The sequence below is a fragment of the Flavobacterium glycines genome (assembly GCF_900100165.1).
In the GTDB taxonomy this organism is placed as follows: domain Bacteria; phylum Bacteroidota; class Bacteroidia; order Flavobacteriales; family Flavobacteriaceae; genus Flavobacterium; species Flavobacterium glycines.
Genome location: NZ_FNEO01000001.1, coordinates 1,268,774 through 1,326,444 on the forward strand (window position 1 = coordinate 1,268,774; position 57,671 = coordinate 1,326,444).

The following is a 57,671-nucleotide window of genomic DNA, read 5'->3' on the forward strand; positions in this document are numbered from 1 at the left end:
ATTCCTAATTGAGAGGCAATTTCTTTTAGAGTAGTGTTATTCATAATCTGATTTTCTAATGATATGAAGCAAATAAAAACTGTTTGATAGCAACTAATTTACAATTTATTTGTTGTAAATCAATCACCATCAAACAGTTAAATAGGAATTGTTTTAGGGTTATTTTAATTCGATTATTACGGCTTCATAAGGGCGTAAACTGTTGTTTTTTATTTTCTTAGTGTTAGAGTAATTGTCTAAAACCACAGTAGCCTTGTCCAGTGGTATGTTTATATTAAATGAGGCTGTTTTTTCTGAAAAATTTAATAAGATCAGCATTTTTTTTCCATTTAGTTCCCTTGAATAAGCAAAAACATTTGGATTTTCTTTGTCTAATATTGTATATTCTCCATAAACGAGTGTTGGTTCATTTTTTCTTAATTCAACCAATTTTCTAAAATAGTTTAATATAGAATTTGGATCTTTTTCTTCCGCTGCTACATTAACTGTTTTGTAATCAGGATTCACTTTTAGCCAAGGTTTTCCAGTGGTAAATCCTCCATTTTCATCTGCATTCCATTGCATTGGTGTGCGTCCGTTTTCCCTTGAGGTTTGTTTTTGTCCTTCTAAGAATGCTTTTAAATCGCCACCTTTTTCTTTTAATCCAAGATATTTGTTACGAGTATCAACATCGTTATAATCCTCAATCGAATCAAATCGTATGTTTTTCATTCCTATTTCGTCTCCATAATAATAGAAAGTAGTTCCACGCATTGTCATCACAAAAGTGGAAAGCATTTTTGACGAAATAGTCCTAAATTCAGGAGAGTCATTTCCAAATTTACTTACCATTCTTGGTTGGTCATGATTGGCAATAAAAATTGACAGCCATCCTTTGTCTTTAAAATAGTCATCATATCGGGAGAATATTTCTTTATATTTTACCAATCCAAAATCTTTGACATGATTTCCTACTCCAACACTTTCAAAATGGTAAGCGATATTTAACTCTTTTCGGTCCGGATCTACAAATCTCATAGCATCTTCAGGAGAACTTCCTGCTCCTTCGGCAACGGTCATCGCATTTGGATATTTGCTTAAAACTTCACGATTCATTTCCTGGATATAATCGTGTAAATGCGGTCCTTCACCATAATATTTATTGATTTCTTTTTCATATCCTTTAGGTAATTCAGGCCAAGTGGTGTCTTTTGATATGTATTGAAATGCATCCATACGGAAACCATCGATACCTTTATCAAGCCAAAAACGCATGATATCATAAACTTCCTGTCTTAATTTTGGGTTTTCCCAATTCAAATCAGGTTGTTTTCTTGAAAAATAATGAAGGTAATAAGAATCGGTTTTTGCATCGTATTTCCAGGCTTCACTGTTTACATCAAAAAAACTCCATCTGTAAGGTGGTTTTCCTTTTTCAGCAGGCCACCAGTGGTAATAATCTCTATAAGGATTGTCTCTCGAACTGCTGGCTTGCTTAAACCATTCATGTTCATCGCTGCTATGATTTACAACTAAATCCATTATTAATTTTATACCACGCTCATGCATTCCTTTCAACAAAAGATCAAAATCTTCCATGGTTCCAAAATCTTTCATGATTTCACGATAATTACTGATGTCGTAACCATTGTCGTCATTAGGTGATTCATAAATTGGGTTTAGCCATATTGCATTGATACCAAGACTTTTTAGATAATCCAGTTTTGAAATAATCCCTTTTAAATCCCCAATACCATCACCATTACTATCTTTGAAACTTCTGGGATATATTTGATATACAACGGCTTCTTTCCACCATTTTTTATCAGTGGCATCTTTTTGTGCCTGTGCCTTTAAGCCGGTGCTTGAAAACATCAGCATGGCTGCAAAACAGAGTATAGAATAATTGGTTTTCATAGAATAATTTATTTGTTAGTGTTTTTGTTTAGTCTTTTAAAATTTGGTTAAATTCTAATCTTTCTCCATTGGGACCCAAGATGTTGAAATATTTACATCCTTTTTTCCAGAAATTCAGAAATACGGGTTGTTCTTCGATAATTTGAAAATCATTTTCTTTTATTATTCTGAATGTGATATCAATGTCATCAACATCAAAAGCAATATGATCAATATGTCCGTTTTTACGATCTCGAATTTCTGATAATTTTGATTCAGGCATTTGATAGAGTTCAATAATCATGTTGTTTCGTTCCATCATGGCTACTATTCCTCCTTCTTCAGATTCGATTTCAAATGTCGATGACATTATATTTTTGAATCCCAATTTTTTATAAAAGGCTTCTGATATAATTATGTCATTTACAGGGATGCCAATATGCTGGATGTGATTTATTTTTAGATTCATTTTTAGGCGAATAATAATTTCTATTTCAATTCTAAAATAATCGCTTCGTATGGTTTTAAGTTTTTATCCAATGAAATATCAGTATAATTTCCAATTAAAACTTTTGCATTAACTATGTCATAATCAAGATTTACAGTTGCTGTTTTATTTGAAAAATTAAGTAATATCAATAATTTTTTGCCATCTAATTCTCTTGTATAGGCGTAGATGTTTGGATTGTCCTTGTCTACTAATGTGTATTTACCATATATTAATGCCGGATTGCTTTTACGGAGGTTTACCATTTTTCTGAAGTAATTTAGAACAGAATTTGGGTCTTTTTCCTGAACTTCCGCATTCAATGTTATATGATTATCATTTACTTTTAACCATGGTTCAGCTGTAGAGAATCCAGCGTTTTTAGAATTATCCCATTGAAACGGAGTTCTTCCATTATCTCTTGCTCCGCCTGTTTTTTGGTCTTCAATGAATTGTTTTAAATCTCCTCCGGCTATTTTTACTTTTTCATATTCCGCAATGGTTTCAATATCCCGATAATCTTCTATTTTGTCAAATTTAGCATTGACCATTCCTATTTCATCACCATTATAATAATATGGAGTTCCTCTCATAGATAGTAAGAAGGTAGTAAGCATTTTGGAAGATTGTGCTCTAAATTCCGGTGAATCATTTCCCCAACGAGAAGTCATTCTGGGTTGATCATGATTTCCCAGATAAATGGTTCCCCAGCCTTTTTTATCATATACAGCATCCCAATCAGAATATATTTTTTTAAATTCTATTAAACTCCAATTTGGATTCATCTTTTTGAAATATCCAGGGATATAGCCAAGGTTTGTTCCATCAAAATGGTATCCCATATTTAGCTCATGTCTATCCGGATCTACAAAATTTAAAGCAGTTGATTTTAGCATACCAGCGCCTTCAGCCAGAGACATACAATCGTATTTGCTTAAAACTTCCTGGTTCATTTCCTTAAGGTAATCATGAAGGTGTGGGCCTTCGGCCATATAAACATCCCAACGGCCTTCGTAATTTTTGTTTAAATCAGCTTGGGTAATGACAGGGAAAGTAGTGTCTTTTGAGATAAAAGGAATTACATCCATTCGGAATCCATCAATGCCTTTATTTAGCCACCAACGCATCATGTTGTAAATTTCCTGACGTACTTTTGGGTTTTCCCAATTCAAATCAGGTTGTTTATAGCTGAAATAGTGCAGATAGTAAGAATTGGTTGTTTTGTCGTATCTCCAACCGCTGCCATCAGCTTCAAAAGCACCCGGACGAAAAGCAGGTTTTCCTTTTTCGGCCGGCCACCAGTGGTAATAATTTCTGTATGGATTATTTCGTGATTTACGACTTTCCTGAAACCATTTATGTTCATCTGAAGTGTGATTTACTACTAAATCCAGAACTAATTTTAGCCCTCTTTCATGCATGCCTTTTAATAAGGTATTAAAATCTTCCATCGTTCCAAATTCCTTCATAATGGATTGGTAATCGGAGATGTCGTAACCATTATCGGCATTAGGTGAACCATAGATTGGATTTAACCAAACCACATCAATTCCTAAGCTTTTGATGTAATCCAATTTGGAAATTATTCCTTTTAAATCACCAATTCCATCGCCATCAGTGTCTTTAAAACTTCTAGGATATATTTGGTATACAACCGCTTCTTTCCACCATTTCTTTTCTGTTGGAGATTTTATTTCCTGAGCCATACTGTTTTTTGGAATTATACATCCAAAAATTAAAAGTAGTCTCAAGAGGGTTTTAACTTTAGTAAATGATAGTGCTATTGATTTGTTCATTTAATGCTGATTTGTTAATGGTTTAATGAATTTGATTGTTTAGGAGTTTGGTATTTATATTTCCATTTTTACTGCCAGGGTTCTTTTAATGCATAGGCAGAATCGATGGATTTGAGGATTACGGTTTAAATAAAATTTCTCCAAAAACTGCGCTACTAAGTTTGTCTCTACTATTTTCCATAGACTAGGATTAATGACAGTTTTATTTAATTAATTATTACAGAAAGGAATTCGGACTTTCATTATTGTTATAAATTATTTTAAAAAGAACTGATTAAAAAACTGATAACATAAAATTAAAGTTCATTTTGTAATAAATCAATAATTTGAAATCGAAAACGTTATCGATTTACCGAAAACGTTTTCGATTTTTTAATTACTTCAGAAATGTAGAAGATATTGTATATGTTTACTTGAAATAATAATATTCAAAATATGAAATTGATTTCAAAAGGTTTTTTAGTTGTTATGGTTTTGGTCACTTCAATGGGTGTTGGTCAGAACAAAACAGATGAATGGCATTTATTTGCGGATTCAAGAGATAATTATTTTGGGGTGACGATGGGGAATGGTCAAATAGGTATTGTTACAGATGATACGCCTTTGAGGACAAAAGATGTTATTTTGAACGGTGTTTATGATGGAAGCCCTGAAAATGGAATTAGCCGGATTGTACGGGGGATTGAATTTTTAAATTTACATCTTTCAATAAATAATGAAGAAATTAAATCGAATAATATAGAAAATTGGAATCAGGTAATTTCAATGAAAGAAGGTTTAAGTACCACTTCTTTTTCTTTTCAAAATTTAGCTAAAATAAATTATACAATATTAGCTAATAGAGCTATTCCTTTTTCGGCTATGGCAATTGTTGAAATAATACCTCTTAATGATATAGAAGTAAAAGCCTTTAATTATATGGTGGTTCCTGATGAGTTGAAGCAAATAAAAAAACAGTTTAGAGTATTAAAAGACAATCAGTATTTAATGCCTGTTTTTGGAACTCTTGCAGAAACATTAATGGGAAAATATAAAGTTGCGGCTTCTACAACATTTCTTTTCGATGGTAAAAGTGAAATTTTGAAACAGAATGGAGATGAAGTTGGTTTTGAACAAAAATTAGTTAAAGGAAAAAAATATCGATTTGCAATTGCAGGAGGTATTTGTACTTCAAAAGATGTTACTGATCCATTGAACGAATCAGAAAGACAATCTATATATGCTTTGCAGGAAGGAATCGATAAATTATTGAGTCGTCATAAAGAAGCCTGGCTGGATTTATGGAATACAGGGGATATTCAGATTGAAGGAGATTTAGATGCACAACAAAGAGTGCGATTTGCTTTGTATAATTTATATTCTTTTATCCGTCCGGAAACGAGACAAAGTATTGCGCCAATGGGCTTGTCGTCTCAAGGATATAACGGACATATTTTTTGGGATACTGAACTTTGGATGTATCCAACTCTATTGGCATTACAACCAGAGATGGCAAAGTCATGTTTGGATTATCGTTCAGATAGACTTTTAAAAGCAAAGCAAAAAGCAACAATTTATGGTTACAAAGGTGCTATGTTTCCATGGGAATCTGATGATTCGGGAGAAGAAGCAACTCCTACTTGGGCATTAACGGGAGTATTTGAACAACATATTACTGCCGATGTGTCTATTGCTTTTTGGAATTACTATACTTTGACACAAGATAAAAATTGGTTGAGAAAAGAATGGTCTGTTCTTAAAGAGACGGCTGATTTTTGGGTGAGTCGTGTTGTTAAAAATCAAGATGGGAGTTATTCTATTTTAAATGTAGTTGGGGCGGATGAATATGCGCAACACGTAGATGATAATGCTTTTACTAATGCATCAGTGATTGAAGCTTTAAAAAATACAATAAAAGCCGCAATGATATTAAATGAACCTGTAAATCCTCAGTGGAAAGAGGTGTCTGATAAATTAGTTGTTCATTCTAAAAATGGGATTACTCAAAATTACAAAGGTTATGAGGGGCAAATGATTAAACAGGCTGATGTTAATTTATTGGCCTATCCATTACATGTGATTACTGATGAGAATCAAATAAAAAAAGATTTAGAATTTTACGCAACGAAAATAGATCCAAAGGATGGTCCTGCTATGTCTTCGGGTGTTCTTTCGGTATTATACGCCAGGTTAGGAGACAGGGATAAAGCGTATGATTATTTTGTAAAATCGTATTTGCCTAACAGCAGACCTCCATTTGGAGTTTTTTCTGAATCAGCAAATAGTAATAACCCTTATTTTGCTACAGGAGCCGGCGCAATGCTTCAGGCTGTTGTTTATGGATTTGGAGGAGTAGAAATTACAGATCAGGGTTTGAAATACAACAAAGGTATTTTGCCTAAAAAATGGAAGTCTTTAAAAATTACAGGACTTGGTTCTGACAACCGTACTGTGATTATACAATAACAAAAAAACAGACGAAAAAAAGCCGCTAATAATTCAATTTTATTAGCGGCTTTTTTTTGTTTAAATATTAAATTATAAAGTTTAAAAAAGTCAGTTCTAATAATGTAAGTAGGATAGTTTTGGTTAAGGTGTAATTAAAGAAAAGTCAGTATAAAATCAATAAAGTTTTATTAGATGATGTTTAAATATTATGATTAACTAAATTTTGAAAAGATTATTTTAACTTTTTTTTAGTATTAAGTCCTGGAATCGTTTTAGATATGGTTGATTTAGTGTGATATCGGTTTAATTGTCAATATTATCTTTTTATTGTTATTTTATTGTGATTGATGTATTTATATCCTATTTTTTTTTAATTTAATATAAAAATCGAAAACGTTTTCGGTTAATCGAAAACGTTTTCGATTTTTAGTTTCTTAAAATTTTCATAAATAAAAATTAAGTTTGGCCAACTCAAACAAAATTATTAACCAACTTATTTATTACGTATGAAAAATAGTCTAATAAAAGGCTTGATGGTGTTTCTAACCATGCTATGTACTAGTTTGACCTACTCACAGGAAGTGTCAGGTACGGTATCAGATCCTAGCGGTCCTCTTCCGGGGGCCACTATATTAGTAAAAGGAACAACAAACGGGGTACAAACAGATCTTGAAGGAAAATTTAGCATTAGAAATGTTGGCCCAAATGCAGTCTTAGTTTTTAGTTACATTGGTCTTAAGACGCAAGAAATAAATGTAGCAGGAAAAAAAACAATAAATGTTCTTTTAAAAGAAGATTCAGCTGAATTAAAAGAAGTAGTAGTCATCGGTTACGGTACAGTTAAAAAGAGAGATGCAACCGGAGCAGTAGAATCAATCAAAGCTGCCGATTTTAACAAAGGAGTTACAACCTCCCCTGAGCAATTACTTCAAGGGAAATCTGCAGGTGTTCAGGTGACTCAGGCCAGTGGTGAGCCAGGAGGAAGTAATACGGTGAAGATTAGAGGTACTTCCTCAATTCGTTCAGGAAGTGAGCCTTTATATGTGGTTGATGGTGTGCCTATCGGGGGAGGAAATGTTAGTGCAGGAACTACAGATGTAGGTGTTGGTGCTCAAACTGCCAGAAACCCGTTAAACTTTATCAATCCATCTGATATAGCTAGTATGGATGTATTGAAAGATGCGTCTGCAACAGCTATTTATGGTTCCAGAGGAGCAAACGGTGTAATCATTATTACAACTAAAAAAGGTGTTAAAGGTGCAGGACAGTTAACGCTTAATACTTCTTATACTGTTGCAAAAATAGCTAAAGATTATGACTTATTAAATGCTGCTCAGTTCAAAGCGGCTAATTCAACTGCTGATTTTGGTTCAAATGTAAATGCATTTGATGCAATATTAAGAACTGCGGCAACAAAACAAGTAGATTTAGCTTACAGTGGTGGTGGAGACAACGGAACTTACCGCTATTCTATGGGTTATACTGATCAGGAAGGTATTGTTAAAAATACAGGATTGACAAAGTATAACTTAGGTGCTGGTATAACTCACAATATGTTTGATAATAAATTGAAATTTGAGGGTAATATCCAAACTTCATTTATTCACGATCAGGCTACTTCTTTGTCTGATAATGTAGGTGCTGAGGGAGATTTATTCGTTTCTGCTGTTAAATGGAATCCTACAAGAGCATTTTTTAATCCGGATGGTTCTTATGTTAAAATTAGTAACAATCAAAGAAATCCAATGGATTTGTTAGATAGATATACTGATTATACTAATACTGCCAGAATTTTAGGAAATGTATCAGCTACTTACAAATTAGCTAAAGGTTTAGATTATAAAATTGGCGTTGGAGTTGATTATTCTAGTTCTAATCGAAATGTTGGTATGTCTAAATTATTAGGTATTGATCCGGCAACGTCTAACGGAGGTATTGCTGTTAAATCATATGTTACAAGATCTAATTATTTAGTAGAGCAAACGTTAAACTATACTACTGATATAACTAAAGAATTAAAATTAAATGCTATTGGAGGATATTCATTCCAAAAGTTTTCAAATCAGGGAAATACTTTTATAGGTACTGGTTTTGGACAATATACTGATCAAAAATATTATCTTAAAAATATTACTGCGGCTACTAATTTTGCAATATCTGGTGCAAATGCTCAAACGGCTTATTTTGATCCAAGTAATAAATTACAATCTTATTTTGGTAGAGCAATTTTAACTTATTCTGATAAGTATATTTTCTCTGCAGTTTTAAGAAGAGATGGATCAAGTAAATTTGGATCAAGTAATAAATATGGTACATTCCCGGCATTATCTTTAGCTTGGAAAGTAATACAAGAGTCTTTTGTTCCAAAAGTATTCAGTGATCTTAAATTAAGAGCTGGTTGGGGTATTACAGGAAATCAGGAGTTCCCTGCCGGAGCTGCAAGCACATTAGTTAAACCTGTAGAAGGTGTTCCTACTATTTCTAATATTGGTAATCCAAACTTAAAATGGGAGCAAACAGCTCAATATAGTGCGGGTATTGATTTTGGAATATTAGATAATAAATTGACAGGATCTTTTGATTATTATAAAAAAGTAACTTCAGATCCTTTATTACAGGTTCCTGTAGCTGATCCAAGTTTATACGCTACAAAATGGGCTAATCTTCCAAATACAGAAATTACTTCTCAAGGGGTAGAGATCGCTTTGAATTACAAAATTATTGATAAAGATGATTTTTCATGGGATTTAGGTGGAAACATCGCTTTCAATAAAGGAAAAGTTAAAGGGTTGATTGCTGATGGTTACCCAACTGGTATTGTAACAGGAACAATTTCAGGTCAAGGATTATCAGGTACAATAGCTCAAGGTCATTTTGATGGTCAAAGTACTTATACTTTTAACTTATTACAGTTTACTGGTTTTGATTCAAACGGAAAATCAACTTATAAAGATTTAAACGGTGACAATCAAATTACAGATGCTGACAGAACTTTTTCAGGTTCAGCAAATCCAAAATTTAATGTAGGTTTAAATACTTCAATGCATTATAAAAACTGGGATTTTGTAGCTAGTGGATACGGTGCTTACGGACAAAAAATTTATAACAATACAGAAAATGCATTATTTGTTCGTGGTTTATTAACAACTGGTAACAATGTACCTGCTTATGTTGTAAACAATGGAGAAGCTACTTCTGGAAATTCAAATGGGGCTTCTACAAGATTCTTAAAATCAGGAGACTTTTTCAGATTGTCGAATGTTCAAATTGGGTATACATTTAAAGGTGGCGAAAAAAGTTTTGCTCCTTGGATAAAATCATTGAGAGTATATCTAACAGGTTCAAATTTATTTGTAATTACACCATACAATGGGTTAGATCCTGAGGTGAATTCTAATAAACAATATAACGGTATACCATCTTTAGGTATAGATTATGCAACATATCCTAAATCAAGATCTTTTGCTTTTGGTTTAAATGTTAACTTATAATTTTAACAATCATGAAAAAAAATATAATACTATTGGCAGGAGCGATTTTAACACTGACCTCTTGTTCTTTATCAGAGGAGTTAAATGACTCTATCACTAAAGAAGCTTCAAATAATATTTTAGGTTCAGATCAGGCTTTATCATCTGCCTATCAACAATTGAGGTCTTTCCAAAATAACGATAATCAATTGATGCTTCAGGAACATCCTTCCGATGAAATGGCTGGTCCTACAAGAGGATCCGATTGGGATGATAATGGTACTTGGAGAGCTTTGCACCTTCATACCTGGACTCCGGATAATGCAAAAATTCTAGGTTCATGGGAGCAATTGTACAAAGGATTAGCTTTTGCAATAGATGCGCAAAGTTTTACCGGAATAACAGCTTCACAAAAGGCACAAGCTGTGTTTTTACAGTCTTTATATACTTTTTATATAACGGATATTTTTGGGCAAGTTTCTATGCGTGAGCCTGGAGAATCAGTATCTAATCTTCCTTCTAAAAATTTAAAAAGAACAGAAGCTATAGATTATGCTATACAAATTCTTGAGGCACAATTGGCAAACTTACCTGATGGAACAGCTGCAACATCATACATTGCTAATAAAAATGCAGGAAATGCGCTTTTGGCTAAAATGTATTTGAATCGTGCAGTTTATAAAGCAACTGATGCTACTGGAAAACCTCAGGCTGGACCTTACACATTCCCTGCTGCTGATATGGATAAGGTGATTACTTATTCGGATGCAGCAATGGTAGGCAGAACTTTGCAGACTAATTATTTTGAAAACTTTGGTCCTACAAATGGTGAGGTTTCTACTGAATTAATTTTTACTGCAAAAAATACAAATACTGAAGGAGGACAAATTCACTCACTATCTTTAGGTTCTTTGCATTATAACCAAACACCTAGTGGTTGGAATGGTTTCGTAGCTTTGACAGATTTGTATAATAAGTTTGAAGCACAAGATAAGCGTCGTTCTGCTTCAGTTCCTGGTTTTACGGATAAACATGGTCTATTAGCAGGTATATTAGAAGGTCCGCAAGTTGATGAAAAAGGAACTCCAATACTTAAAAGAGATTCTCCAGGCCAACTTATATTTTCTCAGGATTTTTCTTTGACAAATTCTACTGAAGAGAAAGGAATGAGAGTAGTAAAATATTTGCCAGATTATAACAAACCTACTCAGGCTAGTAATGATTTTGTTTTCTTACGTCTGGGGGATGTTATGTTAATGAAAGCAGAAGCTTTGGCTCGTAAAGCGAATACCGCTGATGCTTTGGTAATAGTTAATACACTTAGAGTTAAACGTGGAGCTACTAGCTTAGTTTCTTTAACGTTACAGGATATATTAAATGAGAGATCCAGAGAATTGTATTGGGAAGGACACAGAAGACAAGATCAAATTAGATTTGCAACATTCAATGCAGCTGTACAAGGTCGTACTACTGTAACTGATGCTCACGTTTTAATTTTCCCAATTCCATTGGCTAAATTAGCAGCTAACCCTAATTTATTCCAAAATCCTGGTTACTAAATGTTTTACAAATAAAATTGGTTATGGTGGTTATGACAAAAGAGGGTAGAAATAGTGCCCTCTTTTGTTGCTTCTATTATGATTATAGATTTGGTTCTATAAATTGAGATTGCTTTAAAAAAAAATATAAATTCTAATTTTTTTATTTAATAATGTTGAAACATTTATTTATCATTCCGGTAATTCTACTACTTTTTGTATCGTGTTCAAAAGACAATCAGGTTCAAAACAATCTTCTGTTTACAAAATTAAATTCTTCTCAAACAGGGATTGGTTTTGTAAATGAAGTAAAAAATGGAACTGAGATGAATATTTTTAGGTATCGAAATTTTTACAATGGTGGCGGGGTTGCCATCGGAGATATTAATAATGACGGTTTGTCGGATGTTTATTTTACTTCAAATCTCGGAAAGAATAAGTTATATTTAAATAAAGGAGGATTTAAATTTCAGGATATTTCTAAGAAGGCGGGTGTTGAGGGAAGCAAATCATGGTCTACAGGAGTAGTAATGGTTGATATCAATACAGATGGTTTTTTAGATATATATGTTTGTAATGCAGGAAGTGTCAAAGGTGATAATCAAAAAAATGAACTTTTTATTAATAACGGTAATGGAACATTTAGTGAAAAAGCTGAAGAGTATAATCTTGCAGATACCGGTATAACAACACATGCCGCTTTTTTTGATTATGATAAAGACGGCGATTTAGATGTTTATATATTAAACAATAGTTTCATTCCTGTAAGTAGTCTTAATTATTCCAATAAAAGAGAATTAAGAGATAAAGATTGGGATGTTCCCGAAATATTAAAAGGTGGTGGAGACAAACTGCTTAGAAATGATAACGGGAAATTTGTTGATGTAAGTGAAGCTTCCGGGATTTATGGGAGTCTTATAGGTTTTGGACTTGGAGTTACAGTAGGTGATGTCAATGGCGATTTATACCCGGATATTTACATTTCCAATGATTTTTATGAAAGAGATTATTTGTATATAAATAATAAAAATGGAACTTTTTCAGAACAAATTCAAGGTTGGACTTCGCACATAAGTCAATCTTCGATGGGTGCTGATATGGCTGATATTAATAATGATGATAAAGCCGACATATTTGTGACCGATATGTTACCGGAACCGGATGAGCGTTTAAAAACCACTACTAGTTTTGATAACTATGATTTATTTACCAGAAAATTAAATCTGGATTTTTACAATCAATACATGCAAAATACTTTGCAACTCAATAATAACAATAATCAATTTTTTGAGATTGCTAATTATGCAGGAGTTGCTAAAACAGATTGGAGTTGGGGAGCATTGCTGTTTGATATGGACAACGATGGTTATAAAGATATTTTTGTTAGCAATGGAATTTACCATGATTTAACTAATCAGGATTTTGTTGATTTTTTTGCCAATGAGCTGATGCAAAAAATGGCTATTACAGGCCAAAAAGAACAAATGGAGACAATTATAAGTAAAATGCCCAGCACAGCAATTCCTAATTATGCATTTAGAAATAATAAAAATCTAACATTTACAAACGAAGCCCAAAATTGGGGATTAGATACTCCTAGTTTTTCTAATGGATCAGCATATGGTGATTTAGATAATGATGGCGATTTAGATTTAATTGTCAACAATGTTAATATGGAGGCTTTTGTTTATCGAAACAATACCGAGAAAAAGAAAAACAACCATTTTATAAAAGTGAAATTAAAAGGAGATAACAAAAATCTTTTTGCGATAGGTAGTGTGGTAAAATTATTTTCAGGAAACGAAATTATCAGACAAGAATTGTTTCCTTCAAGAGGGTTTCAGTCCTCAATTGATTATGTGATGACTTTTGGGATTGGGAATAAAAAAATAGATTCATTACAAGTCATTTGGCCAAATGGGAAGTGTCAAATTATTAAAAAACCAAAAAATAATGCTACGGTTAATCTGAATATTGTAGATGCTAAATCGGATTATCATGCTGTAATGGATAAAGTTAAACCATTGTTTACAGAAAAAAGTACAGCTTTTTCAGCTCATAAAGAAAATGATTATATTGATTTTGACTATGAAGGTTTGATTTCTAAAATGCTTTCTCAAGAAGGGCCTTCTCTTGCCGTAGCCGATGTTAATGGAGATGGATATGAAGATGTTTTTATAGGAGGAGCCAAAGGTAGCGCTGCTAAAATTTATTTAGGCAATGCTAATGATAATTATACAGTTACCAATCAAAAAGATCTGGACAGCGATGCCAATTATGAAGATACCGCAGCCAGTTTTTTTGATGCGGATAATGATGGTGATCAGGATTTACTGGTGGGTTCTGGTGGAAACGAAAAAGCAGATCAGGCCAATTATATAAACCGATTATATCTGAATAATGGTAAAGGGATTTTTGTAAAAAGCCGTTCAGTGATTCCTACTACACATAATAATGTTTCTGTAATTGCGGCAAATGATTTTGACAATGATGGTGATACGGATGTTTTTATAGGAAGCAGAAGTGTTCCGGGAATTTATGGAATTGATCCAAAACATTTGTTATTAGAAAATGACGGTCATGGTAATTTTTTAAATGTAGCCGATAAAAAAGCTTTTAAGTTAAACTCGGTTGGAATGGTAACTGATGCGGTTTGGGAAGATATCGATAACGACAGAAAAAAAGAGTTAATACTTGTAGGTGATTGGGCAGCACCAATGATTTTCAAAAATAACGGAAGACGATTGACAGAATTCAAATCTAACCTTAGTAATTATAAAGGATTCTGGAATGCAGTGAGTTGTGTGGATTTGAATAATGATGGAAAAAAAGATTTGATTTTGGGAAATAAAGGAACCAATACTTCTTATAAAGTATCAAAAGGAAATCCAATGAAATTATTTACCAATGATTTTGATAATAATGGAACTATAGAACAGATTACAACCAGAGCTATTAATGGAAAAGATTTGCCGGTTAGTTTAAAACAAGAATTAGCAAAACAAATCCCGTCTATAAAAAAGAAAAATTTGAGCTATGCCGATTATTCAAAAAAAGCAATACAAGAGTTATTTGCGCAAGAAGTAATAGATAATTCCATTAAGAGAATTGTAAATATTCAGGAAAGCGTTATTGCTGTCAACAAAGGGAATGGCGTTTTTAAAATTGAGTTGTTGCCAAAAGAAGTTCAATTTTCCTGTGTGAATACGATTTGTACTTTAGATGCTAACCATGATGGAATTTTAGACCTGATTCTAGGTGGAAATCAATATGAATTCAAACCTCAATTTTCCAGATTAGACGCTAATTTTGGTAGTTTGTTGTTAGGGAATAAAAACGGAACATATTCATGGACACCTTATAAACAGTCAGGTTTTTTTGTTAACGGAGAAGTAAAGCAAATACGAACAATAAAAAACAAGAACAATTCGGTGGCTGTTGTTGCAGTAATAAATGATAATAAACCTAAAATATTTAGACGCAATGAATAAATTATTTGTAATAACTTTTGCTTCATTATTATTTGTTAGTTGTATTAAAAAACAAGATCCGCTTTTTGAAAAGTTATCTTCTGAAGAAAGTAATATTACATTCAATAATAAGTTAGACCCTTCCAAGAATATTTCGATTTTAGATTATCTCTACTACTACAATGGCGGAGGAGTAGCTTTGGGAGATATAAACAACGATGGTTTATTAGATATTTATTTTACATCTAATCAGGGAAAGAATAAATTATATTTAAATAAAGGGAAGAATAAATTTGAAGATATAACTAAAAAAGCGGGAGTTGAAGGTCAAAGTGACTGGAATACCGGAACAGTCATGGCCGATGTAAATGGCGACGGTTATTTAGATATCTATGTTTGCGCTGTTGTAGGAATCAATGGTTTTGAGGGGCATAATGAATTGTTTATCAATAATAAGGACAACACTTTTACAGAAAGTGCAGCCGAATATGGTTTGGATTTAGACAATTACAGTTCGTCAGCCGCTTTTTTTGATTATGATTTAGATGGTGATTTAGATATGTATTTATTGAATCACGCTGTCCATTCAGAACAATCTTTTGGAAATGCCGAGATTAGAAATAAAAGAAGTTACGAATGTGGAGATAAATTATTCAGAAATGATAATAGCAAATTTACAGATGTAAGTGAACAGGCAGGAATTTTTGGCGGTCTTAATGGATATGGATTAGGATTGGCAGTCTCTGATTTTAATTTAGATGGCTATCCGGATATTTATGTTTGTAATGATTTTCATGAGGATGACTATTATTATTTAAATAATGGCGATGGAACTTTTACAGAAAGTTTAAAACAATATTTTGGTCACACCAGCAGGTTTTCTATGGGTGTTGACGTTGCGGATATTAATCATGATGGATTTCCGGATATTATTAGCTTGGACATGTTGCCTGAAAGTGAAAAAGTATTAAAATCTTCTTTAGGTGATGATAATATACAAATGCTGAAATTAAGAACCGAAAGATTAGGTTATCACTACCAATATTCAAGAAATATGCTGCAACTGAATCAAGATGGCAAGCATTTTACAGAAACAGCTTTGTTAAACGGTGTTGCAGCAACAGACTGGAGTTGGACTGCATTATTTGCTGATTATGACTTTGACGGGGAGCAGGATTTATTTGTATGTAATGGAATTCCAAAACGCCCTAACGATTTAGATTATGTAAAATATTATTCTAATGACCAAATAAAAAGTAAGATTGCCAACACTAAATTATTAGATAATGAAGCTTTGAAAAAAATGCCTAAAGGGAATGTTTCTAATTATATTTTTCAAGGTTCAAATAATTTACAATTTAAAAACAAATCTAATGATTGGATAGAAAATGATTCTATAATTTCTAACGGAGGCGCATATGGAGATCTTGATAATGATGGCGATTTAGACATTGTCACTAATAATTTGAACAGTGTTGCTACAATATACATAAATAAGACAGATGGAAAATCAAACTATTTAAAATTGAAATTGCAATTTGAAGGTAAAAATACTTTTGGCATTGGTGCTAAGGTTATTTCGTACTCTAAAGGCAAAAAACAATTTAAAGAGTTACAAATAACAAGAGGATTTCAATCTTCGTCTGAGCCAATAACTTATTTCGGATATGGCAAAACAGCAAAAGTGGATTCATTGGTTGTCATTTGGCCAGACAGGACTTTTCAAACTTTAAAGAATATAAAAACCAATCAGACACTCAATATAAAAGCATCAAAAAACAGAAAGATTTTTGATTATAAAAAATTACATCCTATTGTTAAGCCTGTTTTTGAAAAAGTGGAGGGTAATTTAGGTATTGATTATATACATAAGGAAAATGATTTTGTCGATAATTTGATTCAAAAATTAATTCCTTATCAACGTTCAGATAGAGGACCGGCAACTGTAATAGGAGATTTGAACGGTGACGGCAAAGAAGATATCTTTTTTGGAAGTTCAAAAAATGAAAAATCACGGGTGTATCTTCAAGGTATGAATGGTTTTTCAAATAAATCAATGACCGACATTGAAAAAGATTCCATTTTTGAAGATGTTTCTGCTGTAATTGGGGATTTCAATAATGATCGTTTAAATGATTTAATGGTGGTTTCTGGAGGCGGAGAAAATGCCGTCTATTTAGAAAGCAGATTGTATTTAAATAAAAACAATCAGCTTGCTAAAAGTGTGATGCCTCAAATCAAGCAAAATGCATCAGTAGTCAAAACCTTTGATTACGATAAAGATGGTGATTTAGATGTTTTTATTGCTAACAATTCATTGAACAATAGATTTGGAAGCATGCCTGATTGTTATCTTTTAAATAATAATAAAGGGGTTTTTACTACTGTAGATAAAAATACTTTTGCTGCTATCGGAATGGTTTCTGATGTTGTTTTTGATGATTTCAATAAAGATGGAAAAATAGATATTATTGCTGTTGGCGAATGGATGAAACCAATGTTTTTTGCCAATACAAATGGTAAATTCAGGAATGTTACCGAAACTGTTTTCCCGGAAAAAAATAACGGTTTATGGCAAACTATTCTTCCTTTTGATATCGATCACGATGGAGATGCAGATTATTTAGTGGGGAACTGGGGAATCAACACTAAATTCAAAGCCAGCCCGGAATTCCCGATGAAAATGTATTATGATGATTTTGATGCTAATGGGACCTATGAAACAATTGTGGCAATAGAAAAAAACGGGAAGTATTATTCTATCATGGGCTTAGATGAATTGGCAGAACAATTCAGCGGTATGCTTAAAAAGAAGTTTAACAGTTATAAATCATTTGCAGGAAAAACATTGGAAGAAGTTTTTGACCCTAAAATGTTGGAAAAAGCAAAGTTATATGAGGTTGAAAATTTAAAATCGGGTTATCTGAGAAACGATAAAGGAAAATTCACTTTTGTTCCTTTTTCTAATACAATGCAGGTATCTCCCATTACTTGTTTTGTGAAATCTAATTTTGATGGCGATGCTCAAGAAGAAGTTTTTGCAGGCGGTAATTATTTTGGGGTTTCTCCTTATCACAGTCGATTTGACGGATTTTCAGGAGCATTGATAAAGAATCAAAAAACAATATTTTTAGGAAATCAAATTGGAATTGATTTGACCCAAAAGGCAGTAAGACATTTGGATATTATCCATTTTAACGGTAAGAAATATTTATTGGTAACTATAAATAACAAGAAAGTTGAGGTTTATGAAATACCAATGGGGAAAAACCAATGAATTTAATTTTCCGTTTTTTAGTGGAATTTATATCAATTTTAAAAAATGAACAGTAATAAAAAAATAAAAAATATGAAACTTAAATTTATAATCATAGTAGCAATAAGTTTTCTTTTTGTTTCCTGTAAAAAAGAAAAAACCATCGTTGTAACACCGGAAGATTATGAAGCTTCAATAGATAATGTGACTCAAATTTTGATTCATGATATTTTTTCTCCGCCTGTAGCAAGCCGGATTTATACGTATCCTAATATTGCTGCTTATGAAGTAATTGCCCAAAATAGCAAAACTTATCAAAGTCTCCAGAAACAATTAAATGCACTGGATTCTATTCCGGCTTTGGACGCAAAAAGTGGTGTTAATAAAAATGTGGCAGCACTTGTTGCCCACATGGAGGTAAGCAAAGCATTAGTGTTTTCTGAAGAGCTGGTTGAAAAATTTAGAGATAGTTTGTATCAAAAATGGCAATTAGAAAATGAAAATGAATTTGAAGTTTCTAAAGAATACGGATTAAAAGTAGCTGAACGTATTAAAAAATGGATGGGAAAAGATAATTACAAGCAGACCAGAACAATGCCTAAATTTTCAGTTCATGCTAAACAAGCAGGAAGATGGCAGCCAACGCCACCAGCTTATATGGATGCTGTTGAGCCACATTGGGGAGAAATTAGAACATTGGTTTTAGATTCAGCTGCTCAATTTAAACCGGTTCCTGCCCTGCCTTTTTCAGTAGAAAAAAATTCGCCTTTTTTCAAACAGGTACAAGAGGTTTATAAAATCAGTCAGGAAATGATTAAAAAAGGAGATCAGTCTGAAGAAATGAAAATGGCGCAATTTTGGGATTGTAACCCGTATGTTTCGGTAAACCAAGGACACATGATGTTTGCCAAAAAGAAGATTACACCTGGAGGACACTGGATGGGAATTGTTAAAATAGCTTGTAAAAAGTCGCATGCCGATTTTGAAAAAACAGTATATGCTAATACAAAAACTTCTATTGGATTATTTGAAGCATTTATCAGTTGTTGGGAAGAGAAATTTAGAAGTAATGTTGTTAGACCTGAAACAGTAATCAATCAAAATATAGATGAAAACTGGAGACCATTGTTGCAAACGCCTCCATTTCCGGAATATTGTAGTGGACATTCGGTTGCTTCTGCTTGTTCAGCGATTGTTTTAACCTCTGTTTTTGGAGATAATTTTTCTTACACTGACAATACGGAATTGTCTTACGGAATACCAAGTCGAAAATTTACATCTTTCAATCAGGCAGCCAGAGAAGCAGCAATAAGCCGATTTTACGGAGGAATACATTATAAAGCGGCAATAATGAATGGTATCGATCAGGGGAAAAATGTGGGTAATTACATTGTAAGTAAATTAAAAATGCTTAAATAAATGGGGCGAAAACATCTCTACATTATTGGATTGAGTTCTTTGTTATCAGTATCTCTGATTTGGTATTTCTTTATCAAAAAAAATGATTACTCTATTTCTTTCAAAGTCAAAGCGGCTCCAGGTACTGTTTTTTATGGTATCCAGGCATGGTCTGCGACCCAGCAAGGGAATGTTTCAGTTTTAAAAAAGAAGAATTTTAATTTTATAGAACAAGAAATAGAAAATGGTTATGTCGATTTAGTGTATTGCTGGAATATTCAATCTGTAAACGATTCAGTATCTAAAGTAAATGTTGGGATAAAGGATTTGAATAATAGTTTTTACAATCGGATAACACTTCCGTTTTTTAACACAAGTTTTAAAACAGAACAAGTTGGTAATGTGAAAGCAGTTAAAGAAGCGCTGGAGGAACATATTAAAAACTTTAAAATTAAAATTGACGGGGTCGGGAAATCAGAAGAAACATTTGTGGCTTATATTAATCTAAAATGTAGTTTGGAGAAAAAAGCACAGGCTATGATGAAAAATGATGCAATTATTACCGGATTTCTCCATTCAAATTCAATCAGGATAACAGGAAGGCCATATGTAGAAATTAATCATTGGGATCAGGATAATGAACTGCTTGATTTTAATTATTGTTTCCCAATAAACAAAGCAACCAAAATGATTGTTGATGAACAGGTAAAGTTTAAAACTCTGGCTTCTGTCAAGGGGCTTCAGGCAACTTATTGGGGGAATTTTATGACTTCAGACAGGGCTTGGTTTGCTTTGTTGGATTATGCAAAAAGACATGGCTATAATTTGGCAAATAAACCTTTAGAGCATTTTTTGGCAAATCCCTTTGACGGAGGTGATGAATTAACCTGGGAAGCCAAAATCATTATCCCTTTTGCATTAAAATGAGCTAAAATTCTAACATAATTCTACGGTTTCGAAAACGTTTTCGGTGGTTCCGAAAACGTTTTTTATTTTAAAACAATAATCAATTGGCAATTTTAAAATTAATTTTAATGAAAATAGCTAAAAAATAAATCACCAAAAAAACCAAAATGACATCTAAAATCAAACTTAATTTTTGGCAAATCTGGAATATGAATGTTGGTTTTTTTGGAATCCAATACAGTTTCGGTTTACAACAAAGTGCAGTAAATCCTATTTATGACTTTTTAGGGGCGAGCCCCGATCAAATACCTTTATTGAATCTTGCAGGACCTATCACCGGTTTGTTGATTCAACCGCTTATTGGAGCCTTAAGTGACAAGACCTGGCATCCGCAATGGGGAAGACGTAAACCATATTTTTTCATTGGGGCAATTTTGTGTAGTCTTGCTTTAATGTTGTTTCCATTCAGTAGTTCGTTGTGGATGGCTGCAGGATTACTTTGGATTTTAGATGCCGGTAATAATACGGCAATGGAGCCTTATCGGGCTTTTATTGCTGACAAACTTGATGAAGAACAATTGCCTCTGGGTTTTCAGATGCAAAGTTTTTTTACAGGCTTTGGACAAACTTTGGCAAATGTATCCTTGTTTATTTTTCCAATGATTTTTATTGGCAAAACAGGGTCTCTGCCCACTTGGGTTTATGCTTCTTTTTTTCTCGGTGCCATTTGTTCTATTGGGTCAATTTGGTGGAGTATGAGAACAACGCAGGAAATTCCTCCCACAGCCGAAGAACTTGCTCATTTGAAAGAACATAAAGGAGGCTTATTTGATCCATTAATAGAAATTTTTTCAGCCATTGGAGAAATGCCCAAAGTAATGTGGCAACTGGCATTGGTGTATCTGTTTCAATGGTATGCATTGTTCTGTTATTGGCAAAACTCTTCCAAAAGTGTTGCTTTGTCTGTCTGGAATGCCACTCCTCATAGTAATTCTGCAGCATATGAGAAAGCCGTGAGCTGGACTGGTTTAGTGAACGGATGGTACAATGTGGTCACATTCATATCGGCATTTGCTTTAGTGGGGTTTACTAAAAAATTTAGTCCTAAAACGGTGCATGCTTTCTGTTTGTTATTGGCAGCACTTGGATTTTTAGCTTTTCCAAATATACATGACAAGAACTTTTTGTTTTTTGCAATAACCGGTTTTGGAATAGGTTGGGCAAGTATGATGGGGATTCCTTATTTGATGGTTGTTTCGGAGATTCCTAAAGAAAGGTATGGAGTGTATATGGGGATTATTAATATGATGATAGTTATTCCAATGATTATTCAAAATCTCTCATTTGGTTTTATCCTAAAGCATTTTTTAAATAATGATTCCCGACTGGCAATCACTTTTGCAGGAGTATTATTGATTTTAAGTGCTATCTGTACATTATTAATCAAAACTAAAAAACGAGAATTAAGTGAATAATTCAAATAAATAATGAGATGGATAAGATAGATATTCTTTGTGTTGGCGAAGTATTAGTAGATTTTATTGGACATCAGGAAGGTGTTCTTATTAATGAGACTAGAGATTATCATAGGTATTTAGGAGGTTCTCCTGCCAATGTAGCAATGAATTCAACACGATTAGGTTTAAATGCTATAATGGTTGCAACGGTAGGTAATGATGGTTTTGGGTCCTATATTACAGAACGATTAACGAATGTTGGTATAAACACAAGCCACCTTAACATATTAGATAATAAATCGACTAGTGTAATTTTTGTTTCCAGATCTCAAGGTACGCCGGATTTTATACCGTATCGTGCAGCAGATTGTTGTATTTATGAAGAACAAATTTCGAGCGAAATATTATCTAATACTACTATATTTCATACCACTTGTTTTGCCTTAAGCAAAAATCCTGCACAAAAAACAATTTTAAAAAAGGCTCAGGAAGCTTATGATTTAGGGTGTAAATTGAGTATTGATGTAAACTATGCCAGCAAGCTTTGGAAGAGTCAAAAAAAAGCTTTCAAGGTTATCAAAACCTATTGTCAGTTTAATCCTTTAATAAAAATTAGTGAAGATGATATGTTACGTCTTTTTGAAAAAGAACTTCCACATGAAGAGATTTTTCAATTTTTTCACGATCAGGGAGTAGATACGGTTTGCTTAACTTTAGGTAGTAATGGAGTAAAATTATCTCAAAAAGGAAAAGAAGTGATACAAATGCCCGCGATTAAAATTGATAGAGTTATGGACTCCACCGGAGCGGGTGATGCTTTTTGGTCCGGATTTTTATTTGCGTATATCAAGAAAAAAACAATTAATGAATGTTTGGATATCGCTTTAAAATTAGCAGCTTTAAAACTGCAAAACGTTGGTCGATTACCGGATAACATCAATATCTTATCTAAACTTTTATAAAAAACAATGCAACAGAATAATAAAAATATCATTAATGGAGTAATGCTTAATGCATATCCGGACAGTATTAGTAAAAAATTCAGTGATACAGTCGACATGCTTAAAATGAACGAGTTTAAGGATGTATTTTCTTTGTTATACGTATTGCCTACTTTTTTTAATAGTGATTTAGACAGAGGTTTTTCTATTATTGATTACAATATAAATAAGGATTTAGTAAACCCAAAAGATTTAAAGGATTTAAACGAGCTTAATATAAAGCTGAAATTTGATATTGTATTAAACCACCTTTCTGTAGCTTCACCTCAATTTAAAGATTTATTGCAACACGGAAATGAATCTAAATTCAAAGATTTTTTTATCAATTGGAATGAGTTTTGGGAGGGAAACGGAATAAAAAATGATGATGGAATTGTAATTCCTGAACCAGAGTTTCTCGATAAACTGTTTATGAGAAAGTCAGGTTTGCCAATATTGAAAGTGCGTTTTCCTGATGGTACAGAACAGCCTTATTGGAATACTTTTTATCAACAGGTAACTTACAATCCAGTTACTGTTCAGGATTTACAAAATATAAAAGGCTTAACTGAAGCGCAAAGTTTATTTATAGTTACCCAAATTAATGAAGCGATAGCCCATAATCAGGATTTTACGACTATTAATTTTCAAGATTGCAGTGCTTTAAAAACTGAAATTCTAGCAATTGTAGAACAAAAGCGTTCTTACTTAGGGCAAATGGATGTCAATGCTACATCGCCTTTAGTATGGGAATTCTATGAAGAAACATTAAAAAAATTAAATGGTTACGGTTGTAATATTCTTCGCCTGGATGCTTTTGCTTATTTGCATAAACAGGTTGGGGAATCTAATTTTTTTAATAAACCGGGAACTTGGGAATATTTAGAGCGTATTAAACAAATAGCTCAAAAAAACGATTTGATATTGTTGCCAGAAATTCATGCGGAGTATGGTTTGCATTTACATGATGAAGTAGCCAATGAAGGATATTATATCTATGATTTTTTCTTACCTGGTCTAACGATACATACAATCGAAAACAAAACAAGTAAGGCGTTATTAAGCTGGGCTAAAGAAATAGTGGCTAAAGGATATAAAACAGTAAACATGCTTGGTTGTCACGATGGAATTCCCGTTTTAGATTTAAAAGGCAAGGAGGTAAATGGGGTTTACAACAAAGGATTATTGGATGATGCCGAGATAGAAAGTGTCATGAACAAAATCATGGAACGTGGTGGCCGCGTAAAAAATCTTTACGATCCATCAGGGAAAAAGATTTCTTATTATCAAATAAATGCTACATTTTTTAGTGCGCTTGGTGAAGAGGAGCAAAAATTGCTTCTTGCCAGAGCCATTCAAATGTTTATGCCGGGAATACCACAGGTTTGGTATCTGGATATTTTTGCGGGTAAAAATAATTATGAAGCGGCAGATAATGGTGGTAGTGCAGGTCATAAAGAAATTAATCGTACCACATTATCAATGCCCGAGATTGAGCGAGGCTTAAAAACAGAAGTTGTAAAAAAACAATTAGAAATTATTCGTTTGAGAAATACTTCAAATGCATTTTTAGGTCAGGTAGTAATAAATGATACTGTTGACGAAGTTATAGATATTAAATGGGTAAACGGTGATGCTGTTGTTCACTTAAAGGCAAATCTTCAAACTAATGGTTTTACGATACAACATACAGAAAATGACATCACAAATACGATGAATTTTTAAATCTTATAAGATGTCCAAAATTTAAAATTGCAAGTCGGTAGTGGCTGCAAAAATATTGAAAATCATAATTATAAAAAGGATCGAAAAATGAAGAAAAGCACCGTTAAGATTGCTATGTATCTCAATTATTTTGTGTTCGCAATTTTGCTAAACAGCGTAGGAATTGTAATTCTAAAGTCTCAGGCTAATTATGGAGTCGATGAATTGCAAGCCAGTATTTTGGAAGCATTTAAGGATTTACCTATAGCAATTGTGTCTTTTTTGGTTGCTTCTTTTTTACCTAGAATTGGATACAAAAGAGCCATGCTTATTGGTTTGGGCTTAGTCGCTGTAGCTTGTATCAGTATGTATTTTGGAAATTCTTTCACTGCGGCTAAAATTCTTTTTGCAACGGTTGGTGTTTCTTTTGCTTTGATTAAAGTTTCTGTGTATTCTTTGATTGGTACTATTACCGCAAGTCAGCGGGAGCATAATAGTATGATGAGTAGTATTGAAGGGGTTTTTATGATAGGAATTGCATTAGCGTATTTCTTATTCCCGGCTTTCAATTCAGATACGAATCCTGATTCATGGTTGAATGTATATTGGTTATTGGCAGGGATTTCATTGGTTTCTTTTGCATTTTTGTTTTTTACAAAATTTGAGAATCAAACGGAAATTCCGGGAGTAAATTTAGCTGATGATTTTGCTCAAATGTTGAAACTATTAGCTAAGCTTTTAACGATTGTTTTTGTAATTAGTGCTTTTTTGTTTGTAATGATAGAACAAGGAATCATGTCCTGGTTACCCACTTTTAATAGTAAAGTGCTGCATCTTCCCGAGAATATAAGTATCATGATGGCGAGCATACTGGCGGTGTCCCTGGCAGTAGGGCGACTTCTTGCCGGTATTTTGACACGAAAAATAAACTGGATTTGGGTATTGAGTTTTTGTATTGTAATTGCAATGTTGATTGTGATTTTTATTCTCCCTAAAGCTGTTGGATTAGAAGTGAAAGAAATTAATTCACTTGGTGATATTCCTTTGATAGGATTTGCATTTCCGTTAGTAGGATTGTTTATAGCGCCTATTTACCCACTTTTAAACTCAGTTGTTTTGAGTGCTTTGCCTCAAAAAATGCATAGTTCTATGACTGGTTTGATTGTTGTTTTTTCTGCTTTGGGAGGTACCCTCGGTTCCAGAGTTATTGGTTATTTGTTTAAAAATGAAGGTCCGGAAAATGCATTTTATTATACTTTAATTCCGATGTCCTTGTTGTTTGTTTCTTTTTTTCTGCTAAAAAAACTTACTTCAAATAATACTCAGGAATTGAAGCTGAAAAATATAAGTCATTAATAGTAATTGGTGTTTCAAAATGAAAATTTTACTTAATATAGAAAAGACATTCAGAGAACTTTTGCAGCAAGAGGATACTGATCAAGATAAAAAAATCACTAAAGACGATCTTGGTCCTAAAAGATTTGTTCTGGTGGATGAATTAACTAAAAAAGAAGAAATGATAGAAGGAACCTATCATTTGTCTAATTTACTTCAGGAACTTGCAACACTTAAAGAGAAAGGAGAATTAACTGCAGAAGTTGATTTGGATTTTATTAAAGAAGAACCCGTTCAAAGAATATCAAGAAAGATAAGGGATGATTATTGGAATGAATTAACCCGTACAATTGATAAAAAAGGTTTGGAGCAAATTCTAAAAGATGAAAAAACATCTAATGATATTGCAACTCTGTATGTTTCGGCAAAAGATGAACAAGGGATTGCTTATTTTCAAGAATTAGAAAAAGAATTAAAAAGTTTTAAAGTAGCCATTTTGCCAGAGAATTATACGATGGATTATGTGGATACCTTAAATTCAAAACCAGGTATTTTAGCGCTGGCATTAGAAAAAAATAAATCGGGATTACAAGGTGTTCCTTTTGTTGTTCCCGGTGGCAGATTTAATGAGATGTATGGTTGGGATAGTTATTTTATTGCAGCCGGATTGTTAATAGACAATCAATTGGATAAAGCCATGGCTATAGCTGAGAATTTTAGATACCAAATCATTCATTATGGTAAAATTTTAAATGCTAACAGGAGTTATTATTTAACAAGGACTCAGCCTCCATTATATTCTTCTTTGCTGGTTGATATAGTTAAACAAAAAACACCTGATTTGAATTGGCTCAGATTGCATTTGGAAACGGTGATATTAGAATATAATACCGTTTGGATGGTTCAGGGAGGAAGGCTTACTTCGACAGCTTTGAATCGATATAAAGCAGATGGAGTGGGGATGCCTTTTGAGGTGGAACCGGGTCATTTTGATGATGTATTAATTGAGTATGCTAAAAAATATAATTTACCTGTTCGGGAATTTGAAAAACAGTATTTGAACAGGACATTAGTTGATGCTGAACTCGATATGTATTTTGTTCATGACCGCAGTTTGAGAGAAAGTGGACATGATACAACTGATAGATTGATAAATACCTGTGCCAATTTAAATTCTGTAGATATCAACAGTTTTCTTTATAAATACGAAAAAGATATTGCTTACCTGATTAAAGCATTTTTTAATAATGCCTTTTTATCAGATGATTTGGTTTACACTTCTGAGCAATGGGAGCAAAAAGCCCTTTTCAGAAAAGAAAAAATGAATGAGTTGTGTTGGAATGAAAATGCAGGGATGTATTTTGATTATGACTTTGTGAATGAAAAACAGTTTCCTTTTGAGGCAGCGACAACCTTCTTTCCTTTGTGGGCAAAATTGTGCAGCGAGGAACAAGCAAAACAATTGGTGGAAATTGCTTTGCCAAAATTCGTAAAAACAGGTGGGATTACCGGAAGTACAAAAGCAAGTAGTATTGCATATTCTCATGAAAATGCTCCGCAAAGACAATGGGATTATCCATTTGGGTGGGCACCACACCAAATGTTATTATGGGAAGGACTGATTAATTATAATTATTCGGATAAAGCACAAGAAATGGTCTACAGATGGCTTTGGTTAATTACCAAAAATGCTGTAGAATACAATGGAACCATTCCTGAAAAGTTTGATTTGGAAATTAGTTCCCATAAAGTATTTGCAGAATACGGCAATGTAGGAACAGAGTTTGATTATATTGCAAAAGAAGGATTTGGTTGGGTAAATGCTTCCTATCAATTAGGATTACAAATTTTAAATAATAGTTTGAAACTGGAATTAAACAAAATGACTTCACCAGAAGATTTATTCTAATCGTTTTTTTGTAAAAAGCTTAATGTTTATAAGTTATTTTTTTTTAAATTTATATTTCATTAAATTTTTTGATATGACTGTAAATCAAATATTAAGTACGAAAGGAAACGATGTCTATTCAGTTGTTTCTTCAATTAGCGTTTATGATGCTATAAAAATAATGAGTGAAAAAAATGTTGGAGCAATCTTAGTTATTGAAGAAGGCCAGCTAAAAGGGATTTTCTCGGAGAGGGATTATGCCAGAAAAGTTATTCTGAAAGATAAGTCGTCTAAAACAACTATGATTAAAGAAATTATGGTGAGTAATGTTTTTACGGTGCAACCTACTGACGATTTGGACAATTGTATGGAAATGATGATTTCAAGAAGAATCAGGCATTTACCTGTTGTGGAAGATGATAAAGTCATTGGACTGATTTCAATTGGAGACGTCGTAAAATGTATTATTGAAAAACAAAAAGAAACAATCCAGCTGTTGGATTCTTATATTAACGGAACCCAATCTTAATAAGAAATGAGATTAAAAATAGAGCCACTAATGTTAGTGGCTTTTTTTGTGTGAAAATTGGTCGTTTTTTTAAAAGAATTAAGAAAATGTTAACTTTTTAAGTTAAGTCTTCTATCTTTGTATATAAGATAAACCTGCAATTATGAATGAAGATAGTAAAAGAAGCCTTATTGTATCATACTGAACCGACTCCGGGGAAAAAAAAGTAAATACTTTGATTTTTGCAAATCTTGATTCGGCTAATGTTACTTATAAACTAATGAAAGAATTATATAAAACGGGTTCAATAGGCCCTATTATGATGGGAATGGGAAAACCTGTTCCTATTTTCAATTAGGAGCTAGTGTAGAAGAAATGGTAAATATGGCTGCTATTACAGTTATTGATGCCTAGGAAAAATAAAAGAAAAAAAACAATTCTAAATAATATTTATAAAAAATTAAATGATTGCACATTTACAAGGGAAGTTAGTTGAAAAAACACCAACACATCTTGTTGTTGATTGTGGTGGTGTAGGCTATGAGGTTCATATTTCCTTACATACCTTTTCATTACTTCCTAATTCTGATTTTATAAAAGTATTTACTTATCTTCAAATCAAAGAAGATGCACATACTATTTTTGGTTTTGTAGAGAAATCAGAAAGGGAAATATTTAAATTATTGTTGTCGGTTTCAGGTATTGGAGCAGGTATTGCCAGAACAATGTTGTCTTCGCTTGATCCAAAACAAATTACTCATGCTATTGCATCTGGTGATGTTACTACTATTCAATCCATTAAGGGAATTGGTAGTAAAACAGCACAAAGAGTTATTTTGGATTTAAAGGAAAAAGTTTTGAAGTTGTATGATTTAGACGAAGTTTCTGTGTCGCAAAGCAATACAAACAGAGATGAAGCGTTATCTGCATTAGAAGTTTTAGGTTTTGTTAGAAAAGCTTCTGAAAAAGTGATAGATAAAATTGTAAAAGAAAATCCGGAGGCATCAGTTGAATCGATTATTAAACAAGCATTAAAAAGCTTATAAAGCACAGCAAAAAACCAATTGTATGCATAAAATTTGTATTGTTTGGGCAGTTTTATTATGCGGTTTTGTGTCTTTGGCTCAGGTTAACGAACCAGTTCAGGATACAACAAAAAGAAGATATTCTACAGGGAAAGTTCAAATGAAAGACCCTAAGAGTATTCTTTCTGCTTATACTTATGACCCAAAAACGGATAGATATATTTACACCCATTCGGTAGATGGATTTTCTATCAAGTACCCCATTATACTAACTCCAAAAGAATACGAAAATTTAGTTTTGAAAGAATCTATGAAGGATTATTTCAAAAAAAAATCGGATGCAATTGACGGAAAGAAAAAAGGTAGTGAAGCTGATAAAAAAGATTTATTACCCAGATATTATGTGAATTCGGGATTGTTTGAGTCTATTTTTGGTAGTAATACAATTGATGTAAAGCCTACGGGATCCGTTGAAATGGATATGGGTGTTCGGTATACCAAACAGGATAACCCTTCCTTTTCTCCCAGAAACAGGTCTAATCTGGCTTTTGATTTTGATCAGAGAATTAGCATGAGTTTGATGGGGAAAGTGGGAACCCGACTGAATGTGAATGCTAATTATGACACCCAGTCTACATTTGCTTTTCAAAATTTACTCAAATTAGAATATGCCCCTACCGAAGATGATATTATTCAAAAAATTGAGGTCGGAAATGTAAGCATGCCCCTAAATAGTTCTTTGATTAGAGGAGCGCAGAGTTTGTTTGGGGTTAAGGCGCAGCTGCAGTTTGGCAAAACTACAGTAACAGGCGTTTTTTCCGAACAAAAATCACAAACTAAAACAGTAGTTTCACAAGGAGGAGGGACTATTCAGGATTTTGATCTTTATGCTTTAGATTACGATAACGACAGGCACTTTTTTTTATCTCAATATTTTAGAAATCGATACGATGCGGCTTTAAAAAATTATCCATTTATAGATAGTAGAGTACAAATTACAAGGATTGAGGTTTGGGTAACTAATAAGCAAACACGTCTTAATACTACTTCTAATAATCTTAGAAATGTAATTGCACTTCAGGATTTAGGAGAGGCGCAGTTAACGGGTTTAAATGATAATGAAGTGGTGGTTTTAAATCCTTCGACAGGAATGTTTAATACTCCCGCAGATACGCCATCAGATAATGCAAATAATAAATACGATCCGGCAAAAATTGGATTGGCAGATGGTTATTTAAAAACAGATATTCGTGAAATTGCCACCGCTAGTGCAGGTTTTAAAGTATCTGTGAGTGAAGGACAAGATTACTCAAAACTGGAGAATGCCCGTAAATTAACGACTAATGAATTTACCTATCATCCGCAATTAGGTTATATTTCGCTACAACAGAGATTATCAAATGATGAAATTTTAGCTGTGGCTTACGAGTATACGATTGGTGATAAGGTGTATCAGGTTGGGGAGTTTGGTAATGATGGTGTGGATGCGACTCTTGTTACCGGAACACCACAATCAACGCAAGCTGTTGTGACGCAAAGTTTGGTGTTAAAAATGTTGAAAAGTAATCTGACTAATGTTTCTAATCCGGTTTGGAACCTGATGATGAAGAATATTTATCAAATTCCGGGGGCTTATCAAATTAAACAACAAGATTTTAGATTTAATATTCTTTATACCGATCCGTCTCCATTAAATTATATAACTCCCGTAGCCGGAAACCCATTCCCTGTGAATCCTTCTCCGGATGATAAGGTGGCAGAAACTCCATTGTTGAATGTGTTTAATTTAGATAAGTTAAATTATAATAATGATCGTCAAACGGGTGGTGATGGTTTTTTTGACTTCGTTTCCGGGTTGACAGTTGATACTCAAAATGGGCGTATTATTTTTACAACCAAAGAGCCTTTTGGGGAGTTGTTATTTAATAAGTTGACTACTAATGCAGTTGAAGATTACAGCAATACAACTACATATAATCCTAACCAAAGTAAATATGTTTTTGGAGCAATGTACCGAAAAACACAGGCTAAGGCATTAGAAGATAGTGATAAAAATAAATTTTTATTAAGAGGAAAATACAAATCATCCAGTGGTGATGGAATTCCTATTGGAGCATTCAATGTGCCTCAGGGTTCAGTTGTAGTAACCGCCGGAGGAAGAGTTTTAGTGGAAGGAGTAGATTATAGTGTTAACTATCAATTAGGGAGAGTTCAGATTTTGGATCCTTCGTTACAGGCATCTAATACTCCTATTAATGTTTCTTTGGAAAATAATTCCATTTTTGGTCAGCAAACCAGACGATTTATGGGAGTGAATGTAGAACATAAATTTTCGGATAATTTTACATTAGGTGGAACCTTTTTGAAGATGACTGAAAAACCATTTACCCAAAAATCGAATTATGGTCAGGAATCTGTAAACAATACTATTTTTGGATTCAATACTAATTTCTCAACTGAGGTTCCTTTTTTTACAAGATTAGTAAATATGCTTCCTAATGTTGATACTGATGTGCCATCAAATTTATCCGTTAGAGGTGAAATAGCATTTTTAAAACCAGATACTCCAAAAGCAGACCAATTTCAAGGACAATCAACATTGTATGTAGATGATTTTGAAGGTACACAATCTTCAATAGATATGCGTTCGGCTTATGCCTGGAGTTTAGCTTCGACACCAACAAATCAAGATGCTAAGTTTCCAACAACTTATGAGTTTAATGGAGCTTCTAATGATTTGTCATATGGGCATAAAAGAGCAAAATTAGCCTGGTATACCATAGATCCTATTTTTTATGTTCAAAAACCCTCTGGCGTTTCAAATGATGATATTTCTTTGAACTCAACCAGAAGAATTTATAGCAAAGAGTTGTATCCAACACTAGATATTGCTCAGGGACAAACACAGGTAATTAATACTCTTGATTTAACTTATTTACCATCCGAAAGAGGGCCGTATAATAATAATTCAAATTTTGGTTTAACTCCTAAAGAGAATTACGGAGGAATTATGCGTTCGTTAAGCTCTACTAATTTCGAACAGGGAAATGTGGAATACATTCAGTTTTGGGTATTAGATCCTTATGTGGGTAATGGAAGTACAACACCTACTAATACTGGTAAAATTTATTTCAATCTGGGGGAAATTTCAGAAGATATTTTGAAAGACGGAAGGAAACAGTATGAAAATGGATTAGGGCCGGATCAAATTTTAGTAAATCCAAGACCAATTTGGGGAGATGTTCCAGCTTCTCAATCATTAATATATGCTTTTGATGCAGATGCTAATACCAGAAAAAATCAGGACGTTGGTTTAGATGGTTTATCTAATAGCGGAGAGGCATCGGTATATACTAATTTTGCCGGAGAATCTGATCCAGCAGCAGATGATTATACCTATTATTTGAATACTTCCGGTGGAATTAAAGAGCGTTATAAAAATTATAACGGAGTTGATGGAAACTCAGCTGTTGATATCAATGATCCTAATAGGGGAGCCTCTACCGTTCCTGATGTTGAAGATATCAACAGAGATAATACAATGAATACTATTAATGCTTATTATGAATACAGTATTGATATGAAGCCGGGGATGCAAGTAGGGGAAAATTATGTTACTGATATTCGTGTAGTAAATGACGAGCCTTTACCAAACGGAGAAATGATTAATGCCAGATGGATCCAATTTAAAATACCAGTTTCACAACCGCAAAATGTTATTGGGAATATTAGTGATTTTAGATCGATTCGTTTTATGAGAATGTTCATGACGGGTTTTGATGAAGAAGTTACGGTTCGTTTTGGAGCATTGGATTTGGTTAGAGGAGAATGGCGAAGATATACGAGTACATTAGATCCTACTGATACAAATGTGGATAATGATAATACCGAGTTAGATATTACAGCTGTTAACATTCAGGAAAATGACACCAGATGTCCTGTTAATTATATAACGCCGCCAGGTGTTACAAGAGAACAGTTGTATAATAACAATACTTTGATTAATCAAAATGAACAATCATTATCGTTAAGAGTTGCTGGAGATGGTTTAGAAATTGGGGATTCAAGAGCTGTTTTTAAAAATGTAAGTGTAGATATGCGCCAGTTTAAAAAACTGCAAATGTTTTTACATGCTGAATCTTTAAAAGGTGAGATTCCTTTAACAGATGATCAAATGGTTGGATTCATTCGTTTTGGTAATGACTTTACACAAAATTTCTATCAGGTCGAAATTCCATTAAAAGTTACGGCTGCAACGGATGGTAATTGTAAATATACCGCAGAAGAAGTTTGGCCTGTAGCCAACGAAATCAATTTGTCTTTGGCATTACTGACTAAGTTAAAAATCAAATCCATGAGTGTGGATGCAAGTTCACTGCCTTTGGATGGGGTGTATTATTTAGATGATGATACCAGTGTTTCAGGAGATCCTAATGAGCGTGATGGTGATAGTAAGTTAAAACTGGGGATTAAAGGAAATCCAAATTTTGGAATGGTGCGTACTTTGATGGTGGGTGTAAAAAGCAATGAGACCCATCAGAAAATAAAAGGAGAAGTCTGGTTTAATGAACTTCGTCTTGCCGAGATGGACAATCACGGTGGTATGGCTGCGGTGTTGAATGTGGATACTAATTTTGCCGATTTTGCTACAGTTTCTGCTACCGGAAAAATGAGTACCGTTGGATTTGGAACTATTGAACAAGGTCCAAACGAAAGAAGCAGAGAGGATATTCAGCAATATAATATTGTTACTAATGTTAATTTAGGGAAGTTATTGCCTAATAAATGGGGTATTAATTTACCTTTTAATTACAGTGTGGGTGAAGAAACAATTAAGCCGGAATACGATCCGTTTAATCAGGATATTAAGTTGAAACAGCTTTTAAAAGAAACCGATGATGCCGATGTAAGAGCTAATTTAAAAAATCGTGCGATTGATTATACTAAGCGTACCAGCATTAATTTTATTGGAGTAAGAAAACAAAGAGGAGCTGAACAAAAACCTCATATTTATGATCCGGAAAACTTTACTTTCTCGCAATCTTTTAATAAAGTAGAACGACACGATTATGAAATTGAAGACTACTTGGATCAGCAGGCAAGTACAACCGTGGATTATGCGTACAGTTTTGATAATAAACCGGTAGAGCCTTTCAAGAAAACAAAATTCATGAAGAAAAGCAGTTATTGGAAGTTGTTGAGCGATTTTAATTTTAATTATTTGCCTTCGAATATTACTTTTAATACCAATATTAACAGACAGTACAACCGTCAGCAATTTAGACAGGTTGATAATGTTCCGGGGCTTGAATTGCAGCCATTATACAGAAGAAATTTTGGATTTAATTATAATTATGGTTTCAATTTTAATTTAACTAAATCGCTTAAATTTAGTTATGCAGCTTCGACAAATAATCTTGTTAAGAATTATTTGGATGATAATGATATGCCTATAGAAGATTTTACTATTTGGGACAGTTACTGGGATATTGGAGATCCTAACCGTCATACACAACAAGTAGTTTTAAATTATGATATTCCAATTAATAAGATTCCTGTTTTTAGTTTTGTAAAAGCGAGTTATTCTTATACGGGAGATTACAGTTGGCAAAAATCAGCCAATGCGTTGTCTGAAATTATAGTTGACGGAGTGAATTATAATCTGGGGAATACAGTTCAAAATGCCAGAACAAATAATTTGAATGCCAGTTTTAACATGGAAACCTTGTATAAATATTTAGGTTTGTCCAAACAATCAAAAGCTGCTGTTAGAAAAACGCCTGCTGTTGCTCCTAAACCGGGACAGAAAATAGCGGCCGCTCCTAAACCGCAGGTACAATCTAATCAATTTGTGGATGGCGTTTTGGGTGTGTTAACCAGTGTTAAAAATGTTCAGATTAATTATTCTGAAAATAGTGGGACATTGTTGCCAGGTTATACTCCAAGTATTGGTTTTTTAGGTTCTTCAAGACCTTCGTTAGGATTTATTTTTGGTAGTCAGGAAGATGTACGTTATGAAGCTGCTAAAAATGGTTGGTTGACCAACTATCAGGGCTTTAGCCAAAATTACACACAGGTAACTAATAAAACATTGCGAGCTACAGCTAATGTGGATTTGTTTCCGGATTTCAAAATTGATTTGAATATGGATAGATCCTATTCGGAGAATTTTTCGGAGCAATATGATGTTTCTGCAGACGGAACTTATAATTCCCGATCGCCATATAACTATGGAATGTTTTCTATTTCAACAATGCTAATTAAAACTGCTTTTTCTCAAAGTGATGAAAATTCTTCAGTAGCTTTTGATGAATTTAGAAGTAACAGATTGACAATTGCTAATCGTTTGGCTGAAGATTACTATGGATTAGGAAATTCAATTCCGAGGTATGGAGATGCTTTAAATCCAATTCCGGCTGATCCTGTTGATCCGGATAATGATCCCGATAAAAAGAAAAGATATATATATAAGAATAATGAAGGTTATCCGATAGGTTTTGGAAAAAATAATCAGTCGGTATTATTACCGGCATTTATAGCTGCTTACACAGGAGCTGATGCGTCAAGCGTTTCCAAAGGAGTGTTTAGAAATTTCCCAATTCCTAACTGGACAATAAAATACAATGGTTTGATGCGTTACGAAATGTTTAAAAAGAATTTCAAACGTTTTTCTTTGCAACACGGTTACAGAGCATCCTATACTATTAATCAGTTTAGATCTAATTTTGATTATGATAATAATCCTGGCGGAATGGATGATAGTGGTAATTTCTACAATAAACTATTAATTTCTAATGTCAATCTGGTAGAGCAGTTTAATCCTCTTGTCCGATTGGATTTTGAATTAAAAAATTCATTAAAAGTATTAACAGAAATTAAAAGAGACCGTGCTTTGTCCATGAGTTTTGATAATAATTTATTGACTGAAGTAAAAGGAGTTGAATATATTGTAGGTTTGGGTTACCGATTTAAGAATGTTGTTTTTTCGTCAAGACTGGCTGATAATCCTACTGGCGTGATAAAAGGGGATATTAATTTGAAAGCTGATTTGTCTTATAGAAATAATCAAACGATTGTGCGTTATTTGGATTACGATAACAATCAACTGGGAGGAGGACAAAATTTATGGTCATTGAAAGTGACAGCTGATTATTCGTTTAGTAAAAACCTGACGGCTATTTTCTATTATGATCATTCTTTTTCTAAAGCAGTGATATCCACTTCGTATCCAATTACTAATATTCGTTCAGGATTTACGCTTAGATATAATTTTGGTAATTAATTTCTAAAAACGGAACAAAATTTAATTTGAAGATTGTTACATTTGCCAAAAAATAATTTTCATATTTCAAAATACTATTATTATGAGCATACCGGCAGATTTAAAATACACTAAAGACCACGAATGGGTACGTTTAGAAGGAGATATCGCAACAGTAGGAATCACACATTTTGCTCAAAAGGAGTTAGGTGATATTGTTTATGTTGAAGTGGAAACTTTAGATCAAACACTTGAAAAAGATGAAGTTTTTGGTACTGTTGAAGCAGTAAAAACAGTTTCTGATTTGTTTCTTCCTTTATCAGGAGAAATTATTGAATTTAATTCAGGTTTAGAAGATGCGCCTGAATTAGTAAATTCAGATCCTTACGGAGAAGGTTGGATGATTAAAATTAAGGCTTCTGATTTAGCTGAATACGATACTTTGTTAACAAGTGAAGCTTACAAAGAACTTATCGGTGCTTAAGAAAATTAGTTTAAGTGCTGCCTTGTCATGGGCGGTATTTATTTTATATCTCTGCCTTATTAGGATAAGTGAGTTGCCTGAGATCAAGATTTCTTATATTGACAAATATATTCACGCTTTTTTTTATTTTGTATTTAGTGTGTTGTGGTTTTATGCGTTTCGTTTTTATTTTAGAAAGCAAAAGCGCGCTAAACTTTTAGGGATTGTTTTTATTGTGTCTCTAGCTTTTGGGAGTACAATAGAGTTGTTCCAAACCTATTTTACAACTTACAGAAGTGGTGATGTTACTGATGTTTTTGCAAATACATCCGGAACATTACTGGCGATTTTGTGTATTGTTTTTTTAGATAAGAATGATTTTTTAAGTAATATCCAGAAATAAAAAGTCCTGCTTCGGCAGGATTTTTTATTTGTATTTAATTTGATTGTCTAAATTCAGTACTAATCAAAAAATGATTTCTTCAATGCATTACAATATTAAATGTATTTTTGTGAGTGAAGGACAAATGAAAATCAGTAATAAATGGATATTAGATCGTTTATAGATTCAACTTATTTAAAAACAGCTTCACAGGCAGGTCTTGATGAAAACCAAAATCAGGAAGTTGTAATGGTTTTTGTAAAAGAAGCTATTCAGGAAAGATTTAAGTTGATTATGATTCGACCGGAAATGGTGTCTTTGGCGAAACAAATTATTTTAAATGCATCTTCGAATGTAAAAGTAGGGACGGTGATTGATTTTCCGGAAGGGAATTCGACAATCGAAGCAAAATTAGAAGAAGCAGCTCAGGCCATTGCGGATGGAGCTGATGAATTGGATTTTGTGTGTAATTATGAAGCTTTTAAAAATGATGAAATTGATTTGGTGAAAGAAGAAATCTTGAAAGGAACCCAATTGGCATTGGCACATAATAAAATAATTAAATGGATTATTGAAGTAGCGGCTTTAACAGATAGGCAAATTATTCAACTATCGGCTTTGATAAAAAATGTGGTTATAGCCCATTTTAAAGAAGTTGATTATACTTCGGTTTTTGTAAAATCATCTACAGGTTTTTATAAAACGCAGTATAATGAACCTAACGGAGCCACGATTCAATCTGTAATTATGATGTTAGAAAATGCTTCTCCACTTCCGGTTAAGGCGGCAGGCGGCGTTCGTACTTATGACGATGCGGTAGCAATGATTCAATTAGGTGTAAAACGGATAGGGACTTCATCGGCAAAAGCAATTGTCAATGGAGGGAATAATCAAGATGGATATTAAAAAAGACTAAAAACCATATGAATAAATTTAGGCTGATTTTATTTTTTTGTTTTACAGGTGTTTTGAGTTATGCTCAAAATGATAAGTTGTTAGTTTCGGAACGATTTCCTGTTTTTCCTGCTTGTGTAAATTTAGAGGATAAAGCATTAGAAAATTGTTTTTATACCGAAGTACAGGAATTTGTTTTTCAAAATTTTGTTGTTCCTGAGAATTTGGTGCAAAGTAATTTTAAAGGAAATGTAAAAGTACTTTTTGAAGTAGATGCTAGTGGTTTTTTTAAGGTGATTTATGTGAATGCCGTTGATGAGAATTTAATAGCCGAAACCAAAAGGGTTTTTGCCAAATTTCCAAAAATTATTCCGGCAACATATAATGGAAAACCGGAATATTCGAAATATAATATAACAATAGCCATACCATTAAAAAGTGCTGCGACTCTGGCAGCTGAGAATTTAGCTAAAGCAGATATTCTTAGAAATACAACCCAACAATTGACGGAATTGGATTCTATTGTGTATCATAAATACAATAATCCTGAGTTTGAAAGTCATTTAAATATTCCGTTTTCGCATAGTTATTATGCGCAATTTGATGCAGCTTTAAACCAGGTGGGAAGCAATAATCATACGGCATCTAAACCTTATACTTATGTTGAAGTTGCCAAGTATTACAATATAAAACAGCAAAATGAGAAGTTAGAGAAAGAAACTTCCGGCTGGTGGACGCGAAAATTATGGAATGAAAATACGGTTGAAATTAAAGGAGAAGATTATTGGTTTACATTGAATCCTGTGTTGGATTTACAATTAGGAAGGGCTTCGGGGAATAAATCGGTTAATACATTTGTCAATACAAGAGCTATTAATTTTAGAGGAGGTTTAGGAAGTAAACTTAATTTTACTACGACTATTTTTGAAAGTCAGGGGCGTTTTGCGGACTATTATAACCAATATGCTGCGTCTATAAAACCATCGGGTGGTAATCCTGCGGTAATTCCGGGCATTGGTATTGCTAAACAATTTAAAACCGATGCCTACGATTTTCCTTTGGCGGAAGCCAATATCACTTTTGCTCCCAATACATTTATGGATATGCAATTGGGTTATGGTCGAAATTTTATTGGTGATGGATACCGTTCGTTGTTAGAAAGTGACGGTGCGAGTCCGTATCCTTATTTTAAGTTAAATACTAAGTTTTGGAAGATAAAATATACCAATACTTTTATGTGGCTCAAAGATATCCGTCCGGAAGTTACGGTTGATAAAACCTATGCGACTAAATTTATGGCCAATCACTATTTGAGTTGGAATGTTTCTAATCGATTAAATTTGGGTTTCTTCGAATCGGTGGTGTGGACGAATAGTAATGACAGAGGATTTGATGCCAGTTTTATTAATCCGATTATTTTTTACCGTGCGGTTGAATTTGGGTCTTCTTCTAAGTCGGGGAATGCTTTGCTTGGTTTGACATTTAAATACAAATGGAACAATCAAATTAATTTTTACGGACAATTTCTCTTAGACGAGTTTTCTTTGAATGATATTAAGGAAGGCGATAATAGTTGGAAAAATAAATATGGTTACCAATTAGGTGCGAAATATTACAATGCTTTCAATGTGCCTAATTTGTTATTGCAACTGGAATACAACCGTGTACGGCCTTATGTGTATTCGCACAGTGAACCAATTACCAATTACGGTCATAACAATCAAAGTTTAGGACATCAATGGGGAGCTAATTTTGGTGAATTCATCGCTATTGCCCGCTACCATCAGGGAAGATGGTTTGCTGATTTTAAATTAACATCTGCGGTAAGAGGTTTTGATTTTGCAGCTTCGGGAGCGAATTCTAATTATGGAGCAAATATTTACCGTGATTATGATTTGGATCGTTATGCTGATTCTGGCGTGAAAGTAGGTCAGGGGAATAAAACCAAATTTTTCATGACGGATGTTCAGGGTGGTTATTTGATTAATCCGTCAACCAATTTGAAACTATTTGCGAGTTATATTTACAGAGATTTTAATCCAAAGGAAAATACAGCAACGGTTTTTAAAGAAAGTACGAATTGGTTTTCTATTGGAGTGCGTTCGGATATTTTTAACTGGTATTTTGATTATTGATAATTGTTATGGACTTGACTGAAAAAAATAGGAGCTTTTGTAAGTTATACTCTTAAATAAAATTCATAATGAGAAGAATAGTATGTTTTCTTTTGGTGTTGTTTAGTGTGATATTTTTATTTATTTGCTTTATGTGGTTTCTCAGTGGTGCTAGTGGGCATAATATTCCAGATAGGATTGATAGAGAAACTTATTGTTTAATGATTTTTAATATTCTAATAATAGGTGTTTTGATGATTGTATTAAAAAAAATAAGAAAAAAAGAATAGTAACACTTTTTTAATGTTAGATTACGCTGAAATATCTACATAAAATTAGAAAATAAAATCTAGTGTTTGCGACACAATTATCAGAATAAACTTTTAAGTTGTTATTCTGCGAAAGTTAAATTTTTCTTCAACAATAATTTATGATTAGTTTTTTGTCAATTCCCTTTTGAAGCGTTACTTTTGCAGCAGTTTTACAAAAACCTAATGAAAACCGCATTGAGCACAACTACAACTACATTTTCCCTGAAATCTATTTTTACCGATTTTAAAGAAATCACCAAGGCAGGATTGGCTATTAGTGTGTTGTTTTCGTCTATTGCCGGATATCTTTTAGGTTTTAATGATAATCAGCCGTTTCAATGGTCGGTTTTATTGATGCTTTGTGTGGGTGGTTATTGTATGGTGGGGGCTTCGAATGCTTTTAATCAGGTGATTGAAAAGGATTTGGATATTTTGATGGATCGTACTAAAAACCGTCCTGTGCCATCAGGCAGAATGTCTTCTGGCGTGGCTTTGGCAGTTGCAGGTTTACTTACTGTTATTGGTTTGGTTTTGTTGTACATGATTAACCCTAAAACGGCCATGTTCGGGGCTATATCTATCTTTTTATATACTTGTGTTTATACACCGCTTAAAACCATTACTTCTTTATCGGTTTTTGTGGGGGCTTTTCCGGGAGCGATTCCTTTTATGTTGGGTTGGGTGGCTGCGACTGGTGATTTTGGAATTGAGGCCGGGACTTTGTTTTTGATTCAGTTTTTTTGGCAATTTCCTCATTTTTGGGCTATTGGTTGGTTTTTATATGATGATTATGCAAAAGCAGGTTTTTATATGTTGCCAACAGGAAAACAGGATAATGGAACTGCTATGCAGGTGATTTTATATACCGTTTGGTTAATTATTGCTTCTCTTTTGCCAAGTTTGGGTTATACCGGAAAACTGTTTGTTACTCCTTATGCAGCTGTTGCGGTGTTTTTATTAGGGATGTGGATGTTGTTTTATGCGATTCAGCTTCATAAAAAGAAAACGGCTAAGGCGGCCCGAACCTTAATGTTGGTGAGTGTTTCTTATATTTCATTGTTGCAATTGGTTTATATAATAGATAAATTTTTAAGATAGTTATGAGTGTTACAATAACAACAGAAGAGCAAAAACAACGCAGTGCGAAGTCGTCTAAGATGATTTTGTTGTTTGCGATGGTGAGTATGTTTATGATGTTTGCGGGTTTGACGAGTGCTTTTATAGTAAGTAAGTCAAGGGTGGACTGGTTGAAGGATTTTCAGTTGCCAACCGCTTTTTATGTGAGTACTGTGCTGATTGTGGCTTGCAGCGTTACTTTTCATCTGGCAAAAAAAGCGATTCAAAAGGATGATCGCAGTCAGACTACCTTAATGCTTCTGGCTACTTTAGCGTTAGGAGTGTCTTTTGTGGTTTCGCAGTTTGAGGGCTTTGGTCAAATCATCGAAAGTGGTTATTATATGACGGGTCAGGGGAGTTCGATTACGGTGACTTTTCTTTATATTATAGCTTTTATGCACTTGTTGCACTTAGCGGGTGGCTTGATTTCACTTTTAATTATAATTTATAATCATTTTAAACAAAAATACAATTCGACTCAAACTCTTGGTATAGAACTAGGTGCAATGTATTGGCACTTTTTAGATTTACTATGGGTTTTATTATTTTTATTTATATATTTCTTTAAATAAGAAAAAAACGTAAATTTGGGAACTTTTTAACGAATAACTTTTATGGAAGCGACAGTTACTACTGCAAATAATGAAGAAACAACTTGGGGAGGCGGCAATGAGCCAATGAGAGCAAGTTATGGTAAAATGATGATGTGGTTCTTTATCATGTCTGATGCCTTGACGTTCTCAGGATTTTTAGCGGCTTACGGTTTTTCAAGATTTAAATTTATTGAAACCTGGCCATTGGCCGATGAAGTGTTTACTCACTTCCCATTTATGCATGGAGTTACTGCTCCTATGTATTATGTGGCATTTATGACTTTTATTTTGATCTTTTCATCTGTAACGATGGTTTTAGCTGTTGATGCAGGTCACCAAATGAAGAAAAATAAAGTAATAGTGTATATGTTTTTAACCATTATTGGTGGTTTAATTTTCGTTGGTTCTCAGGCTTGGGAGTGGAAAAACTTTATCAAAGGAGAATACGGAGCTGTTGAAACAAAAGGAGGAAGTATTCTTCAGTTTGTTAAAGATGGTAAACAAATTGCACTTGCTGATTTTGCAGTGAAATTACCTGAAGAAAGAGCACAATTGACAAGAAGTCGTGGTACATGGTTTCAGGAAGAAGCTAATTTGCCTTCTTACTCAGTTGCTGAGGTTCAGGCTGGTTTTAAAGCGCATCCTGATGTGTTGATTAGAACTGAACTTATTCATGATAAACAAAAAACTGTTCTTACAAGAGCTCAATCTGAAGCAAGATTAAAAGATGCTGTTTATGTGGTTGAGGGAGCTAACTTAGAAAGAAACGAATACGGAAGTAAGTTGTTTGCTGATTTCTTCTTCTTTATTACTGGTTTCCACGGATTCCACGTATTTTCCGGAGTTATTATTAATATTATTATTTTCTTCAATGTGTTGTTGGGAACATATGAGAAAAGAAAAAGTTATGAAATGGTAGAGAAAGTTGGTTTATACTGGCACTTTGTTGACTTGGTGTGGGTATTTGTATTTACAGTTTTCTATCTAGTTTAATTTTTTAAAGTTTTTATATTATGGCACACGCACATGAATCAAATGCAGGTAGAATTTGGAAAGTATTCGCAATTTTATCAGTAGTTACAATTATAGAGGTGTTTTTAGGGATTTATAAGCCAGATGCTATTCATCGCCAATATTTTCTTGGTATGAGCTTATTGAATTGGATATTTTATGGACTTACAGTGTTTAAGGCATATTATATTGTATGGGCATTTATGCACTTAGAAGGTGAAAAATCCAGTCTTAAGTGGTCTATAGTTTTACCAATTGTTTTTCTTGTCTTATACTTACTTTTCATTCTGTTGACTGAAGGGCATTATATTTATGGGGTTTTTAAAGATTCGACAATAAAATGGAATTTTTAACACTATATTAATTCAAAAAAAGGGCACGCTTTGCGTGCCTTTTTTTATTTTTGCACTTTAAAAAACACTTTTCCTGATGAAGAAAAATATTGTTCTTTTTGTACTTTTCATATTACCAATTGTTGCTTATCTTTTTTTTGCTTCAGGAGTTAATAGTTTTACCAAGTTGCCAGTTATTACTTCAAAAGTTGCCGATTTAGGAAATTGGGAATCTTTAAAAGGAGAGAAGGTGAGTTTGAATAATAAAATTACTATCCTGGGTTTCTCTGGTACCGAAATTTTGAAAAACAGAGGGAATCTGTTTAATCTAAATGAAAAAATCTACCAACGTTACCATAGCTTTAAAGATTTGCAGTTTGTGATGGTTTGCCCTTTGGGTGCCGAAAAAGATGTCAAAAAAATCATGGATGCTTTTGATGATTTTACAGATGTATCCCAATGGCATTTTGTTTTTGCAAGTCCTGAAGAAATTAAAGCGTATTATACTCAATTGAAATTAGTCAATAAATTAGATGTCAATTTTGGAACTTCTAATGTTTATATAATTGACAAAGAAAGGAATTTAAGAGGTCGTAAAGACAAAAAAGATTATTTGGAGGGTTATGATACTTTTCATCCTTCTGAGTTAAGTAACGAAATGCTGGATGATTTTAAAGTTATTCTTTATGAATATCGTGCAGCGCTTAAAAAGAATCACAACGCAACTAAGCAATTGTAAATCGTTTATTTATGTTAAAAAATAAGTCCTTTATTGGAATCGCATTTATAGTTTTGATCTTTGGTATTTATGCCGTGCCTAAGATTATTTCCCGTGTTCAAAACAGTAATGTAGTAAAAGCCGATCGTTTGGATAAGCTTTCTTCTTTTTCAGATACTGATGGGGTTTTGGAAAAAATTGGTCCTGCTCCTAAATTTGAATTAACAAATCAGGATGGGAAGAAGATAACTAATGCCAGTTACAAAGGAAAGGTTTATGTTTTAGAATTTTTCTTTACCACTTGTCCTTCTATTTGTCCAAAAATGAACCAAAGTATGTTGGTTCTTGAAAAAAAATTCTTTGGAAATCCTAATTTTGGAATTGTTTCTATAACTATTGATCCTATGCATGATACACCTGCAGTTTTAAAAGATCATGCGCAGTTGATAGGAGTGAAGTCTTCTAACTGGAATTTTTTGACAGGTGACAGGCAAACAATATTTGATTTGGCTAACAAAGGTTTTAATCTTTATGCAGGTGAAAATGCTAAGGTGAATGGTGGATTTGAACATTCGGGTATGTTTGCATTAATAGATAAAAATGGAAATATTCGTTGTAGGAAAGATGAATTTGGCAATCCAATTTTATACTATGATGGATTAGAAAAATCAGGAGTTAGAGACATTCAACAGGATATAAGTATTTTATTAGCAGAATAAATCATGGAGAAACAAAATTTGGAAACAAAATATAATAAGTGGATTGTAGTTTTGTCGGTAGCCATTCCATTAGTAGTGGCATTGCTTTTTGGAGTTAATTTAAGAAAATTAGGTTATGATGTAGAGCCTCTTTCTTTTTTACCACCTATTTATGCTACTATAAACGGAATTACAGCGGTTATATTGGTTTTAGCGGTAAGAGCTATAAAAAATGGAAACAGACAATTGCATGAAAATTTAATGAAGACGGCTATAGCCTGTTCAGTTGCTTTTTTAGGAATGTATGTGGCTTATCATATGACTTCTGATTCTACAAAATTTGGAGGAGAAGGAGTTATTAAGTATGTGTACTATTTTATTCTGGTAACTCATATCATTCTTTCTGTTGCTATTATTCCTTTGGTTTTAATCACTTATGTTCGTGCTTTAGCTCAGGTATTTGATAAGCATAAAAAAATAGCCAAAATTACTTTTCCTATTTGGTTGTATGTGGCAGTAACTGGTGTTATTGTATATTTAATGATTGCTCCTTATTATGCACACTAAAGAAAAAAGAAAAAAGAACCAAGAACAAAGAGAAAAGAATATTTTTAAGTTAGAATATATCTTTATCCTTTTCTCTTTTTTCTATGCTCTTTCTGCAAATGCGCAATGTGCTATGTGTAGAGCAGCATTAACTAATGATGCTAATGTGGAACAAGCCAAGGCTGTAAATGATGGAATTGTTTATTTAATGGTTATTCCCTATTTATTAGTAGCTCTTGTGGGTTATTTTGTTTATAAAATGAGAAAAAGCAAATCAAAAACAGAATAGATTTATTCTAATCCGTCAACAGAGATGTTGATTTCTCCATTTATTTTTACAAATGCAATAATAGCATTTTGACTCAATTCAATTTTTTGAAATTGAATATCATCCATTTTGCCATTTACAAAAACGCCGGTCATTGGTGAATAATTATTCATGTAATTCAGCATGTTTTTTTTGCCTTCATCCAAATTCGGTTTAATGGAATAGCGGCAATTTTGCTGTATTTTTTTCAAAATTATTCCTTGTGCAAGCCAGTTGGCTGTTCGTAACAATTTGTTTTTAGTATCCAGAACATAGTCCAGTTCGTCAAAATAAATTTCTTTTTTTTCGGTATTGTATTTTGGAAATCCGGCTAAATAGATGGTTCCGTTTATCGAGCCTGTCAGATCCAGGGCAATTACCATTTTTCCGCTTTTATGCCAGATATTTACGTCCTGAACAGTAACTTTTCTGGATCCGGAAGTAAATTCTTGTCCGGCAAAATTTTTCTTCATAATTCTGGAAGCATCCTGATAGCTGGACACCGCAATAATGTTGGCGTTAATTTGATTTGGAATTTTGTTTACTGTTTTTAACGTGATTTTATTGCTGTCAAATTTAGGTTCAGGGGTTTGCCCGATGATGGTTTCCATATTGCATTTGATTCCCATTTGCAATAAAAAGGAATCATTTTTTAAATGTGACGTTGTTGAGTAAATTTCTAATGGAACAATTCTTAGCCAGCTTTCATAGGCTTCATTCATTTGGAATGGAGTGCAGATTTTTTCTAAAGCTGTTAAGACATTTGGTTTAAAATCGGTTGATTTTTCAATTGCTTCATCGATCTTTTTTTCAATTTTTGATTTGAATAATTTTATTGAAGGATTGATTAAATATGTAACCGGCATGTTTTTGCCAAAAACAGTCATAGTTGGACTTTCGTTCCAATCCAGAGAACTTAATTCAGTTAGCGTTTTGAGTTTCCAGTTGTTTAAGTTCACTTTGCTGTTAAGGGTTACAATTCCATTAAGATTGAATTCTTTGGTGTTGTAAAGTGAAACTCCCATGGTTTTAGTTCCAATTCTATATTTGATGTTGGCTTTTAAAGGAAGAATTGTAGTGATTTTTTCCGAATTAGCATCATTACTGTTTTTAATTGTGATAGGTGCTAATTTCCAAATTTTCATTTCGATATCGTCATCTTCAATGTTGTTGTCTTCGTAAATTAAACCATTTAAAAAAAGATTGGTTTTGTTTTCAATATCTTTTAGTTTAATACTAATGGGTAAATTAATAAATGAAGGAACATTGTTGTATACTATTGGACTTGCGTCATCCGGTTCCGGTTTTAATGTGGCCAGTTTATGAGAAGTTGAGCAGCTTAAAAAGCTTAATAAACAGAAAGAAACGAGAGAATATATGATTTTTTTCATTCGACTGATTTGAAGGCGTAAATTTAGAAAAAGCTTTTAATTTCCGTCGAAAAAAGATATAGCTAAATTGCTGTTAGTTTTATATTTAAGATTTTAAAATGTTTTCTTCAGATGTGTGTATTCTTAAGTAATAAAAATTTATTTTTGTGTAGTAACTTTACTTCATTTTATTTGGATGATATGAATTTAATCAAACATAGGAGTTTACTACTCTTGCTTTTTCTAAGTTTTTATTGCAATGGACAATCTAAGAAATGGTCTTTGGAAGAGTGTGTAAAATATGCTTTAGATCATAATATTTCCATTCGTCAATCGGAGTTAGATACCCAAACAGCTGGGATTGATAAAAAAGATGCTTTTGGTAAATTCCTGCCTACGGTATCCGCTTCGGCATCACATTCCTGGAATATTGGTTTGAATCAGGATATCACTACGGGACTTTTAAAAAATCAAACTACTCAATTTACATCGGCGGGAGCCAATGTTGGGATTGATATTTACAAAGGTTTACAAAATGTAAATAATTTAAGAAAAGCAAATCTTTCCATTTTGGCATCCAAATACCAATTGCAAAAAATGCAGGAAGATATTGCATTGAATGTGGCAAATGCTTTTTTGCAGGTGCTTTTTAATAAAGAGAATTTAAAGGTTCAAAATGAACAATTGGCAATTGATAATAAACAATTAAAACGAACGGAAGAATTAGTCAATGCCGGAAATTTGCCTAAAGGTGATTTGTTAGATGTTAAGGCTACTATTGCTTCGGACAATCAAAAAGTAATAACAGCCGAAAATGCTTTGTTGATTTCTAAATTAAGTTTGGCTCAGTTGCTGCAATTAGACAGTTTTGAGAATTTTGATGTTGATGATGCGAATGAATTTCAAATGGATCAGGCTATTTTGTCGCAAACGCCAACAGCGATTTATGACAAAGCAAAGCAAGAGCGCATGGAGTTGAAAATTGCTCAGACCAATTTAGAGATTGCTCAGAAAAATGTGAGTATTGCCAAAGGAGCTTACCAACCTACATTGAGAGGTTTTTATAATTTTAACAGCCGTGTCTCTTATGCTGATGTGGCTTTGAGGGATAATACAACAGGAGCAATTATTGGTACTCAGTCTCCACCTAAATTTTTTGATCAGTTTAGTGATAATAAAGGGCAGTCTTTTGGCGGGCAATTGAATATTCCAATTTTTAATGGTTTTGCAACCCGTAATAATGTGGAGCGGACTAAAGTAAATTTTGAGAAATCGAAAATAGCATTAGAACAACAGGAATTGGATTTACAACGTAATGTGTATACTGCTTTTACTGATGCTAAAGGTGCTTTGAAAGCGTATGAATCTGCTGTTCAGGCCTTGGATTCTAGGTTAGAATCGTATAATTATGCCAGAGAAAAATTTGAAGTGGGATTGATGAATGCATTCGAATTGAGTCAGTCACAAACCTTACTTTCAGGAGCGCAATCAGAAGTATTAAGAGCTAAATACGATTATATTTTTAAAACAAAAATATTAGAATTCTATTTTGGAATTCCTATTGTAAAAAATTAGATACATTATGTCAAAGAAAAAAAAATATATCCTTCTTGCTGTTTTAGTAGTAGTTCTTGGAACAACATTGTATTTGTGGAAAAAAGGTCTTTTATGGAATAAAGACGAAGCAAAAGAAATTGAAATTGCTAAAATAGTTCCCATGACTATTGTGGAAACAGTATCGGCAACCGGGAAAATCCAGCCTGAAATTGAGGTGAAAATTGCTTCAATGGTTTCCGGAGAAATTATTGATTTGCCCGTAAAAGAAGGTCAGGTAGTAAAAAAAGGAGATTTATTAGTGAAAATAAATCCCGATTTGTATCTGTCAAGTCTCAACAGAACGGTGGCGGGATTATCAGGTTCTAAGGCCGGATTAACACAAAGTGAAGCGCAGTTTAAAGAAGCAAAATCCAGTTATGAAAGGAATAAGGTTTTGTTTGAAAAAGGTATTATTTCTAAGTCGGATTGGGATAAATCGATTGCGTCTTTTGAGGTAGCAAAGGCAACACGTCAATCGGCATATTACAGTGTTCAGAGTGCTTCTGCTTCGGTGAATGAAGCAAAAGATAATTTGGGAAGAACCAGTATTTACGCTCCGGCCGATGGTACAATTTCAGTACTTAATGTAGAATTAGGGGAACGAGTTTTGGGTACGCAGCAAATGGCCGGAACCGAATTAATGCGTGTGGCAAATTTGAATAATATGGAAGTAGAAGTGGATGTCAATGAAAATGATATTGTGAAAATCAAAGAAGGTGATTTGGCTAATGTTGAAGTGGATGCCTATTTGAAAAAACAATTCAAAGGAGTGGTGACGAGTATTTCTAATTCGGCGAGTTCAACTTTAACCGCAGATCAGGTTACTAATTTTAAAGTTAAGGTTCGAATTTTGAAAGAATCTTATGCTGATTTATTAGAAGGCAAACCGGCGACTTATTCGCCTTTCAGACCGGGAATGACGGCTACGGTGGATATTATTACGAAAACGAAAAGAAATGTTTTGGCAGTGCCTATTAGTTCAGTAGTGGTGAAATCGGATACTACAGCAGTTAAAATATCGGATAAAAAGAATCCTGATCCAAAAGAAGAAAAAAATACTGTTCCTAAAAACGATAAAAAATTGGAGTGCGTTTTCCTGAAAGTAGGGGAGAAAGCTAAAATTAAGATTGTAAAAACAGGAATTCAGGATGATACCAATATAGAAATTCTCAGCGGAGTGAAAAGTGGGGATGAAGTTATAACGGGGCCTTATACTACTGTGAGTAAAGAATTGAATTCGGGAGATAAGGTAAAGCTTAAAAAGGAAGGAGCTAAGAAATAAGTGGGTTCATTGTAAAACGCATTTGAATTTTTTAGACCTTTGCAAAAAAAATAAATTACCATTGAATTATATACTGAATATAGAAACGGCTACTAAAAGATGTTCTGTTTCAATTGCTAAAGAAGGGAAAACGATTGTTTGTAATGAAATAGCCGAAGAAGGTTATTCTCATGCAGAGCGTTTGCATGTTTTTATTGAAGAAAGTATAAAAGAAGCCGGAATAAGTTATAAAGATTTAGTTGCTATTGCTGTAAGTCAGGGGCCGGGTTCTTATACAGGATTGCGAATTGGTGTTTCTGCGGCGAAAGGTTTGTGTTATGCTCTAGGGATTCCGTTAATTGCTGTGGATACTTTAAAAGCTTTGGCAGCTCAGGTTAGAGTAGAATCAGGGATAATTGTTCCAATGTTGGATGCTAGAAGAATGGAAGTGTATAGCGCTGTTTTTTCAGCCGGTTTAGAGTCTAAAAGAGCAATTCAGGCTGAGATTATTACTGAAGATTCTTTTCAGGAATTTGATGAAACCTTATATTTTGTAGGTGATTGTGCCGGGAAATGTAAAACAGTTTTAACTAAGGCTAATTTTGTGTTTTTAGAAGATGTAGTCTATCCATCGGCTAACGAAATGAGTGCTTTTAGTTATGAAAAGCTTGTGAATAATGATTTTGTAGACGTTGCTTATTTTGAACCTTATTACCTGAAAGATTTTATGATAATGACTTCTAAAAAATAGTAACACAAACTTGTCATTCCGACGAAGGAGGAATCCCATCAAGTGACTCATACAATGGAATGATAGTTTTTAAGAAGTTTGTATAAAAAGCAAAAGCGTTTCAATTGAAACGCTTTTGCTTTTTATAGTGATTTTGTTTTAAGCGTTAATCGCTTCCACCTGAATTCTATCGTCGTTAAGCATGCTTTTTAACATGTTTTCGATTCCTGATTTTAAGGTGAAAGTTGAAGAAGGACAACCGCTACAAGCGCCCTGAAGAATTACCTTAACCGTTTTGCTTTCTTCGTCGTACGATTCAAAAGCAATATTTCCACCGTCGGCAGCTACTGCAGGTTTTACGTATTCTTCTAAGATATTGATGATTTGTTGTGAAGTGACATCCAGTTTTTCGAACTCTTCGTTTTTAATTTGCTCTTGCTTTTCGGCATTGATTACAACGCTGTCGTCAAGTACAATTCCACCATTTTCAATATATTGTTTGATGAAAGTTCTTAGTTCTAAGGTGATTTCGTCCCAGCTGTTCAAATCGTATTTGGTTACAGAAATATAATTTTCATCAATGAAAATTTCTTTCACATAAGGAAATTTGAATAATTCTTTTGCCAATGGTGAAGAAGCAGTTTGGTCGATGTTTTTGTATTCAACAGCGTTTTTAGTTAGCATTCTGCTTACTACAAATTTTAATGCCGAAGGATTAGGAGTTGTTTCACCGTAAACAGTAATAGGTTGTTTTTTAGGTTTGATTTCATCAAGGTTGATAATAACACCACCATTGTTTACAAAGTTTTCAATTTGCTCAGCTACAGCTTCCTTAACATCATCCCATTCAACAATACTAAATCTTTCGATAGCAATAAAATTACCTGAGATATAAACGGTTTTTACAAATGGTAAGTAAAATAATTGTTGGGCAAGAGGTGAAGATTTGGCTTCGTCTATGTTTTTAAACTCAAAACTTTCGTTTCGGGTAATAAAATCTTCAAATTCAAACTTTAATATAGTTGGGTTTTGCGTTTCTTTAACGGTTATTTTTGTCATGATTTTTGTAAATTTTTACAAATTTAGTAAAGTTATTTTCTATGATTAACTATATTTGGATTATTAATGAATAAATTAACTTAACTTTAGTTTTTAGCCAAAGTTTCTTTCGTTTTCTCAATTCATCCTGACTAATATTTTTTAAATGTATACTAAAACTAAATACTTTTTAATCTGCTTTTTTATAGGATTGTATGCTTATTCTCAGGAGGGTATTCCTGTGTATTCGGATTATCTTTCGGATAATTATTACCTGCTTCATCCTTCGATGGCAGGAGCTTCTAATTGTGCTAAATTAAGATTAACAGCCCGTAAACAATGGTTTGATCAGGAGGATGCACCTTCTCTGCAAACGCTGAGTTTTAATGGAAGAATAGGTGAGAAAGCCGGAGGAGGAATTATACTTTTTAGTGATAAAAACGGATATCATTCTCAAAAAGGGGTCAAGTTTACGTATGCTTATCATTTGATGTTTTCCAGAGATGAAATCGATTTGAATCAGCTGTCTTTTGGTATCAGCGGAGGATTAATTCAGAGTCAGTTGGATGAGACTAAATTTTTGCAATCAGGTGATTTTGATCCGATTGTTGACGGAACAATAGTTCAAAAAGATTCTTATTTCAATGTAGATATTGGGATGTCTTATAATTATTTGGATTTTTACGTTCATGGTACTGTTAAGAATGCCATCGAAAGCCGTCGTGAGATTTACACGGGATATGAAAGTGATAATTTGAGAAAGTATATTTTGAGTTCAGGATATATTTTTGGAGATAAATACAGAATTTTATGGGAGCCTTCTATAATGTTTCAATATACTGAGTTAACTACTGAAAAGGCAATTGATATCAATATGAAAGCCTATAAAAACATGGATTTTGGTAGTTTATGGGGCGGCTTGTCTTATCGAACCAGTTTTGATGGTGCCGAATTTAATAACGGAAATGGAACTTCAAAACAACGTTATCAATCCATATCTCCAATTGTGGGTGTGAATTATAATAATTTCATGTTCGCTTATACTTATTCCCATTTAGGGGGAGATGTGAAATTTGGCACAGGAGGTTTTCACCAAATTACATTAGGGCTTAATTTGTTCTGCAAACGTGAGAAATACGAATGTAATTGTCCTGCTATTAATTAATTTCTTTAAATGCTATGTTGATAAAATCGGTTAACGGAAAATCACCTATAATTCCAGAAAATTGTTATGTGGCTGAAAATGCTACTATTGTTGGTGATGTTAGTTTTGGTGATTCATGCAGTGTTTGGTTCAATGCTGTAGTAAGAGGCGATGTTAATTATATCAAGATTGGTAATAAAGTCAATATTCAGGACGGAGCTGTTATTCATTGTACATATCAAAAATACCCAACGATAATAGGAAATAATGTTTCAATTGGGCACAATGCCATCGTACATGGTTGTGTGGTACAGGACAATGTTTTAATAGGAATGGGGGCTATTGTGATGGATAATTGTACTATCGAAAGTAATTCCATTATTGCTGCAGGAGCTGTAATTACCCAAAATACCGTTGTTACTTCGGGCTCTATTTGGGCGGGAGTGCCTGCTAAAAAAGTCAAAGACTTAAATCAATCCGGTTTTGCTGGTGAGATTGAGCGTATTGCCGAAAATTATTTGTTGTATTCCAGTTGGTTTAAAGAAGAGGAATAATTACAAATTAATTTTTTCAAAGAAAGCGTTCTTATAGCTTTCGCTGATTGGGATGCGTTTGTCAGCAATTAACACCTTGTTTTTCTGAATCGATTTTACATATTTTATATTGATAATATAAGAACGGTGAATTCGTGCAAAACCTTTAGAGGAAAGTGTGTTTTCCAGTTTGATTAAGCTGGTTAAAGTTAGGGTGTATTTATTATCAGTGGTGTATATTTTTACATAATCTTTTAATCCTTCGATAAATAAAATATCTGAAAAATTAATTTTTACATTTTCGTATTCTGAACGCACAAACATAAAATCAGGTTCAGTTTCAGAAGTAGCCGTCGGAAGAGTAGTAGTTGTCGGAGCTGTTTTATTAGAAAGAAATAGTTGTTGTGCTCTCATAACCGATTTTAAAAACCGATTAAAAGGAATTGGTTTTACCAAATAATCGACAGCGCCAAGATTAAATCCTTCTACAGCATAATCGGAATAGGCTGTTGTGAAAATTACTAAAGGTTTTTTGTCAATGGCGTTTAGGAAATCGATACCTGAAAAATGTGGCATTTCGATATCTAAAAATATCAAATCCACATTGGAAGTATTAATCATCGCGATGGCATCAATAGCATTATTGAAAGTATTGATGAGTTCGAGACTTTCTACTTTGCTTACAAACTCTTTGATTAAATCAACCGCTAAGGGTTCGTCATCAATAATTACACACTTCATCATGTTTATTTTTCCAATGTTTCTAATTCTAAATTCAAATGAACGCTGTATTTGTTATCCGTTTGTTCAATAGTTAGTTGGTGTGCGTTTGGATATAAAATATTCAGTCTGTTTTTAATATTGGTTAATCCAATTCCGGAGTTGTTTGGGTCTTTGATTTGGTTTTCAATTTTATTTTCAATCCAAAAATCCAGGATATTATTTTCTATACTGATTTTGATTTTTACAAAAGCGGCTCCTTTATAATCGGTTCCATATTTAAAAGCATTTTCAATAAACGAAATCAGTAATAAAGGCTCAATTAATTTGTTTCTGGTATCGCCATGAATGTTTAAAAAGATGTTTTCGATGTTATTTAATCGCAATTTTTGTAAATCGATATAGTTTTTAATATAGTTGATTTCCTTTTCTAAAGATACAGCTTTGTTGTCGGTTTCGTACAACATATAGCGCATCATTTCGGACAAAGTTACAATAGCATCCGGAACTAAATCGGATTTTTTATAGGCTAATGAATAAATACTATTCAAGGCATTGAACAGAAAATGTGGATTAGTTTGCTTTCTTAAATAGTTTAATTCTGTTGATGTTTTATTGGTTTCAGAAATTAATTTGTTTTGTTCGTTAGTGTAAAATTCTGAAAGTGTTTTGATTAAAGTGCTAATCGAAACAATGAATAAATAAAATAAAGAAGGAAAAAATTTAAAGAAAAATGGAGGTTTTTTTTGAAAAATTTTATCCCGAATGATTTCTTTTCCATTAATGTCAAATATTCTTTGAGCCATTTCCGGTTTATGAAAATCAGGGCTGAAATAGAAAATTTTAATACAGCTTAAAATCGTAACAAGGCTTACGATTATTGCTAAATACGCTGTATATTTTTTTTGTAAAAGTAATTTGGGTACAAAATAAAAGTAGTTAGCATAAAACAATACAATACCACTGGACCATTGGATATAAAATTCGGCATTAATGCTGGTGAAATTTTGATAAAAAGGCAGTAAGGAGGCAATTATTAAAAAACACCAAATGATACTGTGAATCAGTATTTTGTTAGAATTGTTGTTTGTAATTCCTTCTAAGTTCATCTAGGTTTTAATTGACAATAAAATTAAATCTTTTTTTGTAATTGTTGGTGATGTTTTGGCTCTCAATTTTTCTAATACCAAATTACCTACTTTGAGCGCCTCTTCTTCATTTTCAAATGACTTTTGATTTTGAATCACCGGAATGATGGATTGCCTGATAATAATTTTATCGTTGTTTTTAATTACATATCCCCAGCCGGTAGTTGTTTTCATGGACTCCAGAGTTAATCCTTGTTTGTTGTTACAGGCTGCTAAAAGCAATAAACAGCATATTAGTAAGAGGAATTTTCCTTTGTTGAATAAAAAATTCTTCCGGAGTGACATCCGGAAGAATTGTGATTGTTTATTAGTTGTCATCATCATTTTGTTCATCCTGAGGTTTTAATTCCCAAACATCATCATAATAAGTAGATCCTGATCGGCCTAACAATACAAAACCTCTTTCGTTGATTCCAAAACCTATTGCGTCTGTTCTTCCGGAACCTTCAAGAGAAGTTTTTTCGTTCCAAACATCAGTTGAAGGATTGTATTCCCAAACGGTTTTTGAACTTTCTCCGGCAACAACATAGCCTAATCCATTCATTGAAAAAGCAGATGCATTGGTACGTACAATATTGTAATCATCGTTGTATGATTCGTCATCGTCGTCGTCCTGATCGATATCGCGTTTTCTGGTCCATGTTTCGTTACTTGGATCAAACATCCAAAAATCAACCTGATATACTCCGTTGTTGATGCCTGTTCCTAAATAAGCTTTGTCATCAATTACAAAAACAGCCGCATTGCGTCGTTTGTTTCCGCTAAAACCATTTAATTGTGTCCAGGTGTCAGAATTAGCATCGTATTGATAAAAATCTTTTAGATAATTTCCGTCGTAACCGGTTCCAAAATAGCCTTTTCCTCCTACTTGAAAGCCAACGGCCGAATAGCGTGCTGTTCCTGTAAAATCAGTTTTTTGTGTCCAGGTGTTGTTGTCCGGGTTGTACTGATAGAAATCTTTTAACTTATTTGTTCCATCATATCCCAAACCAATATAACCATTCCCTTCTATTGAAAATCCTGAAGCCGAACTTCTGGCAACACCTGTAAAATCAGCTTTTTGCTCCCAATAATCACCATCTGAATTATACGCCCAAAGATCTTTTAAATATTCATCTCCTGTATAACCTGTGGCAACATAAGCATAGGAACCAATTACGAAACTGGCGGCACTTGATCTTGCTGGTCCATCAAATGAAGATTTTTTAATCCAGTTACCTAATAATTCTTCTTCGTCATCATTATTAGTACAACTTACAAATACCAAACCTAATAATAGCATGGTAATTAATGTTCTTCCTTTTAAAATAGTCATAATTTAGTTTATTTGTTACGGTTTGTATTTTATGCCAATGTTGAAGAGGTATCCGTCATTAGCATCGAAATTGAATTTTGTTGTTCCTCTGTTATCTGTTAAGATGTATTTTTTGTTGAATTGGTAGCCTCCCTGAAAATTCAAAAACCAATTTCTATCTACATTTCTTTCATATTCGAATGCCGTGGTCATTTGAGAAAAGCTTATTTTGCCGGCACTCAAATTGGGACTGATAGTTCTGCTTTGATCGAGTTTATAGAATTCACCATCAAAACTGTTGTTCAGACTAAATGTGTTTCGGTCATTATTGGAATAATGAATACTCGTGTTAGGAAAACCAAGTTCTAAGGATGTATTTACGTTCAGTTTGCTATAAAAAGCTATTGTTGGAAGTACTTGTGCTTTTCCAAAGACACTCATCCTTTTTATACCTAAATTAATGCTGCTTTTTTGACTGAAGTTATATTGAAATTCGGCTCCGCCAAATAAATTAACATCTGAAAAATCCAGATTATTTTCGAAAGCGGCAACTGTTTTCAACTCTAAATTC

The 57,671-nt window shown here is 33.2% G+C and carries 43 protein-coding genes and 1 pseudogene (2 of these 44 running past the window's edge); 33 read left to right on the forward strand and 11 right to left on the reverse strand.

All coding sequences use genetic code 11. The features are described 5' to 3' along the window. From BLR17_RS05080 to BLR17_RS05095, 4 genes are all read right to left on the reverse strand, one after another. Window positions 1–44 carry the 5' end (the start) of a LacI family DNA-binding transcriptional regulator gene (locus BLR17_RS05080; RefSeq protein WP_066327054.1) on the reverse strand. Its footprint begins 976 nt before the window's first position, so 44 of the gene's 1,020 nt are visible here — the first part of the coding sequence; it begins with the start codon at window positions 42–44; its stop codon lies off the left edge, out of view. A 115-nt stretch (window positions 45–159) separates the two neighbouring features. Next, window positions 160–1,896: a glycoside hydrolase family 13 protein gene (locus BLR17_RS05085; protein ID WP_307725424.1), complete on the reverse strand. Its 1,737-nt coding sequence runs from the start codon at window positions 1,894–1,896 to the stop codon at window positions 160–162. A 28-nt stretch (window positions 1,897–1,924) separates the two neighbouring features. Then, complete coding sequence (locus BLR17_RS05090) at window positions 1,925–2,344, reverse strand: VOC family protein (RefSeq protein ID WP_066327051.1); 420 nt, start codon at window positions 2,342–2,344, stop codon at window positions 1,925–1,927. A gap of 20 nt (window positions 2,345–2,364) precedes the next feature. Beyond that, window positions 2,365–4,158: a glycoside hydrolase family 13 protein gene (locus tag BLR17_RS05095; RefSeq protein WP_083189291.1), complete on the reverse strand. Its 1,794-nt coding sequence runs from the start codon at window positions 4,156–4,158 to the stop codon at window positions 2,365–2,367. Window positions 4,159–4,593: 435 nt separating this feature from the next. On the opposite strand from BLR17_RS05095, the gene BLR17_RS05100 reads away from it, so the two are divergent. The 28 genes and pseudogenes from BLR17_RS05100 (at window position 4,594) to BLR17_RS05235 (ending at window position 46,248) form a co-directional block, all read left to right on the forward strand. Next, entirely contained in the window at window positions 4,594–6,603 is a 2,010-nt protein-coding gene (locus tag BLR17_RS05100) for a kojibiose hydrolase (protein WP_066327049.1), read from the forward strand. A 488-nt stretch (window positions 6,604–7,091) separates the two neighbouring features. Next, window positions 7,092–10,076 carry a SusC/RagA family TonB-linked outer membrane protein gene (locus BLR17_RS05105; RefSeq protein ID WP_083189288.1) on the forward strand — a complete coding sequence of 995 codons (2,985 nt, stop codon included), beginning with the start codon at window positions 7,092–7,094 and terminating at the stop codon, window positions 10,074–10,076. Window positions 10,077–10,087: 11 nt separating this feature from the next. Continuing rightward, window positions 10,088–11,614 carry a RagB/SusD family nutrient uptake outer membrane protein gene (locus BLR17_RS05110; RefSeq protein ID WP_066327045.1) on the forward strand — a complete coding sequence of 509 codons (1,527 nt, stop codon included), beginning with the start codon at window positions 10,088–10,090 and terminating at the stop codon, window positions 11,612–11,614. Window positions 11,615–11,766: 152 nt separating this feature from the next. Next, window positions 11,767–15,084, forward strand: coding sequence for a VCBS repeat-containing protein (locus BLR17_RS05115; RefSeq protein WP_066327043.1), 3,318 nt, complete (start codon window positions 11,767–11,769; stop codon window positions 15,082–15,084). Then, a complete protein-coding gene (locus BLR17_RS05120; protein WP_066327569.1) occupies window positions 15,077–18,340 on the forward strand; it encodes a VCBS repeat-containing protein in 3,264 nt (1,087 codons plus the stop codon). Before BLR17_RS05115 ends, BLR17_RS05120 begins: the two co-directional genes overlap by 8 nt. 72 nt (window positions 18,341–18,412) lie before the next feature. Continuing rightward, window positions 18,413–19,738 (forward strand): vanadium-dependent haloperoxidase, encoded by a 1,326-nt coding sequence (locus BLR17_RS05125; RefSeq protein WP_066327563.1) that lies wholly within the window; start codon window positions 18,413–18,415, stop codon window positions 19,736–19,738. Next, complete coding sequence (locus BLR17_RS05130; RefSeq protein ID WP_066327042.1) at window positions 19,739–20,644, forward strand: GyrI-like domain-containing protein; 906 nt, start codon at window positions 19,739–19,741, stop codon at window positions 20,642–20,644. Window positions 20,645–20,790: 146 nt separating this feature from the next. Then, window positions 20,791–22,098 (forward strand): MFS transporter, encoded by a 1,308-nt coding sequence (locus BLR17_RS05135; RefSeq protein WP_066327036.1) that lies wholly within the window; start codon window positions 20,791–20,793, stop codon window positions 22,096–22,098. Between the two features lie 17 nt (window positions 22,099–22,115). Further along, window positions 22,116–23,042, forward strand: a complete 927-nt coding sequence (locus tag BLR17_RS05140) for a carbohydrate kinase family protein (protein ID WP_066327030.1) — start codon at window positions 22,116–22,118, stop codon at window positions 23,040–23,042. Window positions 23,043–23,048: 6 nt separating this feature from the next. Next, complete coding sequence (locus BLR17_RS05145) at window positions 23,049–24,785, forward strand: alpha-amylase family protein (protein ID WP_066327027.1); 1,737 nt, start codon at window positions 23,049–23,051, stop codon at window positions 24,783–24,785. A gap of 87 nt (window positions 24,786–24,872) precedes the next feature. Beyond that, entirely contained in the window at window positions 24,873–26,120 is a 1,248-nt protein-coding gene (locus BLR17_RS05150; protein ID WP_066327561.1) for an MFS transporter, read from the forward strand. Window positions 26,121–26,139: 19 nt separating this feature from the next. Next, on the forward strand, window positions 26,140–28,008 hold the full coding sequence (locus BLR17_RS05155; RefSeq protein ID WP_066327024.1) for a trehalase family glycosidase: 1,869 nt from the start codon (window positions 26,140–26,142) through the stop codon (window positions 28,006–28,008). A 73-nt stretch (window positions 28,009–28,081) separates the two neighbouring features. Continuing rightward, window positions 28,082–28,516 (forward strand): CBS domain-containing protein, encoded by a 435-nt coding sequence (locus BLR17_RS05160; RefSeq protein ID WP_066327559.1) that lies wholly within the window; start codon window positions 28,082–28,084, stop codon window positions 28,514–28,516. Between the two features lie 199 nt (window positions 28,517–28,715). Further along, window positions 28,716–28,909: pseudogene (locus BLR17_RS05165) on the forward strand (phosphate acyltransferase); the annotation flags it as partial. Between the two features lie 50 nt (window positions 28,910–28,959). Beyond that, window positions 28,960–29,541 carry a Holliday junction branch migration protein RuvA gene (gene ruvA, locus BLR17_RS05170; RefSeq protein ID WP_066327023.1) on the forward strand — a complete coding sequence of 194 codons (582 nt, stop codon included), beginning with the start codon at window positions 28,960–28,962 and terminating at the stop codon, window positions 29,539–29,541. Window positions 29,542–29,563: 22 nt separating this feature from the next. Continuing rightward, window positions 29,564–36,802 carry a T9SS outer membrane translocon Sov/SprA gene (gene sov / locus BLR17_RS05175; protein WP_066327021.1) on the forward strand — a complete coding sequence of 2,413 codons (7,239 nt, stop codon included), beginning with the start codon at window positions 29,564–29,566 and terminating at the stop codon, window positions 36,800–36,802. Window positions 36,803–36,884: 82 nt separating this feature from the next. Then, entirely contained in the window at window positions 36,885–37,265 is a 381-nt protein-coding gene (gene gcvH, locus BLR17_RS05180) for a glycine cleavage system protein GcvH (RefSeq protein WP_066327019.1), read from the forward strand. Continuing rightward, the gene (locus BLR17_RS05185) at window positions 37,258–37,647 is read left to right on the forward strand and encodes a VanZ family protein (protein ID WP_066327016.1); all 390 of its coding nucleotides are present in this window, start codon (window positions 37,258–37,260) and stop codon (window positions 37,645–37,647) included. Before gcvH ends, BLR17_RS05185 begins: the two co-directional genes overlap by 8 nt. Before the next feature lie 141 nt (window positions 37,648–37,788). Next, complete coding sequence (gene deoC, locus BLR17_RS05190) at window positions 37,789–38,532, forward strand: deoxyribose-phosphate aldolase (RefSeq protein WP_066327014.1); 744 nt, start codon at window positions 37,789–37,791, stop codon at window positions 38,530–38,532. 17 nt (window positions 38,533–38,549) lie between these two features. Further along, window positions 38,550–40,655: a gliding motility protein RemB gene (locus BLR17_RS05195; RefSeq protein WP_066327012.1), complete on the forward strand. Its 2,106-nt coding sequence runs from the start codon at window positions 38,550–38,552 to the stop codon at window positions 40,653–40,655. 473 nt (window positions 40,656–41,128) lie between these two features. Next, the gene (gene cyoE, locus BLR17_RS05200) at window positions 41,129–42,043 is read left to right on the forward strand and encodes a heme o synthase (RefSeq protein ID WP_066327011.1); all 915 of its coding nucleotides are present in this window, start codon (window positions 41,129–41,131) and stop codon (window positions 42,041–42,043) included. Window positions 42,044–42,045: 2 nt separating this feature from the next. After that, window positions 42,046–42,633: a cytochrome c oxidase subunit 3 gene (locus BLR17_RS05205; RefSeq protein ID WP_066327010.1), complete on the forward strand. Its 588-nt coding sequence runs from the start codon at window positions 42,046–42,048 to the stop codon at window positions 42,631–42,633. A gap of 42 nt (window positions 42,634–42,675) precedes the next feature. Further along, window positions 42,676–43,647 carry a cytochrome c oxidase subunit 3 gene (locus BLR17_RS05210; RefSeq protein WP_066327008.1) on the forward strand — a complete coding sequence of 324 codons (972 nt, stop codon included), beginning with the start codon at window positions 42,676–42,678 and terminating at the stop codon, window positions 43,645–43,647. A 20-nt stretch (window positions 43,648–43,667) separates the two neighbouring features. Then, complete coding sequence (locus tag BLR17_RS05215; protein ID WP_066327006.1) at window positions 43,668–44,018, forward strand: cytochrome C oxidase subunit IV family protein; 351 nt, start codon at window positions 43,668–43,670, stop codon at window positions 44,016–44,018. 76 nt (window positions 44,019–44,094) lie between these two features. Beyond that, the gene (locus BLR17_RS05220) at window positions 44,095–44,736 is read left to right on the forward strand and encodes a hypothetical protein (protein WP_066327005.1); all 642 of its coding nucleotides are present in this window, start codon (window positions 44,095–44,097) and stop codon (window positions 44,734–44,736) included. A gap of 11 nt (window positions 44,737–44,747) precedes the next feature. Then, entirely contained in the window at window positions 44,748–45,434 is a 687-nt protein-coding gene (locus tag BLR17_RS05225) for an SCO family protein (protein ID WP_066327004.1), read from the forward strand. Between the two features lie 3 nt (window positions 45,435–45,437). Next, window positions 45,438–45,980: a DUF420 domain-containing protein gene (locus tag BLR17_RS05230; protein WP_066327002.1), complete on the forward strand. Its 543-nt coding sequence runs from the start codon at window positions 45,438–45,440 to the stop codon at window positions 45,978–45,980. Continuing rightward, entirely contained in the window at window positions 45,970–46,248 is a 279-nt protein-coding gene (locus tag BLR17_RS05235) for a hypothetical protein (protein WP_066327000.1), read from the forward strand. The genes BLR17_RS05230 and BLR17_RS05235 overlap by 11 nt, the downstream gene beginning before the upstream one ends. Window positions 46,249–46,250: 2 nt before the next feature. Here BLR17_RS05235 and BLR17_RS05240 read toward each other — a convergent pair whose 3' ends face one another. Beyond that, window positions 46,251–47,657 (reverse strand): DUF4403 family protein, encoded by a 1,407-nt coding sequence (locus tag BLR17_RS05240; protein WP_066326998.1) that lies wholly within the window; start codon window positions 47,655–47,657, stop codon window positions 46,251–46,253. A 180-nt stretch (window positions 47,658–47,837) separates the two neighbouring features. On the opposite strand from BLR17_RS05240, the gene BLR17_RS05245 reads away from it, so the two are divergent. The 3 genes from BLR17_RS05245 (at window position 47,838) to tsaB (ending at window position 51,244) form a co-directional block, all read left to right on the forward strand. After that, the gene (locus BLR17_RS05245) at window positions 47,838–49,211 is read left to right on the forward strand and encodes a TolC family protein (RefSeq protein ID WP_066326997.1); all 1,374 of its coding nucleotides are present in this window, start codon (window positions 47,838–47,840) and stop codon (window positions 49,209–49,211) included. A gap of 7 nt (window positions 49,212–49,218) precedes the next feature. After that, on the forward strand, window positions 49,219–50,514 hold the full coding sequence (locus BLR17_RS05250; RefSeq protein ID WP_066326996.1) for an efflux RND transporter periplasmic adaptor subunit: 1,296 nt from the start codon (window positions 49,219–49,221) through the stop codon (window positions 50,512–50,514). Between the two features lie 61 nt (window positions 50,515–50,575). Further along, window positions 50,576–51,244 carry a tRNA (adenosine(37)-N6)-threonylcarbamoyltransferase complex dimerization subunit type 1 TsaB gene (gene tsaB, locus BLR17_RS05255; protein ID WP_066326994.1) on the forward strand — a complete coding sequence of 223 codons (669 nt, stop codon included), beginning with the start codon at window positions 50,576–50,578 and terminating at the stop codon, window positions 51,242–51,244. Window positions 51,245–51,382: 138 nt separating this feature from the next. Here the strand turns inward: tsaB and BLR17_RS05260 are convergent, their stop codons facing one another. Next, the gene (locus BLR17_RS05260; RefSeq protein WP_066326990.1) at window positions 51,383–52,282 is read right to left on the reverse strand and encodes a NifU family protein; all 900 of its coding nucleotides are present in this window, start codon (window positions 52,280–52,282) and stop codon (window positions 51,383–51,385) included. Between the two features lie 145 nt (window positions 52,283–52,427). Here BLR17_RS05260 and BLR17_RS05265 point away from each other — a divergent pair, with 145 nt between their 5' ends. Both BLR17_RS05265 and BLR17_RS05270 read left to right on the forward strand, forming a co-directional pair. Next, entirely contained in the window at window positions 52,428–53,426 is a 999-nt protein-coding gene (locus tag BLR17_RS05265; RefSeq protein WP_066326989.1) for a PorP/SprF family type IX secretion system membrane protein, read from the forward strand. A 14-nt stretch (window positions 53,427–53,440) separates the two neighbouring features. After that, on the forward strand, window positions 53,441–53,959 hold the full coding sequence (locus tag BLR17_RS05270) for a gamma carbonic anhydrase family protein (RefSeq protein ID WP_066326988.1): 519 nt from the start codon (window positions 53,441–53,443) through the stop codon (window positions 53,957–53,959). Here BLR17_RS05270 and BLR17_RS05275 read toward each other — a convergent pair whose 3' ends face one another. From BLR17_RS05275 to BLR17_RS05295, 5 genes are all read right to left on the reverse strand, one after another. Beyond that, entirely contained in the window at window positions 53,960–54,679 is a 720-nt protein-coding gene (locus BLR17_RS05275; protein ID WP_066327551.1) for a LytR/AlgR family response regulator transcription factor, read from the reverse strand. Between the two features lie 5 nt (window positions 54,680–54,684). After that, complete coding sequence (locus BLR17_RS05280) at window positions 54,685–55,767, reverse strand: sensor histidine kinase (RefSeq protein WP_066326985.1); 1,083 nt, start codon at window positions 55,765–55,767, stop codon at window positions 54,685–54,687. Further along, a complete protein-coding gene (locus tag BLR17_RS16555) occupies window positions 55,768–55,980 on the reverse strand; it encodes a DUF4907 domain-containing protein (protein WP_245683115.1) in 213 nt (70 codons plus the stop codon). A 133-nt stretch (window positions 55,981–56,113) separates the two neighbouring features. Then, window positions 56,114–57,121 carry a Kelch repeat-containing protein gene (locus BLR17_RS05290; protein WP_066326983.1) on the reverse strand — a complete coding sequence of 336 codons (1,008 nt, stop codon included), beginning with the start codon at window positions 57,119–57,121 and terminating at the stop codon, window positions 56,114–56,116. A 15-nt stretch (window positions 57,122–57,136) separates the two neighbouring features. Beyond that, window positions 57,137–57,671, reverse strand: the 3' portion of a protein-coding gene (locus BLR17_RS05295; RefSeq protein WP_139068341.1) for a DUF6268 family outer membrane beta-barrel protein. Its footprint extends 281 nt past the window's final position; only the last 535 of its 816 coding nucleotides appear in the window; its start codon lies off the right edge, out of view; the stop codon is at window positions 57,137–57,139.

Coding starts and splice junctions, on each gene's coding strand:
- BLR17_RS05085 (WP_307725424.1), bottom strand. CDS start 1,896: ATGAAAACCAATTATTCTATACTCTGTTTTGCAGCCATGCTGATGTTT.
- BLR17_RS05090 (WP_066327051.1), bottom strand. CDS start 2,344: ATGAATCTAAAAATAAATCACATCCAGCATATTGGCATCCCTGTAAAT.
- BLR17_RS05095 (WP_083189291.1), bottom strand. CDS start 4,158: ATGAACAAATCAATAGCACTATCATTTACTAAAGTTAAAACCCTCTTG.
- BLR17_RS05100 (WP_066327049.1), top strand. CDS start 4,594: ATGAAATTGATTTCAAAAGGTTTTTTAGTTGTTATGGTTTTGGTCACT.
- BLR17_RS05105 (WP_083189288.1), top strand. CDS start 7,092: ATGAAAAATAGTCTAATAAAAGGCTTGATGGTGTTTCTAACCATGCTA.
- BLR17_RS05110 (WP_066327045.1), top strand. CDS start 10,088: ATGAAAAAAAATATAATACTATTGGCAGGAGCGATTTTAACACTGACC.
- BLR17_RS05115 (WP_066327043.1), top strand. CDS start 11,767: ATGTTGAAACATTTATTTATCATTCCGGTAATTCTACTACTTTTTGTA.
- BLR17_RS05120 (WP_066327569.1), top strand. CDS start 15,077: ATGAATAAATTATTTGTAATAACTTTTGCTTCATTATTATTTGTTAGT.
- BLR17_RS05125 (WP_066327563.1), top strand. CDS start 18,413: ATGAAACTTAAATTTATAATCATAGTAGCAATAAGTTTTCTTTTTGTT.
- BLR17_RS05130 (WP_066327042.1), top strand. CDS start 19,739: ATGGGGCGAAAACATCTCTACATTATTGGATTGAGTTCTTTGTTATCA.
- BLR17_RS05135 (WP_066327036.1), top strand. CDS start 20,791: ATGACATCTAAAATCAAACTTAATTTTTGGCAAATCTGGAATATGAAT.
- BLR17_RS05140 (WP_066327030.1), top strand. CDS start 22,116: ATGGATAAGATAGATATTCTTTGTGTTGGCGAAGTATTAGTAGATTTT.
- BLR17_RS05145 (WP_066327027.1), top strand. CDS start 23,049: ATGCAACAGAATAATAAAAATATCATTAATGGAGTAATGCTTAATGCA.
- BLR17_RS05150 (WP_066327561.1), top strand. CDS start 24,873: ATGAAGAAAAGCACCGTTAAGATTGCTATGTATCTCAATTATTTTGTG.
- BLR17_RS05155 (WP_066327024.1), top strand. CDS start 26,140: ATGAAAATTTTACTTAATATAGAAAAGACATTCAGAGAACTTTTGCAG.
- BLR17_RS05160 (WP_066327559.1), top strand. CDS start 28,082: ATGACTGTAAATCAAATATTAAGTACGAAAGGAAACGATGTCTATTCA.
- ruvA (WP_066327023.1), top strand. CDS start 28,960: ATGATTGCACATTTACAAGGGAAGTTAGTTGAAAAAACACCAACACAT.
- sov (WP_066327021.1), top strand. CDS start 29,564: ATGCATAAAATTTGTATTGTTTGGGCAGTTTTATTATGCGGTTTTGTG.
- gcvH (WP_066327019.1), top strand. CDS start 36,885: ATGAGCATACCGGCAGATTTAAAATACACTAAAGACCACGAATGGGTA.
- deoC (WP_066327014.1), top strand. CDS start 37,789: ATGGATATTAGATCGTTTATAGATTCAACTTATTTAAAAACAGCTTCA.
- BLR17_RS05195 (WP_066327012.1), top strand. CDS start 38,550: ATGAATAAATTTAGGCTGATTTTATTTTTTTGTTTTACAGGTGTTTTG.
- cyoE (WP_066327011.1), top strand. CDS start 41,129: ATGAAAACCGCATTGAGCACAACTACAACTACATTTTCCCTGAAATCT.
- BLR17_RS05205 (WP_066327010.1), top strand. CDS start 42,046: ATGAGTGTTACAATAACAACAGAAGAGCAAAAACAACGCAGTGCGAAG.
- BLR17_RS05210 (WP_066327008.1), top strand. CDS start 42,676: ATGGAAGCGACAGTTACTACTGCAAATAATGAAGAAACAACTTGGGGA.
- BLR17_RS05215 (WP_066327006.1), top strand. CDS start 43,668: ATGGCACACGCACATGAATCAAATGCAGGTAGAATTTGGAAAGTATTC.
- BLR17_RS05220 (WP_066327005.1), top strand. CDS start 44,095: ATGAAGAAAAATATTGTTCTTTTTGTACTTTTCATATTACCAATTGTT.
- BLR17_RS05225 (WP_066327004.1), top strand. CDS start 44,748: ATGTTAAAAAATAAGTCCTTTATTGGAATCGCATTTATAGTTTTGATC.
- BLR17_RS05230 (WP_066327002.1), top strand. CDS start 45,438: ATGGAGAAACAAAATTTGGAAACAAAATATAATAAGTGGATTGTAGTT.
- BLR17_RS05235 (WP_066327000.1), top strand. CDS start 45,970: ATGCACACTAAAGAAAAAAGAAAAAAGAACCAAGAACAAAGAGAAAAG.
- BLR17_RS05240 (WP_066326998.1), bottom strand. CDS start 47,657: ATGAAAAAAATCATATATTCTCTCGTTTCTTTCTGTTTATTAAGCTTT.
- BLR17_RS05245 (WP_066326997.1), top strand. CDS start 47,838: ATGAATTTAATCAAACATAGGAGTTTACTACTCTTGCTTTTTCTAAGT.
- BLR17_RS05250 (WP_066326996.1), top strand. CDS start 49,219: ATGTCAAAGAAAAAAAAATATATCCTTCTTGCTGTTTTAGTAGTAGTT.
- BLR17_RS05260 (WP_066326990.1), bottom strand. CDS start 52,282: ATGACAAAAATAACCGTTAAAGAAACGCAAAACCCAACTATATTAAAG.
- BLR17_RS05265 (WP_066326989.1), top strand. CDS start 52,428: ATGTATACTAAAACTAAATACTTTTTAATCTGCTTTTTTATAGGATTG.
- BLR17_RS05270 (WP_066326988.1), top strand. CDS start 53,441: ATGTTGATAAAATCGGTTAACGGAAAATCACCTATAATTCCAGAAAAT.
- BLR17_RS05275 (WP_066327551.1), bottom strand. CDS start 54,679: ATGAAGTGTGTAATTATTGATGACGAACCCTTAGCGGTTGATTTAATC.
- BLR17_RS05280 (WP_066326985.1), bottom strand. CDS start 55,767: ATGAACTTAGAAGGAATTACAAACAACAATTCTAACAAAATACTGATT.
- BLR17_RS16555 (WP_245683115.1), bottom strand. CDS start 55,980: ATGAAAACAACTACCGGCTGGGGATATGTAATTAAAAACAACGATAAA.
- BLR17_RS05290 (WP_066326983.1), bottom strand. CDS start 57,121: ATGACTATTTTAAAAGGAAGAACATTAATTACCATGCTATTATTAGGT.